Annotated in this window: 55 protein-coding genes, 1 tRNA gene and 1 pseudogene (1 of these 57 cut by a window edge); 40 read left to right on the plus strand and 17 right to left on the minus strand. The window is 66.9% G+C overall.

Annotation, left to right across the window (positions count from 1 at the left end; all coding sequences use genetic code 11):
• Positions 1-136 precede the first annotated feature (136 nt).
• A tRNA-Glu gene (locus AC5P5X_RS09845) sits at positions 137-211 on the minus strand.
• A gap of 52 nt (positions 212-263) precedes the next feature.
• Here AC5P5X_RS09845 and pcnB point away from each other — a divergent pair.
• The 7 genes and pseudogenes from pcnB (at position 264) to pgi (ending at position 6,350) form a co-directional block, all read left to right on the plus strand.
• Positions 264-1,643 (plus strand): polynucleotide adenylyltransferase PcnB, encoded by a 1,380-nt coding sequence (gene pcnB / locus AC5P5X_RS09850; RefSeq protein ID WP_032965757.1) that lies wholly within the window; start codon positions 264-266, stop codon positions 1,641-1,643.
• A 3-nt stretch (positions 1,644-1,646) separates the two neighbouring features.
• Positions 1,647-2,132 carry a 2-amino-4-hydroxy-6-hydroxymethyldihydropteridine diphosphokinase gene (gene folK / locus AC5P5X_RS09855; RefSeq protein WP_059033994.1) on the plus strand — a complete coding sequence of 162 codons (486 nt, stop codon included), beginning with the start codon at positions 1,647-1,649 and terminating at the stop codon, positions 2,130-2,132.
• A 34-nt stretch (positions 2,133-2,166) separates the two neighbouring features.
• Entirely contained in the window at positions 2,167-2,982 is an 816-nt protein-coding gene (gene panB / locus AC5P5X_RS09860) for a 3-methyl-2-oxobutanoate hydroxymethyltransferase (protein WP_059033996.1), read from the plus strand.
• Positions 2,979-3,818, plus strand: a complete 840-nt coding sequence (gene panC, locus AC5P5X_RS09865; RefSeq protein WP_059033998.1) for a pantoate--beta-alanine ligase — start codon at positions 2,979-2,981, stop codon at positions 3,816-3,818. The genes panB and panC overlap by 4 nt, the downstream gene beginning before the upstream one ends.
• Positions 3,819-3,884: 66 nt before the next feature.
• Positions 3,885-4,371: pseudogene (locus tag AC5P5X_RS09870) on the plus strand (hypothetical protein).
• A gap of 87 nt (positions 4,372-4,458) precedes the next feature.
• Positions 4,459-4,839, plus strand: coding sequence for an aspartate 1-decarboxylase (gene panD / locus AC5P5X_RS09875; RefSeq protein WP_005409061.1), 381 nt, complete (start codon positions 4,459-4,461; stop codon positions 4,837-4,839).
• Positions 4,836-6,350 (plus strand): glucose-6-phosphate isomerase, encoded by a 1,515-nt coding sequence (gene pgi, locus AC5P5X_RS09880; protein WP_111189192.1) that lies wholly within the window; start codon positions 4,836-4,838, stop codon positions 6,348-6,350. Before panD ends, pgi begins: the two co-directional genes overlap by 4 nt.
• Before the next feature lie 138 nt (positions 6,351-6,488).
• Here the strand turns inward: pgi and AC5P5X_RS09885 are convergent, their stop codons facing one another.
• Both AC5P5X_RS09885 and AC5P5X_RS09890 read right to left on the minus strand, forming a co-directional pair.
• Positions 6,489-7,052, minus strand: coding sequence for a response regulator transcription factor (locus tag AC5P5X_RS09885; protein ID WP_005409063.1), 564 nt, complete (start codon positions 7,050-7,052; stop codon positions 6,489-6,491).
• Entirely contained in the window at positions 7,049-8,275 is a 1,227-nt protein-coding gene (locus AC5P5X_RS09890; protein ID WP_005412965.1) for an ATP-binding protein, read from the minus strand. Before AC5P5X_RS09890 ends, AC5P5X_RS09885 begins: the two co-directional genes overlap by 4 nt.
• Positions 8,276-8,389: 114 nt before the next feature.
• Here AC5P5X_RS09890 and ispG point away from each other — a divergent pair, with 114 nt between their 5' ends.
• The 3 genes from ispG to AC5P5X_RS09905 all read left to right on the plus strand — a co-directional run bounded on the left by ispG (position 8,390) and on the right by AC5P5X_RS09905 (position 11,233).
• Positions 8,390-9,655 carry a flavodoxin-dependent (E)-4-hydroxy-3-methylbut-2-enyl-diphosphate synthase gene (ispG, locus tag AC5P5X_RS09895; RefSeq protein WP_005409065.1) on the plus strand — a complete coding sequence of 422 codons (1,266 nt, stop codon included), beginning with the start codon at positions 8,390-8,392 and terminating at the stop codon, positions 9,653-9,655.
• Positions 9,636-10,385, plus strand: a complete 750-nt coding sequence (locus AC5P5X_RS09900; RefSeq protein WP_005409066.1) for a phosphatase PAP2 family protein — start codon at positions 9,636-9,638, stop codon at positions 10,383-10,385. The genes ispG and AC5P5X_RS09900 overlap by 20 nt, the downstream gene beginning before the upstream one ends.
• Before the next feature lie 200 nt (positions 10,386-10,585).
• Entirely contained in the window at positions 10,586-11,233 is a 648-nt protein-coding gene (locus tag AC5P5X_RS09905) for a response regulator (protein WP_005409067.1), read from the plus strand.
• A 331-nt stretch (positions 11,234-11,564) separates the two neighbouring features.
• Here AC5P5X_RS09905 and eda read toward each other — a convergent pair whose 3' ends face one another.
• From eda to zwf, 5 genes are all read right to left on the minus strand, one after another.
• Positions 11,565-12,224, minus strand: a complete 660-nt coding sequence (eda, locus tag AC5P5X_RS09910; protein ID WP_005409068.1) for a bifunctional 4-hydroxy-2-oxoglutarate aldolase/2-dehydro-3-deoxy-phosphogluconate aldolase — start codon at positions 12,222-12,224, stop codon at positions 11,565-11,567.
• 206 nt (positions 12,225-12,430) lie between these two features.
• Complete coding sequence (edd, locus tag AC5P5X_RS09915) at positions 12,431-14,347, minus strand: phosphogluconate dehydratase (protein WP_099530210.1); 1,917 nt, start codon at positions 14,345-14,347, stop codon at positions 12,431-12,433.
• Between the two features lie 58 nt (positions 14,348-14,405).
• Complete coding sequence (gene pgl, locus AC5P5X_RS09920) at positions 14,406-15,128, minus strand: 6-phosphogluconolactonase (RefSeq protein WP_099498287.1); 723 nt, start codon at positions 15,126-15,128, stop codon at positions 14,406-14,408.
• Positions 15,125-16,132 (minus strand): glucokinase, encoded by a 1,008-nt coding sequence (gene glk, locus AC5P5X_RS09925; protein WP_062606063.1) that lies wholly within the window; start codon positions 16,130-16,132, stop codon positions 15,125-15,127. Before glk ends, pgl begins: the two co-directional genes overlap by 4 nt.
• Entirely contained in the window at positions 16,129-17,565 is a 1,437-nt protein-coding gene (gene zwf / locus AC5P5X_RS09930; RefSeq protein ID WP_005409072.1) for a glucose-6-phosphate dehydrogenase, read from the minus strand. The genes glk and zwf overlap by 4 nt, the downstream gene beginning before the upstream one ends.
• A gap of 352 nt (positions 17,566-17,917) precedes the next feature.
• Here zwf and AC5P5X_RS09935 point away from each other — a divergent pair, with 352 nt between their 5' ends.
• A complete protein-coding gene (locus AC5P5X_RS09935) occupies positions 17,918-19,000 on the plus strand; it encodes an ABC transporter ATP-binding protein (RefSeq protein WP_005412972.1) in 1,083 nt (360 codons plus the stop codon).
• Positions 19,001-19,127: 127 nt separating this feature from the next.
• On the opposite strand, the gene ygfZ is transcribed toward AC5P5X_RS09935, so the two are convergent.
• Complete coding sequence (gene ygfZ, locus AC5P5X_RS09940; RefSeq protein ID WP_062606065.1) at positions 19,128-20,003, minus strand: CAF17-like 4Fe-4S cluster assembly/insertion protein YgfZ; 876 nt, start codon at positions 20,001-20,003, stop codon at positions 19,128-19,130.
• A gap of 39 nt (positions 20,004-20,042) precedes the next feature.
• Here ygfZ and AC5P5X_RS09945 point away from each other — a divergent pair, with 39 nt between their 5' ends.
• The 10 genes from AC5P5X_RS09945 to AC5P5X_RS09990 all read left to right on the plus strand — a co-directional run bounded on the left by AC5P5X_RS09945 (position 20,043) and on the right by AC5P5X_RS09990 (position 27,108).
• Complete coding sequence (locus tag AC5P5X_RS09945; RefSeq protein WP_005409075.1) at positions 20,043-20,213, plus strand: DUF1674 domain-containing protein; 171 nt, start codon at positions 20,043-20,045, stop codon at positions 20,211-20,213.
• A 56-nt stretch (positions 20,214-20,269) separates the two neighbouring features.
• On the plus strand, positions 20,270-20,662 hold the full coding sequence (gene sdhC / locus AC5P5X_RS09950; RefSeq protein WP_111189191.1) for a succinate dehydrogenase, cytochrome b556 subunit: 393 nt from the start codon (positions 20,270-20,272) through the stop codon (positions 20,660-20,662).
• Positions 20,659-21,045, plus strand: a complete 387-nt coding sequence (gene sdhD, locus AC5P5X_RS09955; RefSeq protein ID WP_005409077.1) for a succinate dehydrogenase, hydrophobic membrane anchor protein — start codon at positions 20,659-20,661, stop codon at positions 21,043-21,045. The genes sdhC and sdhD overlap by 4 nt, the downstream gene beginning before the upstream one ends.
• A 31-nt stretch (positions 21,046-21,076) precedes the next feature.
• The gene (gene sdhA / locus AC5P5X_RS09960) at positions 21,077-22,867 is read left to right on the plus strand and encodes a succinate dehydrogenase flavoprotein subunit (protein ID WP_005409078.1); all 1,791 of its coding nucleotides are present in this window, start codon (positions 21,077-21,079) and stop codon (positions 22,865-22,867) included.
• Between the two features lie 66 nt (positions 22,868-22,933).
• A complete protein-coding gene (locus AC5P5X_RS09965; protein ID WP_004153154.1) occupies positions 22,934-23,719 on the plus strand; it encodes a succinate dehydrogenase iron-sulfur subunit in 786 nt (261 codons plus the stop codon).
• 98 nt (positions 23,720-23,817) lie between these two features.
• The gene (locus AC5P5X_RS09970; protein ID WP_005409080.1) at positions 23,818-24,066 is read left to right on the plus strand and encodes an FAD assembly factor SdhE; all 249 of its coding nucleotides are present in this window, start codon (positions 23,818-23,820) and stop codon (positions 24,064-24,066) included.
• Positions 24,017-24,466 carry a hypothetical protein gene (locus tag AC5P5X_RS09975; RefSeq protein ID WP_099484522.1) on the plus strand — a complete coding sequence of 150 codons (450 nt, stop codon included), beginning with the start codon at positions 24,017-24,019 and terminating at the stop codon, positions 24,464-24,466. The genes AC5P5X_RS09970 and AC5P5X_RS09975 overlap by 50 nt, the downstream gene beginning before the upstream one ends.
• A 23-nt stretch (positions 24,467-24,489) precedes the next feature.
• On the plus strand, positions 24,490-25,731 hold the full coding sequence (locus AC5P5X_RS09980; RefSeq protein WP_005409082.1) for a lipoprotein-releasing ABC transporter permease subunit: 1,242 nt from the start codon (positions 24,490-24,492) through the stop codon (positions 25,729-25,731).
• Positions 25,724-26,437: a lipoprotein-releasing ABC transporter ATP-binding protein LolD gene (gene lolD, locus AC5P5X_RS09985; protein ID WP_005409083.1), complete on the plus strand. Its 714-nt coding sequence runs from the start codon at positions 25,724-25,726 to the stop codon at positions 26,435-26,437. The genes AC5P5X_RS09980 and lolD overlap by 8 nt, the downstream gene beginning before the upstream one ends.
• Before the next feature lie 221 nt (positions 26,438-26,658).
• The gene (locus AC5P5X_RS09990) at positions 26,659-27,108 is read left to right on the plus strand and encodes a DUF6491 family protein (RefSeq protein WP_033833075.1); all 450 of its coding nucleotides are present in this window, start codon (positions 26,659-26,661) and stop codon (positions 27,106-27,108) included.
• 74 nt (positions 27,109-27,182) lie between these two features.
• Here AC5P5X_RS09990 and AC5P5X_RS09995 read toward each other — a convergent pair whose 3' ends face one another.
• From AC5P5X_RS09995 to ftsY, 3 genes are all read right to left on the minus strand, one after another.
• Positions 27,183-27,452: an oxidative damage protection protein gene (locus AC5P5X_RS09995; RefSeq protein ID WP_005409085.1), complete on the minus strand. Its 270-nt coding sequence runs from the start codon at positions 27,450-27,452 to the stop codon at positions 27,183-27,185.
• A gap of 5 nt (positions 27,453-27,457) precedes the next feature.
• Positions 27,458-28,582, minus strand: coding sequence for an A/G-specific adenine glycosylase (gene mutY, locus AC5P5X_RS10000; RefSeq protein ID WP_043035023.1), 1,125 nt, complete (start codon positions 28,580-28,582; stop codon positions 27,458-27,460).
• A gap of 84 nt (positions 28,583-28,666) precedes the next feature.
• Positions 28,667-29,983 (minus strand): signal recognition particle-docking protein FtsY, encoded by a 1,317-nt coding sequence (ftsY, locus tag AC5P5X_RS10005; RefSeq protein WP_099561638.1) that lies wholly within the window; start codon positions 29,981-29,983, stop codon positions 28,667-28,669.
• A gap of 129 nt (positions 29,984-30,112) precedes the next feature.
• Between ftsY and AC5P5X_RS10010 the strand changes: the two genes are divergently transcribed.
• Positions 30,113-30,412, plus strand: coding sequence for a hypothetical protein (locus tag AC5P5X_RS10010; protein ID WP_005409088.1), 300 nt, complete (start codon positions 30,113-30,115; stop codon positions 30,410-30,412).
• Between the two features lie 197 nt (positions 30,413-30,609).
• On the opposite strand, the gene htpG is transcribed toward AC5P5X_RS10010, so the two are convergent.
• Positions 30,610-32,502: a molecular chaperone HtpG gene (htpG, locus tag AC5P5X_RS10015; RefSeq protein WP_099498291.1), complete on the minus strand. Its 1,893-nt coding sequence runs from the start codon at positions 32,500-32,502 to the stop codon at positions 30,610-30,612.
• Between the two features lie 652 nt (positions 32,503-33,154).
• On the opposite strand from htpG, the gene rsmD reads away from it, so the two are divergent.
• From rsmD to AC5P5X_RS10045, 6 genes are all read left to right on the plus strand, one after another.
• The gene (gene rsmD / locus AC5P5X_RS10020) at positions 33,155-33,733 is read left to right on the plus strand and encodes a 16S rRNA (guanine(966)-N(2))-methyltransferase RsmD (protein ID WP_049461091.1); all 579 of its coding nucleotides are present in this window, start codon (positions 33,155-33,157) and stop codon (positions 33,731-33,733) included.
• Positions 33,734-33,759: 26 nt separating this feature from the next.
• Positions 33,760-34,269, plus strand: a complete 510-nt coding sequence (gene coaD / locus AC5P5X_RS10025) for a pantetheine-phosphate adenylyltransferase (protein WP_005409091.1) — start codon at positions 33,760-33,762, stop codon at positions 34,267-34,269.
• Positions 34,270-34,329: 60 nt separating this feature from the next.
• Positions 34,330-34,821, plus strand: a complete 492-nt coding sequence (locus AC5P5X_RS10030) for a hypothetical protein (protein ID WP_005409092.1) — start codon at positions 34,330-34,332, stop codon at positions 34,819-34,821.
• Between the two features lie 132 nt (positions 34,822-34,953).
• Positions 34,954-35,235: a YfhL family 4Fe-4S dicluster ferredoxin gene (locus tag AC5P5X_RS10035; RefSeq protein WP_004153175.1), complete on the plus strand. Its 282-nt coding sequence runs from the start codon at positions 34,954-34,956 to the stop codon at positions 35,233-35,235.
• Positions 35,232-36,962 (plus strand): gamma-glutamyltransferase, encoded by a 1,731-nt coding sequence (gene ggt / locus AC5P5X_RS10040; RefSeq protein ID WP_099497827.1) that lies wholly within the window; start codon positions 35,232-35,234, stop codon positions 36,960-36,962. The genes AC5P5X_RS10035 and ggt overlap by 4 nt, the downstream gene beginning before the upstream one ends.
• A 120-nt stretch (positions 36,963-37,082) precedes the next feature.
• On the plus strand, positions 37,083-37,970 hold the full coding sequence (locus AC5P5X_RS10045) for an MBL fold metallo-hydrolase (RefSeq protein WP_005412984.1): 888 nt from the start codon (positions 37,083-37,085) through the stop codon (positions 37,968-37,970).
• Between the two features lie 308 nt (positions 37,971-38,278).
• Here AC5P5X_RS10045 and AC5P5X_RS10050 read toward each other — a convergent pair whose 3' ends face one another.
• Positions 38,279-38,572, minus strand: a complete 294-nt coding sequence (locus AC5P5X_RS10050; RefSeq protein ID WP_005412985.1) for a PsiF family protein — start codon at positions 38,570-38,572, stop codon at positions 38,279-38,281.
• 60 nt (positions 38,573-38,632) lie between these two features.
• Between AC5P5X_RS10050 and AC5P5X_RS10055 the strand changes: the two genes are divergently transcribed.
• Positions 38,633-39,058 carry an ArsR/SmtB family transcription factor gene (locus AC5P5X_RS10055; protein ID WP_223846393.1) on the plus strand — a complete coding sequence of 142 codons (426 nt, stop codon included), beginning with the start codon at positions 38,633-38,635 and terminating at the stop codon, positions 39,056-39,058.
• Positions 39,039-39,518, plus strand: a complete 480-nt coding sequence (locus AC5P5X_RS10060; protein WP_024956419.1) for an SRPBCC family protein — start codon at positions 39,039-39,041, stop codon at positions 39,516-39,518. Before AC5P5X_RS10055 ends, AC5P5X_RS10060 begins: the two co-directional genes overlap by 20 nt.
• A 63-nt stretch (positions 39,519-39,581) precedes the next feature.
• Here AC5P5X_RS10060 and upp read toward each other — a convergent pair whose 3' ends face one another.
• A complete protein-coding gene (gene upp, locus AC5P5X_RS10065; protein WP_005409099.1) occupies positions 39,582-40,214 on the minus strand; it encodes a uracil phosphoribosyltransferase in 633 nt (210 codons plus the stop codon).
• 216 nt (positions 40,215-40,430) lie between these two features.
• On the opposite strand from upp, the gene AC5P5X_RS10070 reads away from it, so the two are divergent.
• The 4 genes from AC5P5X_RS10070 to AC5P5X_RS10085 are packed head-to-tail and all read left to right on the plus strand — an operon-like array spanning position 40,431 to position 46,072.
• Positions 40,431-42,965 carry a TonB-dependent receptor gene (locus AC5P5X_RS10070; RefSeq protein WP_219625174.1) on the plus strand — a complete coding sequence of 845 codons (2,535 nt, stop codon included), beginning with the start codon at positions 40,431-40,433 and terminating at the stop codon, positions 42,963-42,965.
• Positions 42,966-42,994: 29 nt separating this feature from the next.
• Positions 42,995-44,080, plus strand: coding sequence for a phytase (locus tag AC5P5X_RS10075; protein WP_032966030.1), 1,086 nt, complete (start codon positions 42,995-42,997; stop codon positions 44,078-44,080).
• A gap of 14 nt (positions 44,081-44,094) precedes the next feature.
• Positions 44,095-45,444: a purple acid phosphatase family protein gene (locus AC5P5X_RS10080; RefSeq protein WP_194434588.1), complete on the plus strand. Its 1,350-nt coding sequence runs from the start codon at positions 44,095-44,097 to the stop codon at positions 45,442-45,444.
• A 13-nt stretch (positions 45,445-45,457) separates the two neighbouring features.
• Positions 45,458-46,072, plus strand: coding sequence for an inorganic diphosphatase (locus AC5P5X_RS10085; protein WP_012479786.1), 615 nt, complete (start codon positions 45,458-45,460; stop codon positions 46,070-46,072).
• A gap of 19 nt (positions 46,073-46,091) precedes the next feature.
• Here AC5P5X_RS10085 and AC5P5X_RS10090 read toward each other — a convergent pair whose 3' ends face one another.
• Positions 46,092-46,676: a hypothetical protein gene (locus AC5P5X_RS10090; RefSeq protein WP_065183327.1), complete on the minus strand. Its 585-nt coding sequence runs from the start codon at positions 46,674-46,676 to the stop codon at positions 46,092-46,094.
• Positions 46,677-46,785: 109 nt separating this feature from the next.
• Here AC5P5X_RS10090 and AC5P5X_RS10095 point away from each other — a divergent pair, with 109 nt between their 5' ends.
• Positions 46,786-48,201 (plus strand): cryptochrome/photolyase family protein, encoded by a 1,416-nt coding sequence (locus tag AC5P5X_RS10095; protein ID WP_099497828.1) that lies wholly within the window; start codon positions 46,786-46,788, stop codon positions 48,199-48,201.
• A gap of 139 nt (positions 48,202-48,340) precedes the next feature.
• Entirely contained in the window at positions 48,341-49,036 is a 696-nt protein-coding gene (locus AC5P5X_RS10100) for a YiaD family glycine zipper/OmpA-like lipoprotein (protein ID WP_005409106.1), read from the plus strand.
• A 179-nt stretch (positions 49,037-49,215) separates the two neighbouring features.
• On the opposite strand, the gene AC5P5X_RS10105 is transcribed toward AC5P5X_RS10100, so the two are convergent.
• Positions 49,216-50,247, minus strand: a complete 1,032-nt coding sequence (locus AC5P5X_RS10105) for a LysR family transcriptional regulator (RefSeq protein ID WP_005409107.1) — start codon at positions 50,245-50,247, stop codon at positions 49,216-49,218.
• A gap of 147 nt (positions 50,248-50,394) precedes the next feature.
• Here AC5P5X_RS10105 and AC5P5X_RS10110 point away from each other — a divergent pair, with 147 nt between their 5' ends.
• The 4 genes from AC5P5X_RS10110 to AC5P5X_RS10125 form a co-directional block, all read left to right on the plus strand.
• Positions 50,395-50,622, plus strand: a complete 228-nt coding sequence (locus AC5P5X_RS10110; RefSeq protein WP_005409108.1) for a hypothetical protein — start codon at positions 50,395-50,397, stop codon at positions 50,620-50,622.
• Positions 50,619-51,389, plus strand: a complete 771-nt coding sequence (locus AC5P5X_RS10115) for an SDR family NAD(P)-dependent oxidoreductase (RefSeq protein WP_005409109.1) — start codon at positions 50,619-50,621, stop codon at positions 51,387-51,389. Before AC5P5X_RS10110 ends, AC5P5X_RS10115 begins: the two co-directional genes overlap by 4 nt.
• A 91-nt stretch (positions 51,390-51,480) precedes the next feature.
• Positions 51,481-52,704, plus strand: a complete 1,224-nt coding sequence (locus tag AC5P5X_RS10120; protein ID WP_111188923.1) for an efflux RND transporter periplasmic adaptor subunit — start codon at positions 51,481-51,483, stop codon at positions 52,702-52,704.
• A 127-nt stretch (positions 52,705-52,831) separates the two neighbouring features.
• Positions 52,832-55,086, plus strand: partial view of an efflux RND transporter permease subunit gene (locus tag AC5P5X_RS10125; RefSeq protein WP_099497829.1) — the 5' portion only. Its footprint extends 919 nt past the window's final position; only the first 2,255 of its 3,174 coding nucleotides appear in the window; its start codon is at positions 52,832-52,834; the stop codon falls past the right edge of the window.

A 55,086-nucleotide genomic window follows, 5' to 3' on the forward strand; every position in this document is an offset into this window, starting at 1 on the left:
TGGCGCCATCGAGCCCCCATGGATGGGTTTACGGCGTGTCCTGCCCTGGGTGACCCCACCGGCTCAAGCCGATTGCAGGCCCGGAAAACAGAAAAGCCCGCACAAGGCGGGCTTTTTCGGTTCCTGCTGCAGCGACTGGCGCTCCCTAGGGGACTCGAACCCCTGTTTTAGCCTTGAGAGGGCCACGTCCTAACCACTAGACGAAGGGAGCGTAACTGTGTCGCTGCCGAGGCAGGAGCGCTAGTATATGCACCTCGATGCCATTGGGCAATCCCGAAACTTCAACCGGAAGCGCCAACATCATTTCCTCTGCTACATCACCGTTCAGCCTGCGCGTCATCCCGCGCGACCAGCACACGATCTCCCGCAAGGACATCAGCCCGAACGCCCTGCGCGTGCTTTATCGCCTGCGCGATGCCGGCTTCGGCGCCTACCTTGTCGGCGGCGCGGTGCGCGACCTGCTGGTCAATGGCCAACCCAAGGATTTCGACGTGGCCACCGACGCCACGCCCGAACAGGTCAAGCAGCTGTTCCGCAACTGCCGCCTGATCGGCCGCCGTTTCCGCCTCGCCCACGTTGTGTTCGGCCGCGAGATCATCGAAGTCGCCACCTTCCGCGCCAACAGCGATGACGGTAGTGGCGACCGCGAGATGGAAAACGGCATGCTTGTGCGCGACAACGTGTACGGCACCATCGAAGACGACGCCGTCCGCCGCGACTTCACCTGCAACGCCCTGTACTACGCCATCGAGGATTTCTCGGTGCGTGACTACACCGGCGGCTTCGAAGACGTGCAGGCGCGCCTGATGAAGCTCATCGGCGACCCGGTGCAGCGCTACCAGGAAGACCCGGTGCGCATGCTGCGCGCCGTGCGCCTGGCGGCCAAGCTCGGCTTCCAGATCGAAGAGGGCACCGCCGCGCCGATCCCGCAGCTGGCTGGCCTGCTCAACGAAGCCGCGCCGGCACGCCTGTTCGAGGAAGTGCTGAAGCTGTTCCTGTCCGGGCACGGCGTGGCCAGCTTCGAAGGCCTGGAGCGCTACGGTCTGCTCGACGTGCTGTTCCCGGAAAGCGCCAGGGCGTTGAAGTCCAACCGCACCGGCGCGCTGCGCCGCATGCTGGTCGAGGGCCTGGCCAATACCGATGCCCGCGTGGCCAACGACGAGCCGGTCTCGCCGGCGTTCCTGTTCGCGCTGTTGCTGTGGCCGGCGTTCTGCCGCGCCCAGGCGACCCTGCTCAAGCAGGGCGTGGCGCCGGAAGAGGCGCAGCGTCGTGCCGCCGACCGCGTCACCGTGCAGCAGCTGAGCACCATCGCGCTGCCGCGCCGCTTCTCGCTGCCGATGCAGGAAATCTGGCTGCTGCAGTCGCGTTTCAGCTCGCGCCAGCGCAAGCGCGTGTTCCGCACGCTCACCCATCCGCGCTTCCGCGCCGCGTTCGACTTCCTCAGCCTGCGCCAGGTGGCCTCGGCCGAGCACGCTGCCGATGTTGAATTCTGGCGCGAGGCACAGGCCCAGTCGGGCCGCGAGCTGGAATCTTCGCTGGACGCGATGCACAGCGAAGAGGGCGATGACGAGAACGGAGCACCGCGCAAGCGTCGCCGTCGTCGCCGCCGCCCGGGGGCCTCGGCCGGTGCAGCTGGCGAATAAGCAATGATGCCAGCGTGGATCGGCCTCGGCGCCAACCTCGGCGATGCGGCCACGACTGTCGGCGCGGCGATCACTGCGCTGGACGGCCTGCCCAGGACCCGCGTGCTGCAGGCCTCGCGCCTGTACGCAACGCCGGCCTGGGGCAATGAAGACCAGCCACCGTTCGTCAACGCGGTGGCCGCGGTCGAAACGTCACTGGCAGCCGATGAACTGCTGCAGGCGATGCTGGCGCTGGAGCAGCGCTTTGGTCGCGTGCGCGATCCGGCGGTGCACTGGGGGCCGCGCGCGCTGGACCTGGACCTGCTGCTGTATGGCGCGCAGGTGCTCGACCAGCCCGGCCTGCAGGTGCCGCACCCCTACATGCACGAGCGTGCCTTCGTGCTGGTGCCGCTGGCCGAAATCGCGCCAGATCTGGCCATCCCCGGCCATGGCCGCGTGCGGGATGCAGTGATGCGGGTGGATGCCTGCGGGATCGCGCCGATAGGGTGATAATGCCCGGGTTATCTCCCCCGGTTATCAGCACATGAGCACCCACGCAGACAGCAAGCCCTGGACCGTTCCCGCCCTGGCCGAGGCCAAGCGCAATGGCCAGAAGCTGGTCATGTTGACCGCCTACGACGCTGGCTTTGCCCGCACCTTCGATGCCAATGGTGTCGACCTGATCCTGATTGGCGATTCGCTGGGCATGGTCGTGCAGGGCCATGATTCGACCCTGCCGGTGACCGTGGCCGACATGGTCTACCACACCCGCGCCGTGGCCCGTGTGCTGCAGCGCGCGCTGCTGGTGGCCGATCTGCCGTTCGGCGCCGATGCCACTCCGGAGCGCGCGCTGGATGCTTCGCTGCAGCTGCTGCAGGCCGGTGCCGAGATGGTCAAGATCGAAGGTGCCGGCTTCAAGGTCGACATCATCCGCTACCTGGTTGAGCGTGAGATTCCGGTCTGTGCGCATCTGGGCCTGACCCCGCAATCGGTGCTGCGCCTGGGCGGCTTCAAGATCCAGGGCCGCGGCGATGCCGCCCGCCAGCTGGTCGACGATGCCAAGGCCGTGGCCGCGGCCGGTGCCAGCATCATGGTGCTCGAATGCGTGCCGACCCCGGTCGCCGCGGAAGTGACCGCCGCGGTGGATGTGCCGACCATCGGCATCGGTGCCGGCCCGCAGTGCGACGGCCAGGTGCTGGTGCTGCACGACTTCCTCGGCCTGGACAGCGGCCATCGCCGTCCCAAGTTCGTCAAGGACTTCCTTGCCGAAGGCGGTTCGGTGGCCGGTGCCACCCGCGCCTACGCCGACGCCGTGCGCGACGGCAGCTTCCCCGACGAACAGCACGCCTACGCCCAATGATCCAGACCTTCAACGAACTCGGCGCACTGCGCGCGCAGATCGCCCAGTGGAAGCAGGACGGCCTGCGCGTGGCGCTGGTGCCGACCATGGGCAACCTGCATGGCGGCCACCATTCGCTGGTGGCGCTGGCCCGCCAGTACGCCGACAAGGTGGTGGCGAGCATTTTCGTCAATCCGACCCAGTTCGGCCCCAACGAGGATTTCAATCGCTACCCGCGCACGCCCGAGGCCGACGTGGCCGGACTGGAGCAGGCCGGCTGCGACGCGGTGTGGCTGCCCAGCGTCGAGGTGATGTACCCGCTGGGCGTGGACAAGACCACGCAGATGCATGCGCCGGGTGTCAGTGAGGTGCTGGAAGGCGCCAGCCGGCCGGGCCACTTCGATGGCGTCTGCACCGTGGTGGCGCGCCTGTTCCTGCAGGTGCAGCCGGACGTGGCCGTGTTCGGCCGCAAGGACTACCAGCAGCTGGCGGTGATCCGGCAGATGGTGGCTGAGCTGTCGTTCCCGATCCAGATCGTCGGCGCGGACATCGTGCGCGACGAGGATGGCCTGGCCAAGAGTTCGCGCAACCAGTACCTGAGCGCCGAACAGCGCCCGGTCGCGACCACCATCCACCGCACCCTGCTGGGCATGCGCGAAGGCTACGTGGCCGGGCAGGCGCGTGATCGCATCGAGGCCGACGCCACGGCGGCATTGCAGGCGGCCGGTTTCCAGGTTGACTATGCGGTGCTGCGCACCCCGGAGCTGGCCGAGCCGACGTTCGATGGCGGTGGCCGCGTAGCGCTGATCGCCGCGCGCCTGGGCTCCACCCGCCTGATCGACAACCTGGAGTTCTGAGCCGCATGCGGCCCGGGGGCGCCCACAATGGGCGCCTCGCACCTTCCCATGGACGGGAGAACGGCAATGAAGACACCCTCCACTGACGCTGGTCGGCTTGCGCAGGTGTTGATCCTGGCCGTGCTGGCTGCCGGCGCAGCTGTTTGGCGGCCTGTTGTTCGCGCTCGAATTCAGGCGCACGCCGATGCCCGCGCTCACCGGCGGTGGACTGATGCTCGGGCTGGGCGTCTGCAGCGCCATCGCGGTGTTCCTGCCGATGGCGCTGCTCCCGCGATCTCGGCGGCTCCTGCGCCGGCCCCGCTTCGTGCTTGCAGGGGCTGCTCTGGGCGCGCTGGCCATGGCCATCCATGAATGGCCGGGCGCGATCCATGGGCCGCTGCTGCAGCGCCTGCGCTATGTGGATACATTCGATGTGATCAGCTATGGGCTGACGGTGTTGGCTGCAGGGGGCCTGGGCCTGGCCTCCGGGCTGGCCTTCCATACGGTGTTCAGGCTGTCACTGCAGGGCGGTGCCGTCCATGCCACGGCGCCGCCGCCGGGCGAGGGCGCCTGAACGGCCTTCAGCGTCCTGCCGCAGGCCCCTGACGACGGCCAAGCGGGTGCTAGAATCCGCTCTTTCCTTTGCCGTTGCAGCGCCCCCATGCACCTGTCCCTGCTCAAGACCAAGATCCACCGCGCCACCGTCACCCATTCCGAGCTGAACTACGAAGGCTCGATCGCCATCGATGACAACCTGCTGGCTGCCACCGGCATCCGCGAGTTCGAGCAGGTGCACATCTGGGACGTGACCAACGGTGCGCGCTTCTCGACCTATGCCATCCGCGCCGAAGCCGGCAGTGGCGTTGTCTCGCTCAACGGTGGCGCCGCGCGCCACGTGCAGGTCGGTGACATCATCATCATTGCCGCGTTCGCCAGCATGACCGAGCAGGAAGCCGACAGCTTCAAGCCGAAGCTGGTGTACGTTGATGGCAAGAACCAGATCACCCACACCAACGACACGATCCCGACCCAGGCCGCATGACAACGAACAACGGATTCGACTCGCTGCATTCCCACGCCCAGCGCCTGAAGGGCGCAAGCATCCCCGGCCTGCTCGCCGCCGAACCCGGCCGCGTGCAGGACCTGGCGCTGCGGGTCGGTCCGTTGTACGTCAACTTCGCCCGGCAGAAATACGATGCCGCGGCGTTGCAGGCATTGCTGGCGCTGGCTGCCGACCGTGATGTCGGTGGTGCCATCACCCGCCTGTTCCGTGGCGAGCAGGTCAACCTGACCGAAGGTCGCGCCGCGCTGCACACCGCACTGCGCGGCGACGTGGTCGATGCGCCGGTGGCGGCCGAGGCCTATGCCACCGCGCGCGAGATCCGCCAGCGCATGGGCGTGCTGGTGCGCGCGCTGGAAGACAGTGGCGTGACCGATGTAGTCAGTGTCGGCATCGGTGGTTCCGACCTTGGCCCGCGCCTGGTTGCCGACGCGCTGCGTCCGGTCAGCGGTGCGCGCCTGCGCGTGCATTTCGTATCGAACGTGGACGGCGCGGCCATGCAGCGTACGCTGGCCACGCTGGATCCGGCCAAGACCGCCGGCATCCTGATCTCCAAGACCTTCGGCACCCAGGAAACCCTGCTCAACGGCCAGATCCTGCACGACTGGCTGGGTGGCAGCGATCGCCTGTACGCGGTCAGTGCCAATCCGGAACGTGCCGCCAAGGCCTTTGCCATCGCCGCCGATCGTGTGCTGCCGATGTGGGATTGGGTCGGCGGCCGCTATTCGCTGTGGTCTGCGGTCGGTTTCCCGATCGCGCTGGCGATCGGCTTCGATCGCTTTGAACAGCTGCTGGAAGGTGCTGCGCAGATGGATGCGCATGCGCTGGATGCACCGCTGGAGCGCAACCTGCCGGTGCTGCACGGCCTGACCGACATCTGGAACCGCAACCTGCTGGGCCATGCCACGCATGCGGTGATGACCTACGACCAGCGCCTGGCGCTGTTGCCGGCCTACCTGCAGCAGCTGGTGATGGAAAGCCTGGGCAAGCGTGTGCAGCGTGATGGCCAGCCGGTCACCACCGATACCGTGCCGGTGTGGTGGGGCGGGGCGGGCACCGATGTGCAGCACAGCTTCTTCCAGGCACTGCACCAGGGCACCAGCATCGTTCCGGCCGACTTCATCGGCTGCGTGCACAACGACGATCCCTACACGATCAATCATCAGGCCCTGCTGGCCAATCTGCTGGCGCAGACCGAAGCACTGGCCAATGGCCAGGGCAGCGACGACCCGCACCGTGATTACCCGGGCGGCCGCCCGAGCACGCTGATCCTGCTCGACGCGCTGACCCCGCAGGCGCTGGGTGCGCTGATCGCCATGTACGAACACGCCGTGTACGTGCAGTCGGTGATCTGGAACATCAACGCCTTCGACCAGTTCGGTGTCGAACTGGGCAAGCAGCTGGCCAGCGGCCTGCTGCCGGCGCTGCAGGGCGAGGATGTGGCCGTTGCCGACCCGATGACCCGCGAGATCCTTGCGCAGCTGAAGCGCTGAGGCTCTGGTAGTGCCGGCCGCTGGCCGGCGACCTCATGAACGATTGAAGCATCACCTGGTTGCCGGCCAGCGGCCGGCACTACCAGAGCGGACGGGTTGCCGGCCTGCGGCCGGCACTACCATGAAGGGCGTGGTGCCTCAGCGGCTCGGGTCGCGTTCCGGGCTGGGCCGCTTGGCCAGCTTGCGCTGCAGCGAGCGCCGGTGCATGCCGAGCAGGCGCGCGGCTGCCGACACGTTGCCGCCGGTCTCGTGCATCGCCTGCTGGATGTGTTCCCACTGCAGGCGGCTGATCGGTGTCATCGCGTCGGGCACTTCCATTTCGCCATCGTCGGCCGGGCCGTCATCCTCCTCGCCCAAAGCGCGAAGGATCATCGGTACCGTGGCTGGCTTGGGCAGGTAATCGTCCGCACCGAGCTTGATCGCTTCCACCGCGGTGGCGATGCTGGCGTAGCCGGTCACCAGCAGGATGCGCATGTCCGCGCGCAGCGCACGCAGCGGCTGGATCAGCGCCAGGCCGGAATCGCTGCCCAGCTTCAGGTCGATCAGGGCGAACGCGGGTGGGTGCTGGCGCGCCAGTGCCAGCGCGCTGGCGGCATCCTGCGCGGTCTGCGTTTCAAGTCCCTTGCGGGCCAGGCTGCGCTGCAGGGTGCGCAGGTACAGTTCGTCGTCGTCGACCAGCAGGCCGAGGGTTGAGGCGCTCATGGGGTTTCCTCGCGTGGGGCCAGCGGCAGGCGGAAGCCGACGCGGCTGCCGGCCCCCTGGGCCGGGCGCATCCACATCTCGCCGTCGAGGCGTTCGATCGTGGCATGGGACAGGGCCAGGCCGACCCCCATGCCTTCACTCTTGCTGCTGCCGAACAGCTTGCCCGGCAGCACCGCGGCGCGCGCGTTGAAGCCGTGGCCGTAGTCGCGTACTTCGCCGATCAGATCGTCGCCTTCGATGCGCAGGTCCAGGTCCACGCGCGGCCGGCCGGCCTGTTCGCCGGCATCGGCGGCATTGTTGAGCAGGACCATCAGCAGGTGGCCCACGCCCGGGTCGAGCGGCAGCCGCAGCGGCGCATCGTCGTTGCGGTGCAGATCGATGGTCGGTCGCACCAGGCGCCATTGCTCCAGCACCTGCTGCGCGCTGGAATGGCTGCGTCCGGGCGCATCGGCCGAGGCCGGTGCGGCCAGCGCCAGCACGCGCTCACGGCACTGCACCAGCAGCTCGCGCAGGGTTTCCATGTCCTCGCGCACTTCCGGCTCTTCACTGCGTTCGGCCACGTCGTCGGCGAGCAGGGTCATGGTTGCCAGCGGCGTGTTCAGTTCATGCGCCACCGAGGCGGCATGGGTAGCCAGAGCGACGATGCCCTCGTTGCGGGCGAAGCGTTCGCGCAGGGCCGAGAGTTCCAGTTCGCGCTGGCGCAGCGCCAGCGCCAGGCGGGTGGAGAAGGCCAGTACGACCGCCGCGGAAATCAGGAAATTGGCGACCACGCCCCAGCGGTTGAGGTCCTGCGCGCGGAAATAGCCGTCCGGCAGGGGCTGGCCGAAGATGCCGCTGGCGGCGTAGCCGAGCAGGCAGGCCAGCGCGACCGCCAGCGCCCAGCGCAGGGGCAGGGCGAATGCGGCCAGTGCGATCAGGATCAGGAACAGCGAGCTGAACGGATTGGCCATGCCACCGCTCCAGCCGACCATCCAGGTCAGGATGATCACGTCCACCAGGATGTGGCCGAATGCAGTCAGCGGTGCGGTGTCGGCCGCTTCCGGGCGCAGCTGGGTATAGATGTTGAACAGGGCCAGCACCGCCACGCCGGCCCACAGCGGCAGCTGCGGCAACGGCAGCCCCAGCACCCAGGTGGCGACCAGGATGGTGGCGGCCTGGCCGCCTACTGCAAGCCAGCGCAGGCTGCACAGGGTTCGGAGAAACGGGGCGTCGGGACCGGTCATTCACGCTCATCGTATGCGTTCGTGCGTGACCGTGCCTGCGACAATCGGCCGCAGCCGTGCCGCCGGCTGAATGCGAGTCACCCCGAATGCAGGGCCGGGCGGTAGAATGCGCCCATGCACGACGCCGTCACCCGCCCGACTCCGCCCTCCGATGCCACTGCCTGGCCGCGCCGCCAGACCCATGCCGTCCAGATCGGCGGAGTCACCGTGGGCGGAGGCAAGCCGGTTGTGGTGCAGTCGATGACCAACACCGACACCTCCGACGTCGCCTCCAGCGTGAAGCAGGTGGCCGAGTTGTGGCGTGCCGGTTCGGAGATGGTGCGGCTGACCGTCAATACCGTGGAAGCCGCTGCGGCGATCCCGCGCATTGTCGACAAGCTGGCGATGATGGGCATCGACGTGCCGCTGATCGGCGATTTCCACTACAACGGCCACCAGCTGCTGACCGCCGAACCGGCATGTGCCGAAGCACTGGCCAAGTACCGCATCAACCCGGGCAACGTCGGCTTCGGCAAGAAGAAGGATCTGCAGTTCGCCCAGCTGATCGAATTCGCCATCCGTTACAACAAGCCGGTGCGCATCGGCGCCAACTGGGGCTCGCTGGACCAGGCCCTGGCGGCGAAGCTGATGGACGAGAACAACCTGCGCGAACAGCCCTGGGACGCCGGCCGCGTGTTGCGCGAGGCGCTGATCCGCTCGGCGCTGGATTCGGCCGAGCAGGCGGTGGAGCTGGGCCTGCCGCGCGATCGCATCGTGCTGTCGGCCAAGGTCAGTGGCGTGCAGGAGCTGATCGCGGTGTACCGCGACCTGGCGCAGCGCTCCGACTTCGCCCTGCACCTGGGCCTGACCGAGGCCGGTATCGGCAGCAAGGGCATCGTGGCATCGTCCGCGGCGCTGGGCGTGCTGCTGCAGGAAGGCATCGGTGACACCATCCGCATCTCGCTGACCCCGGAGCCGGGCCAGTCGCGCACGCAGGAAGTGATCGTCGCCCAGGAACTGCTGCAGACCACCGGCCAGCGTGCCTTCACGCCGCTGGTCACGGCCTGCCCGGGCTGCGGCCGTACCACCTCCGAGTTCTTCCAGGAGCTGGCCAAGGTGGTGCAGAACCACGTGCGCGAGAAGATGCCGCTGTGGAAGATCCACCACCCGGGGGCGGAGAACATGACCCTGGCGGTGATGGGCTGCATCGTCAACGGGCCGGGCGAATCGCGTCACGCCAACATCGGCATCTCGCTGCCGGGCACGGGTGAGACGCCTGCGGCGCCGGTGTTCGTCGATGGTGAGAAGAAGGTGACCCTGCGTGGCGACAACATCGCCCAGGAGTTCGTCGCCCTGATCGACGATTACGTCGAACACACGTATGTCCGAAGCGCCGGATAAGCCTGCGATCCTCGCCGCACCGGAGTCCGCCTCCGGCTTCCGCCACTGGATGGCGCGCAACGCCTGGCGCCTGGTCCTGTTGTTCGGTGGCGTGCTGCTGCCGTTGGCAGGCTTTGTTGCCCTGGCGGACGAAGTGCACGAGTTTGAATCGTTCCATTTCGACGCGCCCCTGCTGTGGCAGATGCATGGCCTGCATTCGCCGTGGCTGGACCGCTTCTTCGTGCTCATCTCGAAACTGGGCTACGAGTGGTTCCTGATCCCGGCCGACGTGCTGATCATCGGCGTGCTGCTGGGCTACCGGCGCTGGCGCGAGGCGACCTTCGTCGCGGTCAGCTTCGTAGGGTCGGCGCTGCTGAACATGGGCAGCAAGCAGTTCTTCCAGCGGCAGCGCCCCAGCCTGTGGGAATCGATCGCGCCGGAATCGACGTTCAGCTTCCCCAGCGGGCATGCGATGGGTTCGATGACCCTTGCCGTGACCTTGGTACTGCTCGCCTGGAACACCCGTTGGCGCTGGCCGGTACTGATGCTGGCACCCGCGTTCAGCCTGCTGGTAAGCGTGTCGCGGGTCTATCTGGGGGTGCATTACCCCTCCGACATCCTGGCCGGATGGTGTGCCGCGCTGGTTTGGGTGGTAGGGTGCTATCTGGTCATGTTCAGTCGCCGGCACCCTTGGCGACGTCACGGCCCGCCGCCAGCGAAGGCCAGCGAAGCACCAACACAGGGGGTTTGACGTGGATGGCCCTTGAGGGACGTCTACGTGATAGATCAGTTGTTTCGTTGCAGCAGGTTCTGCAAGACAGGGGGCAAGCACAACGCGCGGTACTGTGATGCGCAAGGCAGATCGCCGATGCCGCATTCCGGACGCGCTTGCAGGGTATCGGCACCCTGCCTAGCTTGACCTGCAATGGCCGCATTCGAAGAGGTACATGAATGACGATTCGAGTCTACCTGGTGGATGACCACGCGCTGGTCCGCACCGGTATGAAGATGATTCTGTCGGGGGAAACCGACATCGAGGTGGTGGGCGAAGCCGAGACCGGCGAAGACGCGCTGCGTGAAGTCCGCCAGCTGCTGCCGGATGTGGTGCTGTGCGACCTGCACCTGCCGGGCGTGAGCGGCATGGAAGTGACCGAGCGCATCGTCCGCAGCCACCGCAATACCCGCGTGGTGATCGTGTCGGTACTGGAAGACGGCCCGCTGCCCAAGCGCCTGCTCGAAGCCGGTGCGGCCGGTTACATCGGCAAGGGCTGCGATGCGCAGGAACTGCTGCGTGCGGTGCGTGATGTGGCGGCCGGTCGTCGCTACCTGGGCACCAGCATCGCGCAGAATCTGGCGCTGTCGACAGTGGAAGGCAATGGTTCGCCGTTCGACAACCTGTCGCCGCGCGAGCTTGAGGTGGCCCTGTTGCTGACCCAGGGCCTGCGCCAGGAAGACATCGCGCGGCGCCTGAGCCTGAGTGCGAAGACGGTGAACACGCACAAGGCGCGGTTGTTCGAGAAGATGGGGATCCACGACAACATCGCGCTGGCGCGGATGGCCAGCCAGTACGGGTTGGTGGATCCGGCACGGCCGCTGTAAGGGGTTCGGCCAACGGCTGAGCCCCTCGCGGTGTGCGGCAGGATTCGTGGGGTTGGCCCTGCGGAGGGATTGCGCAGGGGACGCCGTGAATCCATCCCTGGAGGCTCGGGCGCGCCATCCATGGCGCTTACGCCCCTGCGCAATCCCTCCGCAGGGCCACGGACAGGTTCCGTGCGCGTCCAGCGCGGAATTGAAGAAGGAAGAGCAGGAGCGGGTCGCGTGCTTTGCGCACTCGTCGCCCGGGGTCGGATCCCTTTCCCGGTGGGAAAGGGCTCTGACCCCTGATGATGCCGGAGCCGAGCATGGGCTCGGCTCTGCACCTTTGTCGGGCTCAGTGGCCGCGTACGCGCTGGATGATCTTGGCGGCGTCTGCGGCGCTGGCGCGCACCTTGTCCCATTCGCCGTTGGCGATCCAGTTGCCCGGCACCATCCACGAACCACCGATGCAGACCACGTTCTTCTGCTCGAGGTATTCGGCGGCGGTGTTCTCGGTGATGCCGCCGGTCGGGCACAGCTTCAGGTCCGCCACCGGGCCGGCCAGTCCCTTGATCATTGCCAGGCCACCCACAGCCGTGGCCGGGAACAGCTTGCACACGCGGAAGCCGCGGGCGTAGAGCGACAGCAGCTCGGTCGGGGTGGCCGCACCCGGCACCACCGGCAGCGGTGCGGCGGCCAGTGCATCAGCCAGTGCCGGCGGCGTACCCGGGGTCACCAGGAAGTCCGCACCCGCATCGATCGACTGCTGCATCTGCTCCACGGTCAGCACCGTACCGGCACCCACCACCACGTCCGGCAGCTCGCGCTTGAGCATCGCCAATGCTTCCATCGCCACTGGCGTACGCAGGGTCAGCTCGATCGCCGGCAAGCCACCTTCCAGCAGCGCCGCACTGACCGCCCGCGCCTGGTCCAGCGTATGAATCGTCACCACCGGCAGGATGCCCGCCGCACGCAACAGCTCCGCCGCCTTCACCTGATGTTGTTCGATACCCATGCTTTTGCCCTTGCCTTTTGCTCTTCTTGATTCAGTGGCCGCAGCGCAAATGACGCGCCGGGAATTGTCCAAGGGCAGTAGAGCGCCCTGGCCGGGACCGTGAGCGGCATGGATGCCGCGACCGAGCCCCCATGGATGGGTTTACGGCGTGTCCCGGCCAGGGCGCTCTACTGCCCAGGCCGGGAAGCCTGCCGCGGCTTTTCGCTTCAGGCGTCCTTCGCCTCATGCGGCGCCGCCGCCGCTGCGGCATCGTGCCCCAGCTCATATTCCGCGTCGTACTCCCACGGCCCGCCATCAGCCGCCGCCGGCCCGCACGAAATCGAAATCGCACCCTGATCAGCCGGACCCACCACGCGACGGTTGATCGCGAACAGGTTGCGGCCCAGGTCATGCGCAGCCGGTGCTGTGTTCGGCGCCAGCGGACGTGCCGCCCATTCGGCCGCGTCCACCAGCACTTCCAGCGTGCCAGCCTCGCCATCCAGGCGGATCATGTCGCCCTCGCGGACCTTGGCCAGCGGACCGCCGCGTGCCGCTTCCGGCGTCACGTGGATCGCCGCCGGAATCTTGCCCGAGGCGCCGGACAGGCGACCGTCGGTGACCAGCGCCACGCGCCGGCCCTGGTTCTGCAGCAGGCCCAGCAGCGGCGCCAGCGAATGCAGTTCCGGCATGCCGTTCGCACGCGGGCCCTGGTAACGCACCACCGCCACGAAGTCCTGCGGCAGCAGGCCACCGGCGTGCAGCTTGTTCAGCACCTGCGGTGCATCGACCACCACGGCCGGCGCTTCGATCGTGCGGTACTGCGGCTTTACCGCCGACAGCTTGATCAGCGACTTGCCGAGGTTGCCGCGCAGCAGGCGCAGGCCGCCCTGGTGCTCGAACGGATTGTCGACGCCACGCACCACTTCGTCATCGGCGCTGCGTTCCAGGCCCGGCAGGTAGACCAGCTGGCCATCGCGCAGCAGCGGTTCGCGTGCGTAGTCGGCCATGCCGCCGCGCGCCACGCTGACCAGATCGCCGTGCATCAGGCCCGCCTTGATCAGCTCGCCGAACACGAACGCCGGGCCGCCAGCGGCCGCGAAGCGGTTCACGTCGGCCTCGCCGTTCGGATAGACGCGGGCCAGCAGCGGAATCAGCTGCGACAGTTCGTCGAAATCGTCCCAGGTCAGCACGATACCGGCGGCACGCGCCACTGCGATCCAGTGGATGGTGTGGTTGGTCGAACCGCCGGTGGCCATCAGCGCGATGACCGCGTTGATGATCGCGCGCTCGTCGATGATCCGGCCCAGCGGACGGAAGTCGTCGCCCAGTGCGGTGATGTCCAGTGCACGTTCGGTCGCTTCGCGGGTCAGCGCGTCGCGCAGCGGCGTGCCCGGATTGACGAACGACGCGCCCGGCAGCTGCACGCCCATCGCTTCCAGCAGCACCTGGTTGGAATTGGCGGTGCCGTAGAAGGTGCAGGTGCCGGCGCCGTGGTACGAGGCGGACTCGGCTTCCAGCAGCTCTTCGCGGGTGGCTTCGCCGGCGGCATAGCGCTCGCGCACTTCCGCCTTCTGCTTGTTGGGGATGCCCGGGGTCATCGGGCCGGCCGGCACGAACACCGCCGGCAGGTGGCCGAAGGCCAGCGCACCGATCAGCAGGCCGGGCACGATCTTGTCGCACACGCCGAGGTAGACGGTGCTGTCGAACATGTCGTGGCTGAGCCCGATCGCGGTCGCCTGCGCGATCACATCGCGCGAGAACAGCGACAGTTCCATGCCGCCGCGGCCCTGGGTGACGCCGTCGCACATCGCCGGCACACCGCCGGCCACCTGTGCCGTAGCACCGAGCTCGCGGGCGATCTCGCGGATCTGCTCGGGATAGGTCTCGAACGGCTGGTGCGCCGAGAGCATGTCGTTGTAGGCGGTGATGATGCCCAGGTTCGGCGTCACGCCGCCGCGCAGGCGGCTCTTGTCGGTGCCGCCACAGGCGGCGAATCCGTGGGCGAGGTTGCCGCAGCTCAGGCGGCTGCGGAACGGGCCTTCGCGCAGGGAGGCGTCGATCGCGGCCAGGTAGGCGGCACGCGAGGCGGCGCTGCGGCGGATGACACGCTCAGTGATGGCTTGCAGTTGCGGATGGAGGCTCATTGGCTACCGGCATTCAAGGTGGCGAGAGGCAAGCGGCGGCAGGGCGCCGCCGCCGACATCAATCAGCCCAGTGGACGCGCAGGCGCGCGCCTTCCAGGTTGATCGCGTTGAGGATCGGGTACTGCTGGGGGTCGTTGCTGTCCAACGCCTGGCGCAGCACCTGCAGCTTCTGCTTGCCGCGCAGCAGCAGCAGGCGCTGGCGGCATTGGCGCAGCCCATGCGGGGTCAGCGTGATGCGCAGCGGCCACTGGTTCGCGCCCGGGCAGCCGGTGGCATCCAGCGCCGCGTAGGGCAGGGTGCTTTCCAGTGCGCGGGCCAGGTCCTTCGAGCCGGGGAACAGCGAGGCGGTGTGGCCGTCGTTGCCCATGCCCAGTGCCACCAGGCTCGGCGGCTGGCTGTGCTGGGCCTGCAGGTTGGCGCTGTAGACGCATTCGGGCAGCGGCTTGCCGATGCGCACCAGCGGATCAAAATGGGCACCCTCGGCACGCTTGAGCAGGTGCTCGCGCACCAGCCATGCGTTGCTGTCGCGATCCTGCGGCGACAGCCAGCGCTCGTCGGCCAGGCTCACTTCAACCCGGTCCCAGTGCACGTCCAGTTCGGCCAGCGCCTGGTAGACCGGTGCCGGCGTGGTGCCGCCGGACAACAGGATGCGGGCGCGGCCCACTTCATTGATGTCGTGGTTGAGGGTCTGCGCCATCTCGGCGGCTACCGCTTCGATCCAGCCGTCGGCATCGCCGTGGTGGATGAACTCGACGCGGTCGTCGTGGAAGGTGGGGCTCATGCGGCAACTCCAGGTGCGTCACGTTCGGCATCGGCGGCATAGGCGGCGGCGCCCAGCAGTCCGGCATGGGGATGCATCACGGCCAGCGACGGCACCCGCGCCATGATCGAAGAGAACCGCCCCTTGTGTTCGAAGCGCTGGCGGAACCCGGAGTGCTGCAGCGAATCGAGCATCTTCGGGGTCAGTCCACCGGTGAGGAACACGCCGTCCCAGGCGCCCTGGGTCAGTACCAGGTCGCCGGCAATGGCGCCGAACACGGCGCAGAACACATCGACGGTGCGCATTGCCTGCGGATCGCCATGCAGGGCGCGGGCGGTCACGTCCACCGGCTGCAGCTGGCCCGGGTCGATACCGGCCATCTCGCACACCGCGCGATGGATGTTGACCAGGCCGGGGCCACAGATCAGGCGCTCATTGGAGACGCGGCCGAATTGCTCGGACAGGATCTCCAGGATGCGGATCTCCTCCGGCGTTCCCGGCGGGAAGCTGACATGGCCGCCTTCGGTTTCCAGCGGGTAGCAGCGGCCGTGGCGCAGGATCAGGCCCCCGACGCCGAGCCCGGTACCGGGCCCGATCACCGCATAGTTGCGTGGCTGGCCCGGCTTGCCCGGGACCCAGGCGGCGCCACCGACCTGGACCACGTCCTCGGGTTGCAGCAGCGAGATCGCCATTGCCTGTGCGGCGAAGTCGTTGATCAGGTGCAGCTCGTCGAAACCGAGCATCGCCGCGGTGCGGCTGCGCGAGATCACCCACGGATGATTGGTGATGCGTGCCTCGTCACCGTCTACGCGACCGGCCACCGCGAACACGCCGCGGCTGGCGGCAGCGCCGATCTGCTCAAGGTGATAGCGGGCGGCATCGCCAAGCGACGGGAACTCCGCCACTGCGTACTCGCGGATGCTCTCCTTCAGCAATGGCGCGTCCAGTGAGGTGTCGGCCAGGGCGAAGCGGGCGTTGGTGCCACCGATGTCGGCGACCAGCACCGGCTGCGAGTTGGCACTCATGCCGACGCCTCGCTGTCCGGTGCGTCCACGCCCTGCGGCAGGAACTCCGTTGCGTTGCTCGGGCCCCATTGGCCGGCGGGATAGGGTTCCAGCGGCAGCTTGGCCTCCTTCCAGGCGTCGGCCACGCTGTCGATCCACGCCCAGGCGGCGCGCACTTCGTCGTCACGCACGAACAAGGTGTGGTTGCCGTTGAACGCATCCAGGAACAGGCGTTCGTACGCGATGCGGCGATGCAGGCCGGTCGGCACCGACAGTTCCAGTTCCAGCGGATGCAGTTCCAGCGCGCCCCATTCCGGGCCGGCCAGGCTGCTCATCAGTCCCAGTTCGATGTTCTCCTGCGGCTGCAGCTGGAACACCAGGCGGTTCGGTGCGGCCTGGGCGCGCTGCGGGCGCTCGAACAGCCAGTGGGTGACCGGCTTCAGCGTGACCACCACGCGGGTGGTGCGCTCGGGCAGGCGCTTGCCGGTGACCAGGTGGAACGGCACGCCGCTCCAGCGCCAGTTGTCGATGTGCGCGGTGACGCCGGCGAAGGTTTCCACGTCGCTGCCTTCCGGCGGCTGGTAGGCCTGCGCCGGCTGGCCGTTGATGGTACCGGCGGTGTAGCGGCCGCGGATGCTGTCACGCGCGGCGTGCCTGGCATCAAGCGGACGCAGCGCGCGCAGCACCTTGACCTTCTCGTCGCGGATGCGATCGGCTTCCAGCGAGGCCGGCGGCTCCATCGCCACCATGCACAGCAGCTGCAGGATGTGGCTCTGCACCATGTCGCGCAGCGCGCCGGAGCGGGCGTAGTAGGCGTCGCGGCCATCCACGCCTTCGCTCTCGGCCACCAGGATGTGCACCGATTCGATGTAGTTGCGGTTCCATACCGCTTCCAGCAGCGTATTGCCGAAGCGCAGGGCGATCAGGTTCTGCACCGCCGCCTTGCCCAGGTAGTGGTCGAGACGGAACACACGGTCCTCGTCGATCCACTGGCCGATGGTGCTGATGATTTCCTCGGCGCTCTCGCTGTCGCTGCCGATCGGCTTCTCCAGCATCAAGCGTGCCGGCGCGGCGAGGGCGCCACCCTTGGCCAGGCCTTCGCAGGTGGAGATGTACAGGCCCGGCGGAATGGCCAGGTAGCTGACGCACTTGCGATGCACCAGATCGGAGACAGCGGCGGCGACCGAGTCGACGTCGCGCAGGTCGACCGAACGGTAGTCGATGCGGCGCAGCAGGCCGTTGATGTCGTCCTGCGAGGCCATCGGCATGGCCTGCTGCAGGCGCGGGCGCAGGATGTCATGGAAGGCTTCGGTGTCATGCCCGGACAACGCCAGTGCGCGGATGCGGAAGTCCTCCGGCAGCAGGCCGTCGCCAAGCAGGCGAAGCAGCGAAGGGAACAGGTAGCGCTGGGCCAGATCACCTGTGGCACCGAACAGGAAGAGGGTGTCGTGCATCGCTCGAGTTTCAGATCCGGGTGACATCGTTGTCAATCGCTTCATGGCTGGGTTCGGGGGACATCCGCGCAACTGCCTGTCCGAGGTTCGTTGGGGGCGTTCTCCGGGGCACCGGAAGACCGTTCCATTCGAAACCACTACCCCGGCGGAACCTTCGTTCAACCGCCGACGCAGATCGGTGCGCACCGATCATCGGATAGTGCCACGTGAAAACGTTTACATGGCAGAATGGGCAACTGTATTCGATTGCAGTGCTCGCCGTCATGCGGCAAGCGCGCAATCATCACTGCCATCGGGAGGGCCGAGGCAGTCCCAAAAGACAGCCCGGCTTCGGGCGGACCGGATAGGTGATATGGCAAAAGTGCAGTTGCAGGGTGTGCGCAAGGTCTATGACAACGGCCAGGTCGCGGTGAAGGACGCCACCTTCGAGGTCGCCGACGGCGAGCTGATGGTGCTGGTCGGTCCCTCCGGCTGTGGCAAGTCGACCCTGCTGCGGATGGTGGCTGGCCTGGAAGAGATCAGCGGCGGCACGCTGACCATCGGTGATCGCGTGGTCAACGATGTGGCGCCGAAGGATCGCGACATCGCGATGGTGTTCCAGAGCTACGCGCTGTACCCGCACATGACGGTGGCCGAGAACCTGGCCTTCGGCCTGAAGCTGCGCGGCCATGACAAGGCCACCATCGACAAGCGCATCGCCGAGGCGGCGCAGACGCTGGGCCTCACCGAGATGATGGACAAGCTGCCCAAGGCGATGTCCGGCGGCCAGCGCCAGCGTGTTGCGCTGGGTCGGGCGCTGGTGCGCGAGCCGGCGGTGTTCCTGCTTGACGAGCCGCTGTCCAATCTGGATGCCAAGCTGCGCCACAGCGTGCGTACCGAAATCGCGCAGCTGCACCGCAAGCTGGGCACCACCATGATCTACGTGACGCACGATCAGGTCGAGGCGATGACCCTGGGCCAGCGCATCGTGGTGCTGAAGGACGGCATCATCCAGCAGATCGATACGCCGATGGCGCTGTACGACCGTCCGGCCAATCTGTTCGTGGCCGGCTTCCTCGGCAGCCCGGCGATGAACGTGCTGCGCGGCACGCTGCAGGGCGATGCCAGCGGCGTGACCGTGGTCGACGGCGACTGGCGTGCACCGCTGGGCCAGGCCACGATCGATCCGGCGTGGCTGCAGAAGCCGATCGCGGTGGGCGTGCGTCCGGAGCACCTGCAGCCGGCCAGCGCCGATGATGCGCATGCGTTCACCGCGCGCATCGAAGGCATCGAGCCGGTCGGCAACGAGATCTTCGTGAATCTGAGCAGTGGCCAGCACGCGCTGACCATGCGCGTGGCGCCGCAGGCGCTGCCGGCGGTGGGCGAGCAGATCCGCGTGGCGATCCACCCGCAGGGCCTGCATTTCTTCAGCGCGGAAACCGGCGAGCGCCTGTAAGGGGTAGGGCCGGGCGCTGGCCGGCTACCTCAATCATGCGTGGTTGCCGGCCAGCGGCCGGCACTACCATTTCAGGCGTGTGGACCAACGGTCCGCACCCACCAGTGCAGATCCCCACCAACCTGCTTCAGCGCGCCAACCCATCCAGCAATGGCACGCGCTGCGCGATGGCATCACCCACCCGCAGGTCAGCATCACCCGCCTCCAGTGGCAGCACCGCCAGCGCCAGGTCGCCGGCCACGCAAGCGATCGTGCCCAGCGCCGCGCCGTCCTGCTGCACGCCATCGCCGGCCTGCGCCGGTGCCGCGGTATGCAGAAGCTGCACCGCGCGCTTGGCCTTGCCGAGGAAGTGGGTGCGGGCAACGATTTCCTGGCCGGGATAGCAGCCCTTCTTCACGCTGTAGCCGTTCAGACGGTCCAGGCCCAGCTGCTGCGGGGTCCATACCTCGCGCTGGCCTTCTTCCAGCCGCGGCAGCCCGTAGCGCAGGTCGGCCTGGCGCCAGGCCAGGGCGAAAGCGGCCTCATCGGTTTCGCTGCCGGCCGCTAAGGCATCGGCGGCGCCGATGCGCAGGGTGCGCGGCAGGGCATCGCTGCCCAGGTCCAGTTCCCAGCCATCACCTGCGGCCTGCGCAATCGCGGCGCCGCTGGCGGCCTCGGGCGCAGTGAACGCCCCGGCCGCCGCCAGATCGTCGCGCACCAGCACCTTCACCTTGCGGCGGAACACGAAGCGCTGCAGTTGCGACGCAATCGCATCGGCATCGCCATCCGCCAGCACCAGCATCAGGTGGTCGTCGGCCAACCGCAGCAGCTGGAACGCCGCCAGGGTGCGGCCCTTGGCGCTCAACCAGGCACTCCACTGCCAGTGCAGCAGGGGCAGGGCGGTGACATCGCTGCTGAACTGGGCGTGGGCAAAGACAGCCGCATCCGGGCCCTGCAGGCTCAGCAGCTGGTGGCCGGGCAGGCGCGGATATCCGACGAAAGCAGGGGGCAGGTTGTCAGGCACGTGAACGAGGTCTAAAATTTGTGCGTTGCGAGACCGAACATGATAGGCCAAACAACCCCCACTCCCGACGACGAATCTGAAGCTCCGCTGGTCCCCGCGGCACCCGTGCCCGTGGAACAGGAAAAAGCAGAAGAATTCGGCGGCCGCGGCGGACTTGATCCGGTGCGGTATGGCGATTGGGAGAAAAACGGACGCTGCATCGATTTCTGATCAGCATTTAGCCAACGCGGCCGCGTGCCGCCCAGCCGAGACAACGAGCCCAGCGAATGGCGACCAGACAACGCCCACTTTCCCCGCACCTTCAGGTGTATCGCTGGCAGATTCAGATGGCCACCTCGATCCTGCATCGAGCCACTGGCGTCTTTCTGTCTGTTGGTGCCCTCATCATCGCTGCCGGCCTGCTGGCCCTGATGATGGGGCCCGAGTCCTGGAACTGCTTCACCGGCCATGCCGGGGCCTGGTATGGCCGCGTGTTCCTGTTCGCGTGGACATGGTCGTTCGCCTATCACCTGTGCAATGGCATCCGCCATGTGGTGCAGGACTTCGCCATCGGCTTCAGCATCCCCGCCTTCATCCGCAGCAGCTGGCTGTCGGTCACCGGCAGCCTGGTGATCACCCTGCTGGTGTGGGCCTATGCGATGTTCGGAGGTGCCGCGTGAGCAAGTTCCGTACCCCGTTGAAGAACGTGCGTGGCCTTGGCTCGGCCAAGACCGGCACCGAGCACTTCGTGCATCAGCGCCTGACCGCTGCCGCGCTGGTGGTGCTGGGCATCTGGTTCCTCGTCTTCGTGCTGGGCCTGCTGGGCTCGGACTACGCGACCGCCGCCGCCGCCGTGGCCAAGCCGTGGAACGCAGTGCCGCTGATCGGCCTGCTGATCGCCATGTTCTGGCACGCGCAGCTCGGCATGCAGGTCGTGCTGGAAGACTACATCCACGAATCGCTGCTGGCCCTGGTGCTGCAGACCGCGGTGAAGTTCGTCGCCGTGCTCGGCATGATCGTCAGTGTGTTTGCGGTGGGCCGCATCGCCCTCGGCGTTGCCTGAGCCCAGGCACCTACACAGGAATCCAGATTAGATGTCCGCTTACAAGATCACCGAACACAAGTACGACATGGTCGTGGTCGGCGCCGGCGGCGCCGGCCTGCGCGCCACGTTCGGCCTGGCCGCCAAGGGCCTGCAGACCGTGTGCCTGACCAAGGTCTTCCCGACCCGTTCGCACACCGTTGCCGCCCAGGGCGGTATCTCGGCCGCACTCGCCAACATGGGCGAAGACGACTGGCGCTACCACTTCTTCGACACCATCAAGGGGTCGGACTGGCTGGGCGACCAGGACGCCATCGAGTACATGTGCCGTGAGGCCATCCCGGCCATCATCGAGCTCGAACACTACGGCGTGCCGTTCTCGCGCACCGCCGAAGGCAAGATCTACCAGCGTCCGTTCGGTGGCATGACCACCAAGTACGGCGAAGGCCCGGCGGCGCAGCGTACCTGCGCGGCGGCCGACCGTACCGGCCACGCGATGCTGCACACCCTGTACCAGCAGTCGCTGAAGCACGATGCGCGCTTCATGATCGAGTACTTCGCGCTCGACCTGATCTTCGACGACGAAGGCGCCTGCCGCGGCGTGCTGGCCCTGGACATGTCCGACGGCACCCTGCACCTGTTCCGCGCCCAGGGCGTGGTACTGGCCACCGGCGGCTACGGCCGTGCCTACTTCAGCGCCACCTCGGCGCACACCTGCACCGGCGACGGTGGCGGCCTGGCCATGCGTGCCGGCATCGCCATGCAGGACATGGAGTTCGTGCAGTTCCACCCGACCGGCATCTACGGCGCCGGCTGCCTGATCACCGAGGGTGTCCGCGGTGAAGGTGGCATCCTGCGCAACAGCAGCGGCGAGCGCTTCATGGAGCGCTACGCGCCGCACTACAAGGACCTGGCCTCGCGCGACGTGGTCAGCCGTTCGATGACCATCGAGATCCGCGAAGGCCGCGGTGTCGGCGAGCACAAGGACCACATCCTGCTCGACCTGACCCACCTCGGCCCGGGCGTGATCGACGACAAGCTGCCGGGCATCGCCGAAAGCGCCCGCATCTTTGCCGGCGTCGACGTGCACAAGCAGCCGATCCCGGTCATCCCGACCGTGCACTACAACATGGGCGGCATCCCGACCAACTACCACGGCGAAGTGGTGCAGAAGGTCGGCGACAACGACAATGCCGTGGTGCCGGGCCTGTACGCCATCGGTGAAGCGGCCTGCGTGTCCGTGCACGGCGCGAACCGACTGGGCTCGAACTCGCTGCTGGACCTGGTGGTGTTCGGTCGTGCGGTGGCCAACCGCTGCGCCGAGACCATCAAGCCGGGCGCATCGCACAAGCCGCTGCCGGCCGATGCCTGCGACAAGGCGCTGGGCCTGCTGGACAAGCTGCGCCACGCCAACGGCGATACCCCGACCTCGGTCATCCGCGATCGCATGCAGCGCACCATGCAGGCCGACGCGGCCGTCTTCCGCACCAGCCAGACGCTGAAGGAAGGCTGCGAGAAGATGGACAAGATCTTCGACTCGTTCCAGGACGTGAAGGTCTCCGACCGTTCGCTGGTGTGGAACTCGGACCTGATCGAGACCTACGAGCTGAACAACCTGCTGCTCAACGCGGTGGCGACGATCAACTCGGCCGAACAGCGCAAGGAAAGCCGTGGTGCGCATGCGCACGAGGACTATCCGGACCGCGACGACGTCAACTGGCAGAAGCACACCCTGGTCAGCGTCGACGAGAAGGGCAAGTGCAGCTTCGACTACCGTCCGGTGCACATGTACACGTTGACCGACGACGTGTCCGTGGTGCCGCCGAAGCCGCGCGTGTACTGATCCGACCCCGCCTACCATGCAATCCGCGCCCAAGGGCGCGGGCCGCCTGAGCCAACGAGAGCAGCCATGGCCGAGTTTTCACTCCCCAAGAATTCCAAGATCACGAAGGGCAAGCACTTCCCCGTCAAGAGCGGCGGCAAGAACGTGCGCACCTTCAAGATCTACCGCTGGAGTCCGGACGACGACAGCAACCCGCGCACCGATACCTATGAAGTCGATCTGGACGCCTGTGGCCCGATGGTCCTGGACGCCCTGATCAAGATCAAGAACGAGATCGACCCGACCCTGACCTTCCGCCGCTCGTGCCGCGAAGGCATCTGTGGTTCGTGCGCGATGAACATCGACGGCACCAACACCCTGGCCTGCACCCGAGCCATCTCGGACTGCGGCAAGAAGGAAGTGCCGATCTACCCGCTGCCGCACATGAACGTGGTGAAGGATCTGGTTCCGGACCTGACCCACTTCTACGCGCAGTACGCCTCGATCAAGCCGTGGATCCGCACCCAGACCCCGGCACCGCCGGACCGTGAGCGCCTGCAGTCGCCGGAAGACCGCAAGAAGCTGGACGGCCTGTACGAGTGCATCCTGTGCGCCTGCTGCTCGACCAGCTGCCCGAGCTACTGGTGGAACGGCGAGCGTTACCTGGGCCCGGCGATCCTGCTGCAGGCCTACCGCTGGATCATCGACTCGCGCGATGAGGACACCGGTGCGCGCCTGGACGATCTGGAAGATCCGTTCAAGCTGTACCGCTGCCACACCATCATGAACTGCGCCCGGACCTGCCCGAAGGGCCTGAACCCGGCGCTGGCGATCGCCGAGATCAAGAAACTGATGATGGAACGCCGCGCCTGATCGGCTCTGGCCGTACCCGGTAGAGCCACGCCATGCGTGGCTGTGCCACCCCAGTAGAGCCACGCCATGCGTGGCTTTGCTGTATCTGGAGAAACACGATGGAAGAAGACGTTCTGCTGAAGAAGCTGCGCTGGCGCTGCCGCCGCGGCATGCGTGAGCTGGACCAGCTGTTCGGCCGTTATCTCGACCACGAATGGAGCACTGCGCCGACCGAGGAGCGCGAGGTTTTCCTGTTCCTGCTCGACTGCGAGGACGATAAGTTGTGGCGCTGGTTCATGGGCTATGAGGCCTGCCCGCATGCGCACGCGATCCCCCTCATGCAGAAGATCCTCGCCCTCAAGCCTTGAGTGGCGCCCCTCGCGGCTGCAGGCCGCCGCCCTGCTGGCGGTGCTGCTGGCCGCACCCTGGCTGCTGCGCGCATCGGATCTGCCGCCCCGGCTGCTGACGCCGGCGGTGTTGCTGGCCTGGGGCATCGGGTTGGCCGAACTGGCCTGGCGCCAGCGCAGGCCGCGCGTGCAGGTGCTTCTGCCGGTACCGCCCGAGCCGCTGCAGGTGGCCGGGCAGGACGTCGATGCACCACAACTGGTCGTGCGTGGGCCATGGCTGTTGTTGCTCTGGCGTCAGGATCGGCGCCGCCGGCGCCTGCTGTTCTGGCCCGATGTGCTCGATTCCAGGCAGCGACGTGAACTGCGACTGGCCGTGGCTGCACGCGGCGTTTCCCGTAGGCCCCGGTCGATGGCACCATAAGCTGAATTGACCGGCGTGCCTGCATGTTCAAACCCATTCCCGTGGCCATTGGCCTGCGCTACCTGCGCGCCAAGCGCCGCAACGGCTTCATCTCCTTCATCTCGATGGCATCGATCCTGGGCATCGCGCTCGGCGTTACGGTGCTGATCACCACCCTGGCGGTGATGAGCGGTTTCCAGAAGGAAATCCGCAGCCGCCTGCTGCAGATGACCGCGCACACCACCATCAGCCGCGACGGCGAGCCGATGCCGGACTGGATGCGCGTGGTGGACGTCGCCCGCAAGGACCCGCGCGTGGCCGGTGCCGCGCCGTACATCGAGATCCAGTCGATGATCAGCGGCCCGCGCGTGCAGGGCGCAATCATCCAGGGCATCGATCCGGCGCTGGAGCCGAAGGTGTCGGTGATCGACAAGAAGGTCACCAAGGGCAGCTATGACAGCCTCAAGCCGGGCAGCTTCAACGTGCTGCTGGGCAAAGAGCTGGCGGTCTGGCTGGGCGTGGACGTTGGCGACCAGGTGCTGGTGACCTTTGCAGAAGTGCAGGGCACGCCCGCTGGCGCAGTGCCACGGATGAAACGCTTCACCGTCAGCGGCATCTTCGAGGCCGGCTACAACGAGGTCGACCGCGGCGTCGGCTTCGCCAACATGCAGGACCTGGAGCGCGTGCTGCGTTCCGATGGCGCTACCGGCGTGCGACTGAAACTGCACGACATGGACCGCTCGCTGGAAGTGGGCGTGGACCTGGCGCAGAGCCTCGGCGGCGCTTACCGGGTAAGTGACTGGACCCAGCAGAACGCCAACCTCTACCACTCGCTGCGCATGGAGAAGGTAGTGATGGGCATCCTGCTGTCGCTGATCATCGCCATGGGCGCTTTCAACCTGGTGTCGTCGCAGGTGATGCTGGTCACCGACAAGCAGGCCGACATCGCCATCCTGCGCACCCTTGGCCTGACTCCGGGCGGGGTGATGCAGGTGTTCATGGTGCAGGGTTCGCTGATCGGCATCTTCGGCACGCTGGCCGGCCTGATCGGCGGCATCACCCTGACCCTCAACCTGGAACGCATCCTCGGCGCCATCGAGAGCGTGTTCAACGTCAAGCTGCTGCCGGAGGATGTGTACTACATCACCGGCCTGCCGACCGACATGCAGACCGGCGACGTGGTGGCGATCACCGTGGTCGCGCTGCTGATGAGCTTCCTGGCCACCCTGTATCCCGCTTGGCGGGCAGCACGCACCCAGCCGGCGGAGGCCCTGCGTTATGAATAAGGTCTTCAACCGCGGCGACGAAGTGATCCGCGCCGAAGCACTGGGCAAGACCTACGCCGAAGGGCGCATGCAGACCCCGGTGTTCGATGGCCTGGACCTGACCGTGACCGCCGGCGAGACGGTGGCGATCATCGGTGCCTCCGGCGCCGGCAAGAGCACGCTGCTGCACCTGCTGGGCGGCCTGGACATTCCAACCGCCGGCGAGGTCTACGTGACCGGGCAGCGCATGTCGGCGCTGTCGGATACCGCGCGCGGTCTGCTGCGCAACCAGGCGCTGGGCTTCGTCTACCAGTTCCATCACCTGCTGCCGGAGTTCACCGCGCTGGAAAACGTGATGATGCCGGTACTGCTGGCTGGCACTGCGGTAGCAGAAGCGAGCAGCCGGGCCACCACGCTGCTGGAAGCGGTCGGCCTCGGCCACCGCCTGGATCACAAGCCGGGCGAGCTGTCTGGTGGTGAGCGGCAGCGTGCTGCGGTGGCGCGGGCACTGGTCAATCACCCAGCCTGCGTGCTGGGTGACGAGCCGACCGGCAACCTGGATGACCGCACGGCCGCCACGGTGTTCGAGCTGATGCTGGAACTGAATCGTGCGCGTCACACCAGCCTGGTGCTGGTCACCCACGACCGCAGCCTGGCGCGCCGCCTCGACCGGGTGCTGGAGCTGCGCGAAGGGCGCTTGCACGCACTGGCCCACGCCGATGTCTGAGGCGCCGGGGCCGCTTTGGTGGAAGCCGACCCTGGTCGGCTGCTCCTGCAGGGCAGGCGCCAACCAAGGTTGGTGACTACCGGAATACGGGGCCTTGGGTCTGCTTTGGTAGAGGTCGGCCTTGGTCAACCGCCGACCAGCGCCTGAATGGGGCTTTCGGTCGTCGCGCCGGCGTTGCCGGCCCGGGCGCATGATGGCGACAGTTCCCCGAGGAGATCGCCATGAAGACCCCGTTCCTGGTGGCCGGACTCTGCCTGGCGCTGGCCGCGTGTGCGACCACTGGCCGGCTCAGCAGCGCCGATAAGCTTGACCTGTACCGTGCCCATGCCGGTGCGCCGCAGAACGACATGCAGTTCTTCGGCACCCTCAATGGCTGGACCGAGCTGGGTGACAGCGCGCTTGCTGTATGGACGCGTCCCAGCGAGGCCTACCTGCTGGAGTTGAGGGGGCCCTGCCAGGACCTGCCATATGCCACCGCCATCGGCCTGACCAGCCAGATGAATCGTGTTTCGGCGCGTTTCGACAAGGTGCTGGTGCGCGACCCTACCGGCGGCCCGCGCCTGCCGTGCTTCATCGACAGCATCCGCAAGCTCGATGTGAAGGCACTACGCGCATCCGAGCAGGAGCTGCGCCAGGCGCAGGTGCAGGAGCGCGAGGAAAACAGGAAATAGCGCGGTCGTGCCGGCCGCTGGCCGGCATCGCGCAGATGCCAGGTTGCCGGCCAGCGCCCGGCACTACCTGTGCGTCAGGCTTCCGGAGTGAAGCCGGCCGGCTTTTGCGCGTCCTTCTCGAACAGGAACTTGACCAGTTCGCCTTCAAGGAACGCGCGATGTTCCGGCGTACGCGGCGACAGGCGGTTCTCGTTGATCAGCATGGTCTGGTGCGCCAGCCACGCAGCCCAGGCCTGCTTGCCGATGTTGTTGAAGATGCGCTGGCCCAGCTCGCCGGGGTAGGGCACGAAGTCCAGGCCCTCGGCATCGCGTTGTTCGTACTGGCAGAAGACGGTTCGGGGCATGGCACTCACTCGTGGTTGCGGGGTTTCTTGGAAGTTCGTTTTGGCGTCTTGATCGTCGCGCCGTCGAGCAGTTTGCGGATCGGCGCGGGCAGGCCCAGCGCGGGCAGTTCATCGTAGGCGACCCAGCGCAACGTGGGTTCTTCCACGCGCAGGCCGTTCACCTGGCGCGACAGTACCTGCAGGTGCAGCCTGTAGTGACTGAAGGTGTGCTGCAGCACTGGCAGCTCCTCGGCGTCTTCCAGCGAACCTTCAACATGCGCATCGAACCAGTCCTGCAGGTCGCTGCCGGCCTCGGCCTGCGGCAGCGTCCACAGCTGCGCCCAGATGCCGGTGTCCGGCCGCTTCTGCAGCAGCACGCGCTGCTGGGGGTCGCGCAGCAGCAGGGCCACTGCTTCTCGTTCGGGCAGGGTCTTGCTGGGCTTGGGCGTCGGCAGTTCGGCAGTGCGGCCTTCGCGGCGCGCCACGCACGCGTCCTGCAGTGGGCAGATCACGCAGGCGGGTCTGGCGCGGCTGCACACGGTCGCGCCCAGGTCCATCTGCGCCTGGGTGTAATCGGCCATGCGCCCGGTCGGCACCTGCGCCACGTGCGCCTCGGCGATCGCCCACAACTGCTTCTCGATGGCCGGAAGGCCCGGGAAGCCGTCGATGCCGTGGTAGCGGCTGAGCACCCGCTTGACGTTGCCATCGAGGATCGCGAACGGGTCGTTCCAGGCCTGGCTGAGGATCGCACCGGCGGTGCTGCGGCCGATGCCGGGCAGGGCATGCAGCGCGTCGAAGTCACGTGGCAGATCGCCGTCGTGCAGTTCCACGCAGCGCTTGGCTGCCGCGTGCAGGTTGCGTGCGCGGGCGTAGTAGCCGAGCCCGGCCCACTGCGCCATCACCGCGTCATTGCTGGCGGCGGCGAGGTCGGGCAGGGTCGGGAAGTGCTGCAGGAACCGCTGGAAGTACGGGATGACCGTACTCACCTGGGTCTGCTGCAGCATGATTTCCGACAACCAGACCCGATAGGGGCTGCGCGGATGCTGCCAGGGCAGGTCGTGGCGACCGTGGTCGTCGAACCAATGCAGCAGGTGGGTGACGAAGTCGTCGGTCTGCGTGGTTCCGGCGCTGGCGTGCGGCTGGCGGGGCATCGGTATTCCGGAGGTGGGCAGCCACCCATGGGGTGGCTCTACCGGGCTGCAGTAGAGCCACGCCAAGCTTGGCTGCACGGTCTATCAGGCACCCAGCGCTTCGGGCAGCAGGGCGTCAACGAAGGCTTCCGGATCGAACACACGCAGGTCTTCCGGGCGCTCGCCGATGCCGGCGAAACGGATCGGAATGCCGAACTCGCGGGCCAGCGCGAACACCACGCCGCCCTTGGCAGTGCCGTCCAGCTTGGTCACCACCAGGCCGGTCACGTTCACCGCGGCATTGAACTGGCGCAGCTGCGACAGCGCGTTCTGGCCGGTGGTGCCGTCGATTACCATCAGTACTTCGTGCGGTGCAGTGGCGTCGATCTTGCCGAGCACGCGGCGGATCTTGCCCAGCTCGTTCATCAGGCCGGACTGGGTGTGCAGGCGGCCGGCGGTATCGGCGATCAACACCGAGGTGCCACGGGCCTTGCCGGCCTGCAGCGCATCGAATGCCACCGAAGCGGCATCGGCGTTCTGCCCTTGGGCGACCACGGCCACGCCGTTGCGCTCGCCCCAGGCCTGCAGCTGTGCGACGGCGGCGGCGCGGAAGGTGTCGCCGGCGGCCAGCATCAGGCTGTGGCCTTCATCCTTGAAACGCTTGGCCAGCTTGCCGATGGTGGTGGTCTTGCCAACGCCGTTGACGCCGACGGTCAGCACCACGAAGGGCTTGGCATTGCGGTCGATCACCAGCGGCTTGGCCACCGGCTGCAGGATCGCGATCAGCTCGGCGCGCAGCGCGGCCAGCAGCGCATTTGCATCTGCGAACTCGCGCGACTTCATGCGCTTACGCAGGCCCTCGACCAGGTCGGTGGTGGCACCCACGCCGACGTCGGCGGTGATCAGGGCGGTTTCCAGCTCGTCCAGCAGGTCGTCATCGAGTTTTGGGTTGCGCGAGAACAGGCCACCGAAGCTGCGCGCGATGACGCTGTTGCGCAGGCGTTCGCGCCAGCCGGGCTTGCCGGCAGGTGCCGGAGCAGCGTCGACCGAGGCGGCAGCAGGCAGGTCGTCGGTGACCGGTGCCGGGGTGGGCTCGGGCAGCGGTGCGGGTGCCGGTTCGATGGCCGGGGTCGCGATGGGGGCGACGTCAATCTGCGCCGTGGGCGCAGGAGCTGCCGGAACCGGTGCGGCTGGGGCCGGAATCACCGGGGTGGGCTCGGCAGCGACCGGAACGGCGGTTGCCGGGGGCGGCTCGACCGGTGCAGGCTCGGCCGGTACGGCTACCGGTGCCGGCTCCTTGTCCTCGACCGGCGCGGCCGACGGAAACGCCGCCGCCAGCTCTTCAGCCGAGTAGTGCTGGGTCTTGGGTGCCTCCGTTGCGGGGGCATCCTGGGGCTTCTTGCGGCGGAAAAAACTGAGCATTGGCAAAAGGCGCTGAAATCAGAGGGATATGCTACCACTCGGGCCTGTCGGGCCGATGTGGACTCAAGGTCGCGGCCGGCCGGCCGTTAACCGGTCCGGAGGGCTGCGCAGGGCGGTCCGGAGACCGCCATGAACAACGTGATGGGAATCGCCCTCGGCGGGATGCGTGCGGCCCAGCAGGGCGTGCTGGTGGCCGCGCACAACGTGGCCAACCTGGCGACTCCCGATGCCCAGCGCCTGCAGCTGCAACGCAGTACGGTGGAGCAGGGCGGGGTGCAGGCCGCGGTGACTCCTACCGGCACCGATGTCAGTGCACCACTGGGTGATCTGCTGGCAGCGAAAGCCGAGGTGGTGGCTTTCGCTTCCAACGCCGCGGTGATCCGACGCCAGGACCAGATGCTGGGCTCGCTGCTGGATCGCGAGGCCTGAGCCGCCCGGCCTTGGTGGGTGTCAACCTTGGTTGACACGCTCGACCCGCCTGGTAGATGCCAATCCTGGTTGGCACTCACCACCCGCCCCGGTAGGTGCCAACCTTGGTTGGCACGCTTTTTGGGCGCCAACCGAGGTTGGCCTCTACCAGAGCATCGCCGGGTAAGCCGGGCCATGCCCGGCGACCACCTTGTCGATCAGGCCGACAGCTCCAGCAGCAGCTTGTTCAGGCGCGCCACATAGGCGCCCGGATCCTTCAGGCTGTCGCCGGCGGCCAATGCAGCCTGGTCGAACAGCACCCGGCCCAGATCGTCGAAACGCGCGCCATCGGCTTCAGCATCCAGCTTGGCGATCAGCGGATGGCCCGGGTTGATCTCCAGCACCGGCTTGCTGTCCGGCACCTTCTGCCCGCTGGCTTCCAGGATCTGGCGCATCTGCAGGCCCAGGTCCTGTTCGCCGATGGCCAGCACCGCCGGCGAATCGGTCAGGCGGTGCGAGACGCGCACTTCGGCCACGTCATCGCCCAGCACCGTCTTCAGGCGCTCGACCAGGCCCTGCTTGTCCTTGGCCGCTGCTTCCTGTTCCTGCTTGTCCGCTTCGGTTTCCAGCGCGCCCAGGTCGAGGTCGCCGCGGGCGATGTCGACGAAACCCTTGCCGTCGAAATCGGTCAGGTAGCCCATCAGCCACTCGTCGATGCGGTCGGTCAGCAGCAGCACTTCCACGCCCTTCTTGCGGAACACTTCCAGGTGCGGGCTGTTGCGCACCTGGCTGTAGCTCTCGCCGGTCAGGTAGTAGATCTTGTCCTGGCCTTCGGCCATGCGGCCGAGGTAGTCAGCCAGCGACACGTTCTGCGCGTCGCCGTCGCCACGGGTGGAGGCGAAGCGCAGCAGGCCGGCCACCTTCTCGCGGTTGTTGTAGTCCTCGGCCGGGCCTTCCTTCAGCACCTGGCCGAATTCCTTCCAGAGCGTGGCGTACTGCTCCGGCTTGTCTGTGGCCAGCTTTTCCAGCATGTCCAGCGAGCGCTTGGTCAGCGCGGCCTTCATTGAATCGATGACCGGACCGGACTGCAGGATCTCGCGCGAGACGTTCAGCGACAGGTCGTTGGAATCGACCACGCCCTTGATGAAGCGCAGGTACAGCGGCAGGAACTGCTCGGCCTGGTCCATCACGAACACGCGCTGCACGTACAGCTTCAGGCCCTTGGGCGCATCGCGGTGATACAGGTCGAACGGCGCGCGGCCGGGCACGTACAGCAGCGAGGTGTACTCCAGCTTGCCTTCGACCTTGTTGTGGCTCCACGCCAGCGGATCGCTGTGGTCGTGTGCCACGTGCTTGTAGAACTCGGTGTACTCGGCGTCGCTGATCTCGGTGCGCGGGCGGGTCCACAGCGCGCTGGCGCGATTGACGGTTTCCCATTCGACCGCGGCGCCTTCTTCGCCACCTTCCTTCGGCATCTGGATCGGCAGGCCGATATGGTCCGAATACTTCTTGAGGATGCCGCGCAGGCGCCAGCCATCGGCGAAGTCGTGCTCGCCGTCCTTCAGGTGCAGCACGATGCGGGTGCCGCGCTCGGCCTTGTCGATGGTGGCCACTTCGAAATCGCCTTCGCCGCGCGAGGTCCAGCGCACGCCTTCGCCTGCAGCCAGGCCGGCGCGGCGCGAGGTCACTTCCACTTGGTCTGCAACGATGAAGGCACTGTAGAAGCCGACGCCGAACTGGCCGATCAGCTGCGAATCCTTTTTCTGGTCGCCGGACAGCTGGCGGAGGAAATCGCCGGTGCCGGACTTGGCGATCGTGCCGAGATGGGCAATGGCCTCGGCGCGGCTCATGCCGATGCCGTTGTCTTCGATGGTGATGGTGTGGGCGGCGGGGTCGAAGCTGACGCGCACGCGCAGCTCGCTGTCACCTTCAAGCAGGGCCGGCTGGGTCAGGGCTTCGAAGCGCAGCTTGTCGGCAGCGTCAGCGGCGTTGGAGACCAGCTCGCGCAGGAAGATCTCCTTGTTGGAGTACAGCGAGTGGATCATCAGCTGCAGCAGCTGCTTGACTTCGGTCTGGAAGCCAAGGGTTTCGGTCTGGGTGGTCTCGGTCATCGATAGGGCTCCATGTGCAATGCCGCGCCAGCGCGTGCGGCCTCGCCAAGGGGTATGGCTGATTGTCCCGAAATCAAGGGGTTGGTCGGCAGGGCTTGCAGCCCTGCACCTGCAGAGGCCGATGCAACAGCAACATCAACAGCAGCAGCGGGCTATCCGTGGGATGGCGGGGCGGTGTGGGTTGGCAGGACACGCCGTAAACCCGTCCCTGGGGGCTCGATGGCGCCATCCATGGCGCCAACGGTCCTGCCAACCCACACCGCCCCGCCTCTGACAGGTTCACGCGGCTGTTGGCAGGTGTCGACCTTGGTCGACACATCTGTCAGATATCGATACATCAAATGGGGTCAGATCCGTTTTCCGCAGGAAAACGAATCTGACCCCAAGAGACCTTCCGGCAGATCGCAGGAAACTGTCGAAGGCGGGGTGGGGCAGGTTGTGGGGGTGTCCGCGGCATGGATGCCGCGGCCAAGCCCCCATGGACGGGTTTACGGCGTCCCCCACAACCTGGCCCACCCCGCCTACCCACAGGAAACCAGCTTTTGCCGTTGCTCTGGCTGTTGCTTCGGCCTCTGCGGGTTCCGGGCGCCGCCCGGACGACTACAATCCCGCTCATGCTGAAATTCTCGAATGAACCCCGCCGGGGGCGCCTGTGAGCGGCCGTGGGGGCAATGACGGCCAGGTCCGCATCATCGGCGGTCGCTGGCGCAATACCCGCCTGCCGGTGCCGACCCTGCCGGGGCTGCGGCCCAGCAGTGACCGCGTGCGCGAGACCCTTTTCAATTGGTTGATGCCCAGACTGGGCGGCGCGCGGGTGCTGGACCTGTTCGCCGGCAGTGGCGCGCTGGGCCTGGAGGCGGTCTCGCGCGGTGCCGCCCACGCCACCCTGGTCGAGCGCGACGCGCAGCTGGGACGCAATCTGACCGCGGCCGTGGCCAAGCTGCAGGCCGCCGATCAGATCACCGTGGTGCAGGCCGATGCCCTGCGCTGGCTGCAGGGCGCGCCCGCGCAGCAGGCCGATCTGGTCTTCATCGACCCGCCGTTCGCCGATGGCCTGTGGCAGGACGTGCTGGCGCAGCTGCCGCGGCACCTGGCCGCCGATGCCTGGCTGTACCTGGAATCGCCGGCCGGCCACGTGCCGGTGCTGCCGCCGGACTGGCTGCTGCACCGCGAGGGCGGTACCCGCGAGGTGCGCTTTGCCCTGTACCGCCGCGCCACTGCTACACTTTGACCTCATCTGAACATCTGCATCCGCCCATGACCGTGGCCAACCGCCGCATTGCCGTCTATCCCGGCACGTTCGACCCGATCACCAACGGTCATATCGACCTGGTCAGCCGGGCCGCGCCGCTGTTTGAAAAGGTCGTGGTGGGCGTGGCGCAGAGCCCGTCCAAGGGCCCGGCGCTACCGCTGGAGCAGCGCGTGCAGCTGGCGCGTGGCGCACTGGGCCACCATGGCAACGTCGAGGTCATCGGCTTCGACACCCTGCTGGCCCATTTCGTCCGTTCGGTCCAGGGTGGGGTGCTGCTGCGCGGCCTGCGCGCGGTGTCCGACTTCGAGTACGAGTTCCAGATGGCCAGCATGAACCGCCACCTGATCCCCGAGGTCGAGACCCTGTTCCTGACCCCGGCCGAGCAGCACAGCTTCATTTCGTCCTCGCTGGTCCGCGAGATCGCGCGCCTGGGCGGCGACGTGTCCGGCTTCGTGCCGGCCGCGGTGCTCGAAGCCCTGCGCAAGGTCCGCGAAGCGAAGGCGGCACAGTCGTAAGTCCTGCTGTACCCGCACCCCATTACGTACAACACCACGCACCATTCCGGGAGGAAACCCATGAACACCACCATGCGCGCGATGCTGATCGCTTCGTTGGCCCTGGCCTTCACCGCCTGCAAGAAGGAAGAGGCCGCTCCGGTCGACGAGGCCAAGCAGGCCCTGGTCGCCCCGGCCAAGGATGATGATGCAGGCTGGAAGAAGTACCTGCAGGAAGTGGCCATCCAGAACATGGGCAATATCACCAACAGCCCGTTCCTATACTACCTCTCGCCGGAATCGGACCCGGACTTCCAGGCCAAGTACGAGCGCCAGACCGAGAGCGCGACCCAGGCCGTGGCCCGTGGCGTGCAGCCGGGCAACATGCTGGCCTTCGGTTCGTCGGCCTCGGGCAAGATGGCTGACATGATCCAGGCCGTGTTCAAGGACGTGTCGCCGGATTCGATGAAGGGCGTGCGTGTCGTCTTCATCGGCCAGTCGGCCGACAACGCCCGCGTGCAGGCTGCCATCCAGCCGACCGGTGCCGAGTACATTTTCGTCGAAGCCAAGTAAGACCGAGCCATGGCGGCCATGCTCCGGCATGGCCCGGGCGGCGTCCTGCAAGGGCGCCGCTGATGACCTGACCGGCCCGCGCGCCCGCGCTGGCCGGTCCTTTGTCCCAGGGCGCGGGCGAGGAGTATCGCCGTGTCGCTGAAAATCAACGAGCTCTGCGTCAACTGCGACGTATGCGAGCCGGCCTGCCCGAACCAGGCCATTGCGATGGGTGAAACCATCTACGTGATCGACCCTGCGCGCTGCACCGAATGCGTGGGTCATTTCGACGAGCCACAGTGCGTGGTCGTCTGCCCGGTCGAGTGCATCGATCCGGACCCGGAGATCGTGGAAACGGAAGACCAGCTGCTGGCCAAACTGCGCCAGCTGCAGCACGATCACCCCGAACTCTATGCGGAGCCCCCATCCGAATGAAGACGCTGATCGTCCGCCGCCTGTTGCTGCTCGGCCTGCTGCTGAGCCCGATTGCCTGGGCCGACAGCCCGGCCCGTGCCGAGCGCCCCGACGGCGCGGCCATTGCCAGCGGCCACGCGCTGGCCACCCAGGCCGGCATCGACATCCTGGCGCAGGGCGGCAACGCCTTCGACGCCGCGGTGGCGGTATCGTCCACGCTGGCGGTGGTCGAGCCGATCAGTTCCGGGCTGGGTGGCGGTGGCTTCTTCCTGCTGCACGACGCGGCCACCGGCAAGGATGTGATGCTGGACGCGCGCGAGACCGCGCCGGCCGCGGCAACGCCGCAGGCCTTCCTCGACAAGCAGGGCAACCTCGACCGTGACCGCTCGGTCAACGGTGCGTGGTCGGCCGGTATTCCGGGCCTGCCTGCGGCGCTGGTCGAGCTGTCGGCCAGGCACGGCAAGCTGCCGCTGTCTGCATCGCTGCAGCCGGCGATCCGCATCGCGCGCGAAGGCTTCCCGGTCTACGACCGCATGGCCAAGGGCTATGCCTCGCGCCGCGAAGTGATGGAGCGCTATCCCGGCACCCGTGAGGTCTACCTGCGCAACGGCAAGCCGATCGCCAGCGGTGACCTGTTCAAGCAGCCGGAGCTGGCACAGACGCTGGAGCGCTTGGCCGCAGGTGGCTTCGACGGCTTCTACAAGGGCCAGACCGGAAAGCTGTTGCTGGCCGGCGTGAAGCAGGCCGGCGGCCAGTGGACCGCTGAAGAGCTGGCCGGCTATCGCGTGAAGCAGCGCGAACCGATCGTGTTCAACTACAACGGCTGGAAGATCACCACCGCGCCGCCGCCGTCGTCCGGTGGCATCGCGCTGGCCAGCATGCTGCAGATCCTGGAAGGCTGGGACATCAACAAGATGGACCCGGCGCACCGCACCCACCTGGTGGTGGAGTCGATGCGCCGTGCCTACCGCGACCGCACCTTCTTCCTCGGCGATCCGGACTTCGTGCAGATCCCGCAGAAGGTGCTGACCAGCAAGGACTACGCACAGGGCCTGCGGGCGACCATCCATCCGGAGAAGGCCACGCCCAGCGACCTGCTGTCGGGCAACCCGACCCCGCTGGAAGATGACGAGACCACGCACTTCTCGATCATCGACCGTGACGGCAACCGGGTCGGCGCGACCCAGACCGTCAACCTGCTGTACGGCTCGGGGCTGATTCCGAAGGGTACCGGCGTGCTGCTGAACAACGAGATGGACGACTTCGCGCTGAAGCCGGGCACGCCCAACGCGTTCGGCGTGATGGGCTACGAGGCCAATGCGCCGAAGGCGGGCAAGCGCATGCTCAGCTCGATGACCCCGACCTTCATGGAGAACGCCGACAAGGTGGTGGTGCTGGGCACCCCGGGTGGCAGCCGCATCATCACCATGGTGCTGCTGGGCATCCTCGGCTACGACGCCGGCCTGGACGCGCAGCAGGTTGCCGCGCTGCCGCGCTACCACCACCAGTGGCTGCCGGACCTGATCGAAGCCGAGGACGATGCATTCGACGCGGCCACGGTGAAGCAGCTGCAGGCGATGGGTCACAAGATCGACCTGCCGGGCAATGTCGCCGCCGGGGGCCGCGGGTCCAGCCACGTGTGGGGCAACCTGCAGACCGTGGAATGGGACCGGAAGGCCAACAAGCTGTTTGGCGGCAGCGACCCGCGCAACCCGGTGGGCAGCGCCCTGGTCGTGCCGGCACGCTGATCCGGTCGTGCCGGCCGCTGGCCGCCAATCTGGCTGTTTACCGAAACCCCGCCTTTGACGGCGGGGTTTTCTGTTTCCTTTCTAGCGATTATTTAACGAGCCGGCGCCGATAATCGACACATGAAACTCTGGTCTATTCGTGGAAACTCGCAGCGCCTCGACGGCGGCGCGATGTTCGGCAACGCGCCGCGCGCGTTGTGGGAAAAATGGGCGGCACCGGACGAGCTCAATCGCATCGAGCTGGCCTGCCGTGCGCTGCTTGCCAGCCCGCTGGAAGGCAAGACCGTGCTGTTTGAAACCGGTATCGGGGCGTTCTTCGATCCGCGCATGCGTGAGCGCTATGGCGTGCAGGAAAGCCAGCACGTACTGATCGATTCGCTGCGCGAAGCAGGTTTCGAGCACGAGGACATTGATGTCGTCGTGCTCAGCCACCTGCATTTCGATCATGCCGGTGGCCTGCTGGCGGCATGGAGCGAAGGGCGTGAGCCGGAACTGCTGTTCCCCAATGCGACTTATGTGGTCGGTGCGCAGCATTGGCAGCGCGCCATGCAGCCGCATCCGCGCGACCGTGCCAGCTTCATTCCGGAGCTGCCTGGCCTGCTGCAGGCCAGCGGTCGCCTGGAAGTAGTGGACGGCGAGTATTCGAAGGTTCTGGGTCGCAGCGTTCGCTTCAGCTACAGCGATGGCCACACGCCGGGGTTGATGCTGGCCGAGATCGTCGGCCACGCGCACGCCGGCGAAGATGCGCACGGCGGGGTGGTGTTCTGTGCCGACCTGATCCCGGGGCGCTCATGGGTACACGTGCCGATCACCATGGGCTACGACCGCAATGCCGAGCTCCTGATCGACGAGAAGCGGCAGTTCCTTGAGGACAAGCTGGCGCGCAACGTGCATCTGTTTTTCACCCACGACCCGCAGGTGGCGCTGGCGCAGCTGGGTCGCGATGACAAGGGGCGTTTCGTGACCCTGCACGAGCAGGGTGAATTGAAGGCGCGCGCGCTGGGGTGACGGGTGTTCGGCAGGGCTGTTCCCTGCACCTGCAGAAGCCGAAGCAAGATCAAGAACGGCATTCCGTGGGATGGCGGGGCGGTGTGGGTGGTCAGGACACGCCGTAAACCCATCCATGGGGGCTCGATGGCGCCATCCACGGCGCCTGCCCACCCACACCGCCCCCACCTCTGACAGGTGGCCGGTGGCTATTGTTGGATGCCGACCGTTGGTCGGCACATCTGTCAGATATCGATATTCAAATGGGGTCGAATGCCATTGCTGTGCAACGGGCTCTGCCCCCATTCGATTGAACTGGACGAGCGATGCTACGACGCCTTCAGGCAGCTGCTCATGAAGGTCTTGCGCGCGTCACCGGCCAGCTTCTTGGCACCCGCGTCAGCGTTGCACTTGCGCATGCGTTCCTGTTGCGCGTTGGCCGGCTTGGCTTCGGCAGCGTGGCCACTGAGGCAGGAACTCTGCGCGGTCTTGTAGGCGTCACCCTTCAAGCCCTTGTTCTTGGCCGAGCAGTCGGCCATGCGCTGCTGCTGCGGCGTGGTGGCATTGGCAGCCAGGGGCAGGCCGACCAGCAGGACAGCGGCCAGCAGGAAAGAAGCTTTCATCGAGAGCACTCCAGGCGGTGGCGGGTGCGCGGAGCATTGGCCTGCAGGCAGCAACGCCACGTGAAGAATCGTGCCTCGGCAGCGACCGCTTGCAGGGGCATTCAGATCGGCGTATTAATTAGCCATATGGGTAAGTATGATCCCGCCATTCAAGACGTGTTCCAGGCACTGGCCGACCCCACCCGATGCGCGATCGTGGCGGCGCTGGGGCAGGGGCCGCGCACGGTGTCGACCTTGGCCGAGCCTTTTGAGATGGCCTTGCCCTCGCTGATGAAGCATCTGGCCGTGCTGGAGCGCAGTGGCGTGGTGCGCAGCCGCAAGCAGGGGCGTGTGCGCACCTGCGAACTGGTGCCGGAACGGTTGGGCCAGGCCGAGCAATGGCTGGCCGAACAACGTGCCATATGGGAAACGCGCGCCGACCGCATGGTCGAGTTTGTCGAAACCCTTCACCGACAGGAGCAGGCCCATGGCCGTAGACGCAGGTAACAACCCCGAGACCGATCTGGTCATCAGTCGCGTACTGAACGCACCGCGCGCCGCCCTGTGGCGGGCGTGGACCGACCCGGAGCTGCTGCGCCAGTGGTGGTGCCCGAAGCCGTGGTCCACCGAAGTGCGTGCCTTCGACCTGCGCCCGGGCGGCGCCTTCCACACCTTCATGCAGGGCCCCGACGGCGGCAGCAGTGACAACCCGGGCAGCTTTCTGGAGATCGTGCCGCAGCAGCGTCTGGTGTTCACCTCGATGCTGGGCCCGGGTTGGCGGCCGCAGTCACCGTGGCTGGGCTTCACCGCCATCATCTCGATGGAGGATGAGGGCCAGGGCTGTCGTTACACCGCGCAGGTGATGCACCCGGACAAGGCCCTGCGCGACCAGCATGAGCAGATGGGCTTCTTCGACGGCTGGAACACCGTCATCGGCCAGCTGGAAGCGTTCGCGGCCGGCCTGTAGGCCGGCATCCGGGGTGGGGTCAGAGCCCTTTCTGCGAAAGGGATCCGACCCCGGTTCGGCGGCTCAGCCGACGCGGGTACCGAAGATGCGGTCACCGGCATCGCCCAGGCCGGGCAGGATGTAGCCCTTGTCGTTGAGCTGGGCATCGATGGCCGCGGTGTAGATTTCCACGTCCGGATGCACGGCCTTGACTGCTTCGATGCCTTCCGGCGCGGCCACCAGGAAGATGCCCTTGATGCGGCGGGCGCCGGCACGCTTGAGCATGTCGATCGTGGCGATCAGGGTGCCGCCGGTGGCCAGCATCGGGTCCAGGATCAGCGCGTCGCGCTCTTCCAGGCGGCCGGTCAGGCGCTCGAAGTAGGGCACCGGCTGCAGCGTTTCCTCATCGCGCTGCAGGCCGACCACGCTGACGCGTGCCGCCGGGATCAGCGACAGCACGCCGCTGAGCATGCCCAGGCCGGCGCGCAGGATCGGCACCACGGTGATCTTGGCGCCGGCGATGCGCTGCACGGTGACCGGACCGGCCCAGCCGGGCAGGGTGTGAGGCTCGGTGTCCAGGTCGGCGGTGGCCTCGTAGGCCAGCAGCGTGCCGAGCTCGTTGGCCAGTTCGCGGAAATCCTTGGTGCTGAGCGCAGCGTTGCGCATCAGGCCGATCTTGTGCTGCACCAGCGGGTGGCGCACTTCGACGATCTTCATGGTCGGGAAGGGGGATAAGGAGAGAGGACGCCATTTTGCCGGATTGGGCGCCCAACCCCAAACCGGGGCCGGAGACGGCCCGCATGAAATGTGCAGATGCATGTCATTGCCATGCAACCTTGCGGACATACCGTGCAGACCCATTCTTAACAGGAATGGGGATTCCCAGTGCATATCAAGACTCCGTTGGCCGTTGCCATCACCCTGACCCTGGCGATGGGGGCTGCTGCACCACTGCAGGCCGCCGGGCAGCAGGCGGTTGCCGCCACCGGTGCAGTGGCCGCCGATGCGGTCGACCTGGACCGCATTGAAGTGCGCGCCCAGCTTGAATCGCAGATCCGCGCGGTGGACCTCAAGCGCAGCAGCAACGCCATCGAGGATGCGGTGTCGTCCGACGCGCTGGGCCAGTACCCGGACAAGAACGTGGCCGAGTCGCTGCAACGCCTGCCGGGCATCAGCGTGACGCGCGACCAGGGCGAGGGCCGCTACGTGGTCGTGCGCGGACTGGATGCCAACCTCAACAGCGTCAGCGTCGACGGCATCGCCATCGGCACACCGGACAACTCCAGCCGCGCCGCACCGATGGACGTGATCCCGTCCGATTCGACCGAGCGCCTGCGCGTGGTCAAATCACCGACCCCGGACATGCCGGGCGACGCCATTGGCGGCGCGATCCTGGTCGAGACCGCCTCGGCGTTCGACCGCGAGGGCCGCAGCCTGCGTGGCAAGATCGAAGGCAGCCACCAGCAGCTTTCGGGCGAGACCAGCCCGAAGGCCGCGTTCAACTACAGCGAAGTGTTCAACGACACCTTCGGCATCGCCGCCGGCGTGAACTACCAGAAGCGGACGTTCGAATCGGACAACAGCGAAGTGGAGTACGGTGATGTCAGCGGGAACAAGGATCCGACCACCACCCGCCCGGGCGAAATCACCGCGCTGAACCTGCAGAACCGCAAGTACGAGATCGAGCGCAAGCGCATCGGCGCCAACCTCAATTTCGACTGGCGCCCGAACGAGGACAGCCGTTACTACCTGCGCACGCTGTACAGCCAGTTCGACGATGCCGAAACCCGCCAGCGCGTGATCTTCAACTTCAACAGCGCCGACATGATCGCCACCGGCACCGACCAGTATCGACTTGCCGGCATGCCGAAGGATTCGATCGACAAGCGCATGCGCTACCGGACCAAGGAAGAGAACACCTTCGCCGCCAGCCTGGGTGGCGAGAACAAGCTGACCGACGCGGTACTGGACTACAAGATCGGCTATACCCGCACCGAAGAACGCGTGGACGACGAGATCGAATCGCGCTTCAAGCTCAACGGCAAGGCCTTCAATGGCACGCTGGACCAGCGCAGTCGCCTGCCCACCTACACCTTCGACAACGACCAGTGGCTGGACAACGCCAACTACAAGTTCGACCGTGTGGTGGCCAAGCCGAAGAAGGTGGACGACGAGGAGCGCAGCGCGCAGGTCAACATCCGCTTCGACGGCGACAACAGCAGCTACAAGTTCGGCCTGCTCGGGCGCTGGCGCGACCGTGACGTGAATGTCGATGAGGCGTCGCTGCGCGTGGGTCCGGCGATCAAGCTCAGTGACTGGACGACCGGCTCGCCGGAACATCGCCACGGCCCGATGGGGCAGGGCATGGACTCATCGGCGATGCGCAGCTACTGGTCGCAGCACGGTGGCGAATACAGCGCGCGTCCGCAGGATGTCGGTGGCAACGCCGCGACGTCTCTGGAAGGCGACTACACCGCGCGCGAAGACGTGTTCGCCAGCTATGCGATGGGCACCTGGGACATCGGTGCGCTGCGCGTGATCGGCGGCGTGCGTGTGGAGAACACCCGCTTCAGCGCCACAGGCAATCGCGTGGACGTGGCCAAGGACGGGCGCTCCTACACCGCGACCCGGGTCACCGCCAGCAAGAGCTACAACAACGTACTGCCGGGCCTGCACCTGCGTTACGACGCCAGCGACGACTGGGTGTTCCGCTTCGCCGCCAACAAGACGGTGGCGCGCCCGGGCTTCGGCGATGCCTCGCCGCGCATCGGCCTGGCCCGCAACGACAATGAAGTGCGCCTGGGCAACCCGGAGCTGGATCCGTACGAGTCGACCAACATCGACCTGTCGGTGGAGAAGTACATCGGCGAAAGCGGCATCCTCTCGCTGGGCGTGTTCCACAAGTCGATCGACGGCTACATCGTGCAGGTCCGCCAGGCCGGCGCCGACGGCATCTACGACGGCCTGCCGGTGGTGACCTCGGTCAATGGCGACAAGGCCAAGGTGCGTGGCGCCGAGTTCAACTGGCAGCAGCAGCTGTCGTTCCTCCCGGCTGGCTGGGATGGCCTGCTGGTGGGTGCCAGCGGCACCTGGCTGGACACTGATTTCGACCCGGGCCTGGCCAAGCGCGCCGGTGAGGACTTCACCCTGCCGCGCGCCTCGAAGAACGTGTACAGCGCGCACATCGGTTACGAGAAGTACGGCCTGAGCACCCGCGTGGCAGCCGTACACCGCAGCGAGTACCTGGATACCCTTGGTGCCGGCCGTGCCTTCGACATCTACGTAGCGCCGAACACCCAGCTCGACTTCTCGCTTGACTACAGGTTCACTCCGCGCGTGAGCATGTATTTCGAGGCACAGAACCTGCTGGACAAGCCGCTGGAACTGTACCAGGGCACGCGCTCGCGCACCCTGCAGATGGAAGAATATGGCCGCACCTACGCACTGGGCCTGAAGGTGGCACTGTGAGCGGGCCTCGCATCACCCTGCTGGCCACCATGCTGGCCGTGACGTTGGTGGCCGGCTGCACGCCGGCCAACGGCAATGATCCGGCCGTGGCCAAGCCCGGGGCGAAGGCCACGAACGAGCGTGCGGTGACCACCATCGCCGAGGCATTCCTTTCACCGATGACGCCGGCTGACAACATCGATTCGCCTGCCGCCTGGCGTGCACCTGACGGAAAGCTCTGGCTGATCGCCACTGCCAAGGCCACCGACAAGCTGGTGGTCTACGACGGCAGCAGCGGCCAGCACCTGCGCGACGTAGGCAGCAGCGGCACCGCGCCAGGGCAGTTCGATCGCCCAAACGGCATCGCGGTGACCGACGATCTGCTGTGGATCGTGGAGCGCGACAATCACCGCGTGCAGGTGCTGAGCCTGCCGGACTTCACTCCACTGGCGACCTTCGCTGCGGACGATCTGCGCAAGCCGTACGGGCTGTGGGTCGACCGCCGTGCCGATGGCTACAGCGTCTACGTGACCGACTCCTGGGACAACGGCGAGGATGCACAGGGCCGTGACATCCTGCCGCCGCTGACCGAGCTGGACAAGCGCGTGCGCCAGTACCAGGTGACCCGCGATGGCGCGAAGGTCGAAGCGAAGCTTGTGGCCAGCATCGGTGATACCACTGAGGCGGGTGCCCTGCGCGTGGTCGAGTCGATCTGGGGCGACCCCGAGAACGATCGCCTGCTGATCGCCGAAGAGGACGAGGGCTACGCCAGCGAGTTCAAGGTCTACACGCTGGCCGGGCGTTTCACCGGCACCACCTTCGGCCGCGACGTGTTCAAGGCGCAGGCCGAAGGCGTAACCCTGCGCACCTGCGGCAAGGATGGTTGGTGGATCACCACCGAACAGGGCAAGCAGCGCAGCGTGTTCCACCTGTTCGACCGCCACACCCTGAAGCCGGTCGGCGCGTTCCAGGGCAATACCGTGGCCAACACCGATGGCATCTGGATGATGCAGCAGCCCAGCGCGCGCTTCCCGCACGGCGCGTTGTATGCGGTGCATGACGACCAGGGCGTGGTGGCGTTCGACTGGGAGAGCATCGCCAAGCAGTTGGCATTGCCGCTGGAGTGTGGTTCGTGAGCGGTCGTTGCCTGATGCGTACGTTGGCGCTGGGCCTGCTGCTGGCGGTGCCGTCGTTGTGCTTCGCGGCGGCTGAAGCGAACACCCAGGTGCCGCCGGGCAGCCGCCACTACGCAGCGACGACGGTGCCGGACCGCATTGTCGCTTCGCCGGCAGTCGATCCCGGCCATGGGTTCGCCGTGGCCTGGCGCACCGACGGCAGCGTGCAGGCGCCGCTGCTGGAAATTGCCCTTGCCGGTGATTCACCGGCCATCGAGGGCATCCGCCAGGTGCGCGCCACGACCCGCGCGCTGCAGACCGAGAACGGGCTGTCGCACCACCACCGCGCTGATGTCAGCGGCCTGCGGCCCGATACCCTGTACGTCTACCGCGTGCAGGGCAACGGCAGCTGGAGCGCCTGGAACCAGCTGCGCACGCTGGCTGCGCCCGACCAGCCGCTGACCCTGCTGTACTTTGGAGATACCCAGAACAAGAACGTGAGCCATGTCAGCCGCGTGGTGCGCGCCGCGCAGAAGGCCGCACCCGAGGCGCGCCTGAGCCTGTTCGCTGGCGATCTGGTCAGTGGGGGCGATGGTGCCGATGACAGCGAGTGGGGCGAATGGTTTGCCGCCGCCGGTTGGCTGGCGCAGGAAACCCTGGTCGCGCCGGCGATCGGCAACCACGAGTATGTCGAGGAGTTCGAGGACACTCCGCAGGAACGCCGCGTGCTGGGCAGGCACTGGCCGGTGACGTTCGCGCTGCCGGGCAATGGGGCATCCGCCGCACAGCAGACCAGCTACTGGTTCGATGCGCAGGGCGTGCGCGTCGCCGTGGTCGATGGCACGTCGGCACTCGACCTTGGCACGGCCAAGGCGCAGGCCCAGTGGCTGGACAAGGTACTGACCGGCAATCCGCAGCCGTGGACGCTCGTGCTGCTGCACCAGCCGTTCTATTCGCCGCGCGAAGGGCGCGAGAACGGCGCATTGCGTGACGTGCTGCTGCCGGTGGTTCGTCGCCACAACGTCGATCTGGTGCTGCAGGGCCACGATCACACCTATGGCCGCCGTGGTGAAGGACAGGCCGCGACGCCGCAGTATGTGGTGACCGTGGCGGGGCCGAAGCAGTACCGTCTCTCCGACGAGGCACGTAGGACGATGGATCCGGTGGCCGAGGACACCCAGCTGTTCCAGGTGTTGCACATCGATCCGCAGCACCTGCGCTATGAAGCCCGCACGGTGACCGGGCGACTCTACGATGCCTTCGAGCTGCGTCGCGACGCCAAGGGCGGCAAGCAGCGCACGGAGCTGACCGAAGGCCGCATCACGCCGCGTGACTGCCCGCGCGCGCAGACTGCCAAGGGCCGCGCCGATCGCTGCTGGGAATGAGGAGGAGATCCAGATGAAAACCGTACACCGTCTTGTCCCCATGGCTGCCATCGGCGGGGCCCTGCTCCTGCTCGCGACCGCGGTGGCCGCCGCCGATGGCGTGCTGCACCCGTTCCTGGTGGCGCAGCCGAAGCAGGCGCCGCAGGAAGTGAACCTGGCGGTGGAGATTCCGGCCGGCAGCTTCACCAAGTACGAGATCAAGGAGGACGGCCTGGTGCATGTGGATCGCTTCCAGTCGATGCCGGTCGCCTATCCGGCCAACTACGGTTCGATGCCGCGCACGTTGGCTGGCGACAACGATCCGCTGGACGCGCTGGTGCTGACCCGTGAACCCCTGCATCCGGGCGTGATCGTGCGCTTCCGGCCGATCGGCTACCTGAAGATGGTCGACGGCGGCGAGCACGACGAGAAGATCATCGGCGTGCCGACCGACAAGGTTGACCCGACCTACGCCAACATCCGCGACCTGGCCGATCTGCCGGAGATCGAACGACAGCGCATCGAAGCGTTCTTCCGGGTCTACAAGGACCTGCCGGCCGGGCGCAACCCGGTGCAGCTCAACGGTTGGGGCAACGCTGCCGAGGCGCGGACGCTGATCAGCGAAGCGATGAAGCGCTTCGAGAAATAGATCCACGCCATGGCTGGATTCAGTCCAGCAACGTCTCGATGAACAACTCGGCCTGCAGGCGGTCGCCCAGTACCCGGGCCACCGCCTGTACGGCTGCCTCCCGGTGTTCAGGACGGATGCCGCCATCGTCATCGTCGTTGTAGAGGTCATCGCCGGCATCGAGGTACACCGTGCCTGCAGCAGCCAGAGCCGCCATCAAGGTCGGCACATCGGCAGTGATCTCGCCGGCATCCAGCAGGCCGGCGCCGTGGTGGCTGAACAGCACACGGCCGTCGTCCAGGTCGAGGATGAACGGATCAGCGCCGCGATCGGCAATCACCAGCCAGTTCGATGGCCAGTCGTTGATCCGTTCGCCGCTGACGCCATGCCATCGATAGCCGGCCTGCTGGCTCCACAGGCGCTGCAGTGGCGGTATCCAGACATCAAGGCCGGGAACGGTGATGCCGGCGCGGCCAACCCTGGCATTGATCTCTTCGCCCAGCGGCCCGACCTGCGCGTAGAACGACGCCAGTGCCGTGGGCAGCGGGAACGGGCCCTGCCAGTCACGCTCGTGCTGCGCATGCAGCAGCCCGAAGCGGGCGAATGAGGCGTGCAGATCATCCATGTCAGAGTCCAACGGGTAGCGGCCGTGCAGCCTAGCAGACGGCGTCTGCGCGCATCCCCTTCACCACCGCTGGCTATCATGTGCGCCTTCCACAACGAAGGCAGTACCTGTGTCGGTAGCGTTGGTATGGTTCCGCCGTGATCTGCGGCTGCAGGACAATCCGGCCCTGCAGGCCGCGCTGGATGCCGGCCACGACGTGGTGCCGGTCTACATCCATGCGCCGCACGAAGAAGGTGAGTGGGCGCCGGGTGCCGCCTCCGATGCGTGGCGCCACCGTTCACTGGCCGCGCTGGATGCGGACCTGCGCACGCGCGGTTCCTCGCTGGTGCTGCGCAGTGGTGACAGCCTGCCGGCCCTGCAGTTGCTGATCGCGCAGACCGGCGCCGAGGCGGTGTACTGGAACCGCAAGTACGAACCGGCCACCCAGCCACGCGACGCCACCATCAAGCGCATGCTGCGCGAGCAGGGCATCGACGCGCAGAGCTGCAATGGCAGCCTGTTGTTCGAGCCTTGGGACATCGCCACCCAGCAGGGCCAGCCGTACAAGGTATTTACGCCGTACTGGCGCAATGTACTCAGTCATTGGCGCCTGCCGGCACTGCAGGCCGCACCGGAAGCACTGGCGCCGCACGCGGTCGACAGCCTGGCATTGGATGATCTCCAGCTGGCGCCGACGCTGGACTGGGATACCGGCTTCTGGGAGCACTGGCAGCCGGGCGAAGCCGGTGCGCTGGAAGCACTGTCCGTCTTTGAAGACGGTGCCCTGCGCGGGTATCGCGAGCAGCGTGACCTGCCGGACCGTGTCGGGACCTCGCGGCTGTCGCCGCACCTGCATTTCGGCGAAATCGCGCCCTGGCGGATTGCCCATGCGCTGGAAGGGCTGCGTAGCGCCGGCACCGACGCCGACATCGACGGCTACCTGCGCCAGCTGGGCTGGCGTGACTTCGCCTACCACCTGCTGCATCACTTCCCGAAGACGCCCACTGACAACCTCAACCCGCGTTTCGATCGCTTCCCATGGGCAACGCCCAGTGAGGCGCAGCTGCACGCCTGGCAGCGCGGCAACACCGGCGTGCCGATCGTCGATGCCGGCCTTCGCGAGCTGTGGCACACCGGCTACATGCACAACCGGGTGCGGATGATCGTGGCCAGTTACCTGTGCAAGCACCTGCGCGCGCACTGGCTGCATGGCGCACGCTGGTTCTGGGGCACCCTGGTCGATGCCGACCTGGCCAACAACACCATGGGCTGGCAGTGGGTGGCCGGGACCGGTGCCGATGCGGCACCGTACTTCCGTGTGTTCAACCCTGTGACCCAGGCCGAGAAGTTCGATCCGCAGGCACGGTACATCAGCCGCTGGGTGCCCGAACTGGCCGCGCTGCCGGTGAAGGCCCGGTTTGCGCCCTGGCAGCATCCGCTGCTGCTGGCGGCACATGCCCCGGGCTATCCGCGTACGCCGCTGGTGGACCTGGCCGCGGGCCGCGACGCCGCATTGGCGGCTTACCGCCAGTCGGGGGCGGGGTAAAGGGCGACCTGAGCGATCTGGTCAGTTAGCTGAACGCGGCCCTGTCGGTGTGCCCGATCATCATTCCGGCATCGCATCGGGCTGTTTATTCTCTTTGCGCCCGCAGGCCGCCGGCCGACCGGAAACCAAGGAGAACCTCATGATCCGCAACACCACCCGCAACGTCGCACTGGCCCTGATGAGCGCGGCCGTCCTGTCGGCCTGCGCCACCGGCGGCTCCTACGTACAGAGTGACCAGTACGGCAACCCCACCGAGCAGCAGAACCGCACCGGGCGCAACGCCCTGATCGGTACCGCCATCGGCGTGGCAGCCGGCCTGCTGACCGGCGACAGCGCCACCGAGCGCCGCCAGCATGCCCTGATCGGCGCCGGTATCGGTGCGCTCAGCGGCGCCGCCGTCGGCCAGTACCAGGATCGCCAGGAACGCGCACTGCGCGAGCGCACTGCCAACACCGGCATCGATGTGCAGCGCCAGGGCGACAACATCATGCTGAACCTGCCGGACGGCATCACTTTCGACTTCGGCAAGTCGACCCTGAAGCCGCAGTTCTACGGCGCGCTCAATGGCGTGGCAGGCACCCTGCGTGACTACAACCAGACCATGATCGAAGTGGTCGGCCACACCGACAGCATCGGCAGCGATGCGGTCAACAACCGCCTGTCGAAGGAACGTGCCGACTCGGTCGCGCAGTACCTGATCGGCCAGGGCGTGCAGAGCGTGCGCATCGAAACGCTGGGCGCCGGCAAGTCGTACCCGATTGCCGACAACAGCACCGACGCCGGCCGCGCCAAGAACCGCCGCGTCGAGATCCGGGTGATTCCGCTCAAGCAATAACGCGTAGCGTTACTGCTTGAGCCGGTCCGGCCATCGGCCGGAACGAAAATGCCGCCCTTGCAGGCGGCATTTTTGTGGGTGCCGAGCGTTGCTCGGCACGCCGATAGCGCATCCCTCTGTAAGCCATGCCGACCAAGGTCGGCAACTACCAGGAGATGGGTAGGCGCTCTTGTTGCAGGCTACGCCGCAGAAGCGGCCACCTTCTCCAGGATCCGCTTGCCGCTGCTTTCCAGAGCGGCGTCTTCCTTTTCCTTCTGCTGCTGCGCCAGCTTCGCACCCGGGCACTGCGCCAGCATGTAATTGGCGTCGAAGTTGAGCTTTTCGACCAGGAAGTCGACGAACGCACGCACCTTCGGCGAAACCAGGCGGCCGCCGGCGAACACGGCGTTGAAGTCCACTTCCGGGCCGGTCCAGCCGGCCAGCACGCGGCGCACCATGCCCGATTCAACGAACGGCTTGGCCATCACGTCGCCGGTCAGCAGCAGGCCTTCGCCACAGACCAATGCACCATTCAACGCAGACATGTCGTTGGCGGTCATCAGCGGGGTGACCGGGAAGTCACGCAGCTCGCCGCCGTTCTCGCCCAGCTGCCAGGTGAAGCGCGGCGAATTTCCGGTGTGGTACGGCTTGCGCATCGCCAGGATGCGATGGAACTGCAGCTCTTCCGGATGCAGCGGCTCGCCGTAGCGCTCGATGTAGGCCGGGCTGGCGAACACCTGCGTGCGCAGGCTGCCGAGCTTGCGTGCGACCAGGTTGGAATCGGGCAGGGCCCCCACGCGCAGCGCAAGGTCCGCTTCACCTGCAATCAGGTCCAGCTTCTCGTTGCCCATGTGCATGTCCAGGCGGATTTCCGGGTACTGCGCATGGAACTGGCCCAGCAGCGGGGCGATCCAGGTGATGCCGATCGAATAGGGCACGGTGAAGCGCAGCCAGCCGCGCGGGCCGGACTGCAGCTGGCTCACCGCGCTCTCGGCCTCTTCCAGTTCGCGCGCGATGCGCTGGCAATGTTCGTGGTAGATCGAACCGGCTTCGGTCAGGCCGAGGCGGCGCGTGGTCCGGTGCAGCAGGCGCGCGCCCAGGCGCGTTTCCAGCTCCTGCACTTTGCGGCTGACCGTGGTCTTGGGCAGGCCGAGCGATTTGGCAGCGGCAATGAAGCTGCCTTGCTCGACCACTTTGACGAAGATCAGCGTCTCGTTGAGATCGTGGGACATGGTCGGGGATCCTGGACGTCGGGGATGGGACAATCGTGACAGAACGATTGGACCGGGAGCGGGATGATTATTCCCCTTAATCAGGACTAATCAAGTAAAGGTTTGAGGTCTATCGTGGCGCCATTCGTTAATTGGAGCCCGTCCGCCATGAGCCTGCGCAACATTCTTGCCCGACTCCGGAACGCCGGCCAGAACACCCTGGACCTGGCGATGACCGTCGAAGCCCGTCCGAGTTCCTTGGTACACAAGGACTTTCGTGAGTTTACCGCGCCCATGCGTCAGCAGCGTGGCGGTGCCATCCGCCTGGCCCCTCACAAGGGTGACCGCCTGCGCCGAATCGGGACTATCCCGGATTTGGGAGGAAATGTCCCGTGAATGGGATGCTGACGCCTGAAGTCCTGGTCCTGGGCGGCACCGGTGCCGTCGGCCAGGGTGTGGTTGGCGCGCTGCTGGAGGCCGGCAGCCCGGTACTGGTTGTCGGCCGCGATCCGGGCCGGCTGGCGGCGCTGCACGAGCAGTTCGCTGACGAGCCGGGCCTGGAGACGCTGCTGGGGTCGCTCAGCGACGACGGATCGGCGCGCGCGCTGGCCGAACGCATCGCGCAGCGCCCGCGCCCGTTGGCGGCGGTGATCGCCGCAATGGGTGGACCGTACCGCCGCGGTCGCGTGGTCGACCGCAACGGTGACGAACTGATGGGCGCGATGCAGGCCGATCTGATGCCGCACGTGCACGCGGTGCGTCACCTGCTGCCGCTGCTGCAGGACAACGTGCATGCGCGCCGCTACGTGATGATCGGCAGCCCGGCCAACGCCAAACCATGGGCGGGCTACGGCGAGACCTCGATCACCACCGCCGCGCTGCGCATGTACGCGCAGGTCGTGCACCAGGAAGCGCAGGCGCTGGGCGTGCGCGCGCAGATGCTGGAAGTCTGCAGCCCGGTGTGCACCCCGGCCAATGCGGCCAATGCCTGCATCGAGTGGCCCAGCTCGCTGTTGGTGGGTCGTCGCGTTGTGTCGCTGCTGGATGGTTGCCGCGACAACCGTGCCATCGTCCGCTGTGACAGCAGCGATGCCGAACTGCCGCGTGGCCTGCTGCACCTGGAAGTTCCCCCTTTGTGGCGCGATACCGCAGGCGTCGCTTGACCTCGACCATGGTTGAGGTCGCAGTATGCGGCGCCGATTTTTGCAACACGTTCTCATCTAGCTGTACCACCCCTCCGTACGGATGCATGCCATGACTTCCCCCAATACCACCCCACATCGTTTCGGCCATCGCATCGCGATGGTCGGCGTGTCGATCCTCGCCGCGGCCGTGCTGGCGGCCTGCAGCGGCGGCCATGCCGAAGAAGCCGGTGCACCGCCTCCGCCGCAGGTCAGCGCAGCGCCGGTGCTGGTCAAGCAGGTCAGCCAGTGGGACGAATTCAGCGGCCGCGTCGAAGCGGTACAGAGCGTTGAACTGCGTCCGCGCGTGTCCGGCTACATCGACAAGGTCAACTACGTCGAAGGCCAGGAAGTGAAGAAGGGCGAAGTGCTCTTCACCATCGACGCGCGCAGCTACCAGGCCGAGTACGATCGCGCTGCCGCAGAACTGGCCCGTGCCCGCACCCAGGCTACGCTGGCCCGCAGCGAGTCCGAGCGTGCCAAGCGCCTGTCCGAGCAGCAGGCGATCTCCACCGAGACCGCTGAACAGCGTCGCGCGGCGGCCGACCAGTCCGGTGCCGCTGTGCAGGCCGCGCAGGCGGCGCTGGATGCCGCCCGCCTCAACCTGGAGTTCACCAAGGTGCGTGCACCGATCGACGGCCGTGCCGGCCGGGCGATGGTCACCGCTGGCAATCTGGTCACCGCCGGCGACAGCGCCAGCGTGCTGACCACGCTGGTCTCGCTGGACACGGTGTTCGTCTACTTCGATGCCGACGAAAGCACCTTCCTGCGCTACGCCCAGATGGCACGCAAGGGCGAGCGCCCGAGCGAGCGTGACAGCGAGCTGCCGGTGAAGGTCGGCCTGTCCGGTGAGGAGGGTTACCCGCACTCGGGCAAGGTCGACTTCCTCGACAACCAGGTCGCCCGCAGCACCGGCACCATCCGCGTCCGCGCACTGCTGGACAACGCCGACCGCCAGTTCACCCCGGGCCTGTTCGCCCGCGTGCAGCTGCTCGGCAGCGGCCAGTTCCAGGCCCTGCTGATCGACGACAAGGCCGTGCTGACCGACCAGGACCGCAAGTATGTCTACGTGGTCGACAAGGATGGCAAGGCCCAGCGCCGCGACATCCAGCTCGGTCGCACCGCCGACGGCCTGCGCATTGTCGAACACGGCCTGGCCGCGGGCGACAAGGTGATCATCGACGGCGTGCAGAAGGTCTTCATGCCGGGCATGCCGGTGCAGGCCAAGGCGGTGGCGATGGAGCCACAGGCCGCGCCGGCACCGGGCCGCGATGCCACCGCCGCCCTGAAGTACTGATCCGCCGTCTCCTGATCCGAGTTTCCGCTTAGCTGCCGGCGCCAGCGGCAGCCTTCCCTGCCTTCGTCATTTCGGCGAGGGGCAGGGTGGCTGTTGCCCGCCGAATGCCTTTCCCAGGAATTCCTCCATGGACTTTTCCCGTTTCTTCATCGACAGGCCGATCTTCGCGGCGGTGCTGTCGATCGTGATCTTCGCCGCCGGCCTGATCACGATTCCAATTCTGCCGATCAGCGAGTACCCGGAAGTGGTGCCGCCGTCGGTGGTCGTGCGCACGGTCTATCCGGGCGCCAACCCCAAGGTCATTGCCGAGACCGTCGCCACGCCGCTTGAAGAAGCCATCAACGGCGTCGAAGGCATGATGTACCTGAAGTCGGTCGCCGGTTCCGACGGCGTGCTGCAGATGACCGTCACCTTCCGCCCGGGCACCGACCCGGACGCGGCGGCGGTGAAGGTGCAGAACCGTGTGGCGCAGGCGCAGGCGCGCCTGCCCGAGGACGTGCGCCGGCAGGGCGTGACCACGCAGAAGCAGTCGCCGACCTTCCTGATGGTGGTGCACCTGACCTCGCCGCAAGGCAAGTACGACACCCTGTACCTGCGCAACTACGCACGCCTGCACGTCAAGGATGCGCTGGCGCGTATTCCGGGCGTGGGTGACGCGCAGATCTTCGGTGGTGGCGACTACGCCATGCGCGCCTGGCTGGACCCGGACAAGGTGGCCTCGCGCGGCCTGACCGCCAGCGACGTGGTGCGCGCCATGCGCGAGCAGAACGTGCAGGTGTCGGCCGGCCAGCTCGGCGCCGAACCGCTGCCGGACAGCAAGTTCCTGACCCTGATCAATGCCCAGGGCCGGCTGAAGACCGAAAAGGAATTCGGCGACATCGTGCTCAAGAGCGGCACCGATGGCGAGATCGTGCGCCTGTCCGACGTGGCCCGTCTGGAGCTGGGTGCGGGTGACTACACCCTGCGCTCGCAGCTGGACGGCAAGAACGCGGTCGGTATCGGCATCTTCCAGTCGCCGGGTGCGAACGCGCTGGAAATCCGTGACCAGGTCATCTCGACGATGGACGAGATGCAGAAGACCATGCCGGCCGACGTGAAGTACGAAGCGGTGTATGACACCACCATCTTCGTGCGCGACTCGATCAAGGCCGTGGTCTCCACGCTGCTGGAAGCGATCGCGCTGGTGGTGCTGGTGGTGATCCTGTTCCTGCAGACCTGGCGTGCCTCGATCATCCCGTTGATCGCCGTGCCTGTGTCGGTGGTGGGTACCTTCGCCGCGCTGTACCTGCTGGGCTTCTCGATCAATACGCTGAGCCTGTTCGGCCTGGTGCTGGCGATCGGCATCGTGGTCGACGACGCGATCGTGGTGGTGGAGAACGTCGAGCGCAACATCGAGGAAGGCCTGTCGCCCACCGCCGCGGCCCACCAGGCCATGCGCGAAGTGTCCGGCCCGATCGTGGCGATCGCGCTGGTGCTGTGTGCCGTGTTCGTGCCGATGGCGTTCCTGTCCGGTGTCACCGGCCAGTTCTACAAGCAGTTCGCGGTCACCATCGCCATCTCCACGGTGATCTCGGCGATCAACTCGCTGACCCTGTCGCCGGCCCTGGCCGCGCGCCTGCTGAAGGCCCACGGCGCACCGAAGGATGGCCCGAGCCGCCTGATCGACCGCCTGTTCGGCTGGGTGTTCCGCCCGTTCAACCGCTTCTTCAAGTCCAGCTCGGAGAAGTACGAGCGTGGCGTGGCCCGCATCCTCGGCCGTCGTGGCGCGGTGTTCGTGGTCTACGCGATCCTGCTGGTCGGTACCGGCGTGATCTTCAAGCTGGTGCCGCCGGGCTTCATCCCGACCCAGGACAAGCTGTACCTGATCGCCGGCGTGAAGCTGCCGGAAGGTTCGTCGATCGCGCGTACCGATGAAATGCTGCGCAAGGTGGCCAAGATCGCCCAGGAAACCGATGGCGTGGCCCACACCATCTCGTTCCCGGGCCTGAACGCGCTGCAGTTCACCAATACGCCCAATACCGGTGTGGCGTTCATTCCGCTCAAGCCCTTCGCCGAGCGTCATGGCCGTACCGCTGCGCAGATCAATGCCGAGATCAACCAGAAGATCGCCGGCCTGCAGGAAGGCTTCGCCTTCGCGATGATGCCGCCGCCGATCCTCGGCCTGGGCAACGGCAACGGCTATCAGATGTTCATCGAGGACCGCGGCAACCTGGGCTACGGCGCGCTGCAGAATGCGGTGCAGGCGATGCAGGGCACCGTGGCGCAGACGCCGGGCATGGCCTTCCCGATTTCCAGCTACCAGGCCAACGTGCCGCAGCTGGATGCCGAGGTCGACCGCGTCAAGGCCAAGGCACAGGGCGTGCAGCTCACCGAACTGTTCGA

Source organism: Stenotrophomonas sp. YJH_SMC_91, from assembly GCF_059368495.1.

Coding starts and splice junctions, on each gene's coding strand:
- panC (WP_059033998.1), top strand. CDS start 2,979: ATGATCCAGACCTTCAACGAACTCGGCGCACTGCGCGCGCAGATCGCC.
- panD (WP_005409061.1), top strand. CDS start 4,459: ATGCACCTGTCCCTGCTCAAGACCAAGATCCACCGCGCCACCGTCACC.
- AC5P5X_RS09900 (WP_005409066.1), top strand. CDS start 9,636: ATGTCCGAAGCGCCGGATAAGCCTGCGATCCTCGCCGCACCGGAGTCC.
- AC5P5X_RS09980 (WP_005409082.1), top strand. CDS start 24,490: ATGTTCAAACCCATTCCCGTGGCCATTGGCCTGCGCTACCTGCGCGCC.
- folK (WP_059033994.1), top strand. CDS start 1,647: ATGATGCCAGCGTGGATCGGCCTCGGCGCCAACCTCGGCGATGCGGCC.
- zwf (WP_005409072.1), bottom strand. CDS start 17,565: ATGCACGACACCCTCTTCCTGTTCGGTGCCACAGGTGATCTGGCCCAG.
- coaD (WP_005409091.1), top strand. CDS start 33,760: ATGACCGTGGCCAACCGCCGCATTGCCGTCTATCCCGGCACGTTCGAC.
- ggt (WP_099497827.1), top strand. CDS start 35,232: ATGAAGACGCTGATCGTCCGCCGCCTGTTGCTGCTCGGCCTGCTGCTG.
- edd (WP_099530210.1), bottom strand. CDS start 14,347: ATGAGCCTCCATCCGCAACTGCAAGCCATCACTGAGCGTGTCATCCGC.
- upp (WP_005409099.1), bottom strand. CDS start 40,214: ATGAAGATCGTCGAAGTGCGCCACCCGCTGGTGCAGCACAAGATCGGC.
- AC5P5X_RS10010 (WP_005409088.1), top strand. CDS start 30,113: ATGAACAACGTGATGGGAATCGCCCTCGGCGGGATGCGTGCGGCCCAG.
- AC5P5X_RS09935 (WP_005412972.1), top strand. CDS start 17,918: ATGGCAAAAGTGCAGTTGCAGGGTGTGCGCAAGGTCTATGACAACGGC.
- AC5P5X_RS10080 (WP_194434588.1), top strand. CDS start 44,095: ATGCGTACGTTGGCGCTGGGCCTGCTGCTGGCGGTGCCGTCGTTGTGC.
- htpG (WP_099498291.1), bottom strand. CDS start 32,502: ATGACCGAGACCACCCAGACCGAAACCCTTGGCTTCCAGACCGAAGTC.
- mutY (WP_043035023.1), bottom strand. CDS start 28,582: ATGCCCCGCCAGCCGCACGCCAGCGCCGGAACCACGCAGACCGACGAC.
- AC5P5X_RS09945 (WP_005409075.1), top strand. CDS start 20,043: ATGATAGGCCAAACAACCCCCACTCCCGACGACGAATCTGAAGCTCCG.
- AC5P5X_RS10120 (WP_111188923.1), top strand. CDS start 51,481: ATGACTTCCCCCAATACCACCCCACATCGTTTCGGCCATCGCATCGCG.
- AC5P5X_RS10090 (WP_065183327.1), bottom strand. CDS start 46,676: ATGGATGATCTGCACGCCTCATTCGCCCGCTTCGGGCTGCTGCATGCG.
- eda (WP_005409068.1), bottom strand. CDS start 12,224: ATGGGTATCGAACAACATCAGGTGAAGGCGGCGGAGCTGTTGCGTGCG.
- pgi (WP_111189192.1), top strand. CDS start 4,836: ATGACAACGAACAACGGATTCGACTCGCTGCATTCCCACGCCCAGCGC.
- AC5P5X_RS10085 (WP_012479786.1), top strand. CDS start 45,458: ATGAAAACCGTACACCGTCTTGTCCCCATGGCTGCCATCGGCGGGGCC.
- sdhC (WP_111189191.1), top strand. CDS start 20,270: ATGGCGACCAGACAACGCCCACTTTCCCCGCACCTTCAGGTGTATCGC.
- AC5P5X_RS09995 (WP_005409085.1), bottom strand. CDS start 27,452: ATGCCCCGAACCGTCTTCTGCCAGTACGAACAACGCGATGCCGAGGGC.
- panB (WP_059033996.1), top strand. CDS start 2,167: ATGAGCACCCACGCAGACAGCAAGCCCTGGACCGTTCCCGCCCTGGCC.
- AC5P5X_RS10105 (WP_005409107.1), bottom strand. CDS start 50,247: ATGTCCCACGATCTCAACGAGACGCTGATCTTCGTCAAAGTGGTCGAG.
- ftsY (WP_099561638.1), bottom strand. CDS start 29,983: ATGCTCAGTTTTTTCCGCCGCAAGAAGCCCCAGGATGCCCCCGCAACG.
- AC5P5X_RS09885 (WP_005409063.1), bottom strand. CDS start 7,052: ATGAGCGCCTCAACCCTCGGCCTGCTGGTCGACGACGACGAACTGTAC.
- AC5P5X_RS09890 (WP_005412965.1), bottom strand. CDS start 8,275: ATGACCGGTCCCGACGCCCCGTTTCTCCGAACCCTGTGCAGCCTGCGC.
- AC5P5X_RS10075 (WP_032966030.1), top strand. CDS start 42,995: ATGCTGGCCGTGACGTTGGTGGCCGGCTGCACGCCGGCCAACGGCAAT.
- AC5P5X_RS10070 (WP_219625174.1), top strand. CDS start 40,431: ATGGGGGCTGCTGCACCACTGCAGGCCGCCGGGCAGCAGGCGGTTGCC.
- AC5P5X_RS09970 (WP_005409080.1), top strand. CDS start 23,818: ATGGAAGAAGACGTTCTGCTGAAGAAGCTGCGCTGGCGCTGCCGCCGC.
- lolD (WP_005409083.1), top strand. CDS start 25,724: ATGAATAAGGTCTTCAACCGCGGCGACGAAGTGATCCGCGCCGAAGCA.
- glk (WP_062606063.1), bottom strand. CDS start 16,132: ATGAGTGCCAACTCGCAGCCGGTGCTGGTCGCCGACATCGGTGGCACC.
- sdhA (WP_005409078.1), top strand. CDS start 21,077: ATGTCCGCTTACAAGATCACCGAACACAAGTACGACATGGTCGTGGTC.
- AC5P5X_RS10100 (WP_005409106.1), top strand. CDS start 48,341: ATGATCCGCAACACCACCCGCAACGTCGCACTGGCCCTGATGAGCGCG.
- AC5P5X_RS09965 (WP_004153154.1), top strand. CDS start 22,934: ATGGCCGAGTTTTCACTCCCCAAGAATTCCAAGATCACGAAGGGCAAG.
- AC5P5X_RS10030 (WP_005409092.1), top strand. CDS start 34,330: ATGAACACCACCATGCGCGCGATGCTGATCGCTTCGTTGGCCCTGGCC.
- pgl (WP_099498287.1), bottom strand. CDS start 15,128: ATGAGCCCCACCTTCCACGACGACCGCGTCGAGTTCATCCACCACGGC.
- AC5P5X_RS09905 (WP_005409067.1), top strand. CDS start 10,586: ATGACGATTCGAGTCTACCTGGTGGATGACCACGCGCTGGTCCGCACC.
- AC5P5X_RS10045 (WP_005412984.1), top strand. CDS start 37,083: ATGAAACTCTGGTCTATTCGTGGAAACTCGCAGCGCCTCGACGGCGGC.
- AC5P5X_RS10060 (WP_024956419.1), top strand. CDS start 39,039: ATGGCCGTAGACGCAGGTAACAACCCCGAGACCGATCTGGTCATCAGT.
- AC5P5X_RS09990 (WP_033833075.1), top strand. CDS start 26,659: ATGAAGACCCCGTTCCTGGTGGCCGGACTCTGCCTGGCGCTGGCCGCG.
- AC5P5X_RS09975 (WP_099484522.1), top strand. CDS start 24,017: ATGCGCACGCGATCCCCCTCATGCAGAAGATCCTCGCCCTCAAGCCTT.
- ispG (WP_005409065.1), top strand. CDS start 8,390: ATGCACGACGCCGTCACCCGCCCGACTCCGCCCTCCGATGCCACTGCC.
- AC5P5X_RS10110 (WP_005409108.1), top strand. CDS start 50,395: ATGAGCCTGCGCAACATTCTTGCCCGACTCCGGAACGCCGGCCAGAAC.
- AC5P5X_RS10050 (WP_005412985.1), bottom strand. CDS start 38,572: ATGAAAGCTTCTTTCCTGCTGGCCGCTGTCCTGCTGGTCGGCCTGCCC.